Origin of the sequence: Rhizobium sp. ZW T2_16, assembly GCF_044987325.1 — a bacterium.
Classification (GTDB): Bacteria; Pseudomonadota; Alphaproteobacteria; order Rhizobiales; family Rhizobiaceae; genus Neorhizobium; species Neorhizobium cellulosilyticum.
Genome location: NZ_JBJDRG010000015.1, coordinates 1 through 57671 on the forward strand (window position 1 = coordinate 1; position 57671 = coordinate 57671).

The 57671-nt window shown below is 58.1% G+C and carries 48 protein-coding genes and 6 pseudogenes (1 of these 54 running past the window's edge); 26 read left to right on the plus strand and 28 right to left on the minus strand.

The window, feature by feature from the left end; all coding sequences use genetic code 11:
• A partial coding sequence (locus tag ACI3K0_RS23795) for a transposase (protein WP_404946364.1) occupies positions 1 to 665 on the plus strand: 665 nt, incomplete at its 5' end.
• A 39-nt stretch (positions 666 to 704) separates the two neighbouring features.
• Here ACI3K0_RS23795 and ACI3K0_RS23800 read toward each other — a convergent pair.
• The 4 genes from ACI3K0_RS23800 to ACI3K0_RS23815 form a co-directional block, all read right to left on the minus strand.
• A complete protein-coding gene (locus ACI3K0_RS23800) occupies positions 705 to 1448 on the minus strand; it encodes an HAD-IIA family hydrolase (RefSeq protein WP_148147939.1) in 744 nt (247 codons plus the stop codon).
• Between the two features lie 38 nt (positions 1449 to 1486).
• On the minus strand, positions 1487 to 2293 hold the full coding sequence (locus ACI3K0_RS23805; protein ID WP_206829065.1) for a transglutaminase family protein: 807 nt from the start codon (positions 2291 to 2293) through the stop codon (positions 1487 to 1489).
• Positions 2294 to 2370: 77 nt separating this feature from the next.
• Positions 2371 to 3267 carry a transglutaminase family protein gene (locus ACI3K0_RS23810; RefSeq protein ID WP_206829064.1) on the minus strand — a complete coding sequence of 299 codons (897 nt, stop codon included), beginning with the start codon at positions 3265 to 3267 and terminating at the stop codon, positions 2371 to 2373.
• A 1008-nt stretch (positions 3268 to 4275) separates the two neighbouring features.
• Positions 4276 to 4518: a hypothetical protein gene (locus ACI3K0_RS23815; RefSeq protein WP_206829063.1), complete on the minus strand. Its 243-nt coding sequence runs from the start codon at positions 4516 to 4518 to the stop codon at positions 4276 to 4278.
• A 331-nt stretch (positions 4519 to 4849) separates the two neighbouring features.
• Here ACI3K0_RS23815 and ACI3K0_RS23820 point away from each other — a divergent pair, with 331 nt between their 5' ends.
• The 6 genes from ACI3K0_RS23820 to ACI3K0_RS23845 are packed head-to-tail and all read left to right on the plus strand — an operon-like array spanning position 4850 to position 11264.
• Positions 4850 to 5839, plus strand: coding sequence for a sugar phosphate isomerase/epimerase family protein (locus ACI3K0_RS23820; RefSeq protein WP_404946365.1), 990 nt, complete (start codon positions 4850 to 4852; stop codon positions 5837 to 5839).
• A gap of 52 nt (positions 5840 to 5891) precedes the next feature.
• Entirely contained in the window at positions 5892 to 6953 is a 1062-nt protein-coding gene (locus ACI3K0_RS23825; protein WP_404946366.1) for a substrate-binding domain-containing protein, read from the plus strand.
• A gap of 58 nt (positions 6954 to 7011) precedes the next feature.
• A complete protein-coding gene (locus ACI3K0_RS23830) occupies positions 7012 to 8550 on the plus strand; it encodes a sugar ABC transporter ATP-binding protein (RefSeq protein ID WP_404946367.1) in 1539 nt (512 codons plus the stop codon).
• Positions 8543 to 9517: an ABC transporter permease gene (locus tag ACI3K0_RS23835; protein ID WP_148147922.1), complete on the plus strand. Its 975-nt coding sequence runs from the start codon at positions 8543 to 8545 to the stop codon at positions 9515 to 9517. Before ACI3K0_RS23830 ends, ACI3K0_RS23835 begins: the two co-directional genes overlap by 8 nt.
• On the plus strand, positions 9514 to 10389 hold the full coding sequence (locus ACI3K0_RS23840; RefSeq protein ID WP_148147921.1) for a MurR/RpiR family transcriptional regulator: 876 nt from the start codon (positions 9514 to 9516) through the stop codon (positions 10387 to 10389). Before ACI3K0_RS23835 ends, ACI3K0_RS23840 begins: the two co-directional genes overlap by 4 nt.
• Entirely contained in the window at positions 10386 to 11264 is an 879-nt protein-coding gene (locus ACI3K0_RS23845) for a ribokinase (protein ID WP_206829058.1), read from the plus strand. Before ACI3K0_RS23840 ends, ACI3K0_RS23845 begins: the two co-directional genes overlap by 4 nt.
• 164 nt (positions 11265 to 11428) lie before the next feature.
• Here the strand turns inward: ACI3K0_RS23845 and ACI3K0_RS23850 are convergent, their stop codons facing one another.
• Positions 11429 to 12844, minus strand: coding sequence for an aldehyde dehydrogenase family protein (locus ACI3K0_RS23850; RefSeq protein WP_148147919.1), 1416 nt, complete (start codon positions 12842 to 12844; stop codon positions 11429 to 11431).
• Between the two features lie 96 nt (positions 12845 to 12940).
• Between ACI3K0_RS23850 and ACI3K0_RS23855 the strand changes: the two genes are divergently transcribed.
• Together ACI3K0_RS23855 and ACI3K0_RS23860 are read left to right on the plus strand one after the other, a co-directional pair.
• Positions 12941 to 13837, plus strand: a complete 897-nt coding sequence (locus ACI3K0_RS23855; RefSeq protein WP_404946368.1) for a LysR family transcriptional regulator — start codon at positions 12941 to 12943, stop codon at positions 13835 to 13837.
• 131 nt (positions 13838 to 13968) lie between these two features.
• Positions 13969 to 15562: pseudogene (locus ACI3K0_RS23860) on the plus strand (ABC-F family ATP-binding cassette domain-containing protein).
• Positions 15563 to 15616: 54 nt separating this feature from the next.
• Here ACI3K0_RS23860 and ACI3K0_RS23865 read toward each other — a convergent pair.
• Genes ACI3K0_RS23865 through ACI3K0_RS23875 form a run of 3 tightly spaced genes read right to left on the minus strand, consistent with a single transcriptional unit; the run spans position 15617 to position 18370 of the window.
• The gene (locus ACI3K0_RS23865) at positions 15617 to 16375 is read right to left on the minus strand and encodes an alpha/beta fold hydrolase (RefSeq protein WP_404946369.1); all 759 of its coding nucleotides are present in this window, start codon (positions 16373 to 16375) and stop codon (positions 15617 to 15619) included.
• Positions 16376 to 16415: 40 nt separating this feature from the next.
• Positions 16416 to 18185, minus strand: a complete 1770-nt coding sequence (locus ACI3K0_RS23870; protein ID WP_404946370.1) for a cytochrome c biogenesis protein DipZ — start codon at positions 18183 to 18185, stop codon at positions 16416 to 16418.
• 20 nt (positions 18186 to 18205) lie between these two features.
• Positions 18206 to 18370, minus strand: coding sequence for a hypothetical protein (locus ACI3K0_RS23875; protein ID WP_404946371.1), 165 nt, complete (start codon positions 18368 to 18370; stop codon positions 18206 to 18208).
• 162 nt (positions 18371 to 18532) lie between these two features.
• Between ACI3K0_RS23875 and ACI3K0_RS23880 the strand changes: the two genes are divergently transcribed.
• The 4 genes from ACI3K0_RS23880 to ACI3K0_RS23895 all read left to right on the plus strand — a co-directional run bounded on the left by ACI3K0_RS23880 (position 18533) and on the right by ACI3K0_RS23895 (position 22355).
• Positions 18533 to 19585: an alpha/beta fold hydrolase gene (locus ACI3K0_RS23880; protein ID WP_206829053.1), complete on the plus strand. Its 1053-nt coding sequence runs from the start codon at positions 18533 to 18535 to the stop codon at positions 19583 to 19585.
• Between the two features lie 123 nt (positions 19586 to 19708).
• Complete coding sequence (locus ACI3K0_RS23885; protein WP_206829066.1) at positions 19709 to 20449, plus strand: response regulator; 741 nt, start codon at positions 19709 to 19711, stop codon at positions 20447 to 20449.
• A complete protein-coding gene (locus ACI3K0_RS23890; protein WP_404946372.1) occupies positions 20446 to 21777 on the plus strand; it encodes a sensor histidine kinase in 1332 nt (443 codons plus the stop codon). The genes ACI3K0_RS23885 and ACI3K0_RS23890 overlap by 4 nt, the downstream gene beginning before the upstream one ends.
• A gap of 161 nt (positions 21778 to 21938) precedes the next feature.
• On the plus strand, positions 21939 to 22355 hold the full coding sequence (locus tag ACI3K0_RS23895; RefSeq protein WP_404946373.1) for an organic hydroperoxide resistance protein: 417 nt from the start codon (positions 21939 to 21941) through the stop codon (positions 22353 to 22355).
• A gap of 376 nt (positions 22356 to 22731) precedes the next feature.
• Here the strand turns inward: ACI3K0_RS23895 and ACI3K0_RS23900 are convergent, their stop codons facing one another.
• Positions 22732 to 23703 (minus strand): LysR family transcriptional regulator, encoded by a 972-nt coding sequence (locus ACI3K0_RS23900; RefSeq protein ID WP_286195127.1) that lies wholly within the window; start codon positions 23701 to 23703, stop codon positions 22732 to 22734.
• Positions 23704 to 24629: 926 nt separating this feature from the next.
• Here ACI3K0_RS23900 and ACI3K0_RS23905 point away from each other — a divergent pair.
• A pseudogene (locus ACI3K0_RS23905) lies at positions 24630 to 25809 on the plus strand (Fic family protein).
• 79 nt (positions 25810 to 25888) lie between these two features.
• Here the strand turns inward: ACI3K0_RS23905 and ACI3K0_RS23910 are convergent.
• The 11 genes and pseudogenes from ACI3K0_RS23910 to ACI3K0_RS23960 form a co-directional block, all read right to left on the minus strand.
• Complete coding sequence (locus ACI3K0_RS23910; RefSeq protein ID WP_404946374.1) at positions 25889 to 27436, minus strand: response regulator; 1548 nt, start codon at positions 27434 to 27436, stop codon at positions 25889 to 25891.
• Position 27437: 1 nt separating this feature from the next.
• On the minus strand, positions 27438 to 28007 hold the full coding sequence (locus ACI3K0_RS23915; protein WP_148147911.1) for a chemotaxis protein CheB: 570 nt from the start codon (positions 28005 to 28007) through the stop codon (positions 27438 to 27440).
• Positions 28004 to 28837, minus strand: coding sequence for a CheR family methyltransferase (locus tag ACI3K0_RS23920; protein WP_353654275.1), 834 nt, complete (start codon positions 28835 to 28837; stop codon positions 28004 to 28006). Before ACI3K0_RS23920 ends, ACI3K0_RS23915 begins: the two co-directional genes overlap by 4 nt.
• Entirely contained in the window at positions 28834 to 32265 is a 3432-nt protein-coding gene (locus ACI3K0_RS23925) for a response regulator (RefSeq protein ID WP_404946375.1), read from the minus strand. Before ACI3K0_RS23925 ends, ACI3K0_RS23920 begins: the two co-directional genes overlap by 4 nt.
• Before the next feature lie 823 nt (positions 32266 to 33088).
• Positions 33089 to 34648: pseudogene (locus ACI3K0_RS23930) on the minus strand (glycoside hydrolase family 43 protein).
• 67 nt (positions 34649 to 34715) lie between these two features.
• Positions 34716 to 35123, minus strand: a pseudogene (locus ACI3K0_RS23935) (ABC transporter ATP-binding protein); the annotation flags it as partial.
• A 107-nt stretch (positions 35124 to 35230) separates the two neighbouring features.
• Positions 35231 to 36445 (minus strand): diguanylate cyclase, encoded by a 1215-nt coding sequence (locus tag ACI3K0_RS23940; protein WP_404946376.1) that lies wholly within the window; start codon positions 36443 to 36445, stop codon positions 35231 to 35233.
• A 452-nt stretch (positions 36446 to 36897) separates the two neighbouring features.
• On the minus strand, positions 36898 to 37314 hold the full coding sequence (locus ACI3K0_RS23945; protein ID WP_404946377.1) for a hypothetical protein: 417 nt from the start codon (positions 37312 to 37314) through the stop codon (positions 36898 to 36900).
• Between the two features lie 549 nt (positions 37315 to 37863).
• Complete coding sequence (locus ACI3K0_RS23950; RefSeq protein WP_404946378.1) at positions 37864 to 40047, minus strand: glycogen debranching N-terminal domain-containing protein; 2184 nt, start codon at positions 40045 to 40047, stop codon at positions 37864 to 37866.
• Positions 40044 to 41189: a glycosyltransferase family 4 protein gene (locus tag ACI3K0_RS23955; RefSeq protein WP_404946379.1), complete on the minus strand. Its 1146-nt coding sequence runs from the start codon at positions 41187 to 41189 to the stop codon at positions 40044 to 40046. The genes ACI3K0_RS23950 and ACI3K0_RS23955 overlap by 4 nt, the downstream gene beginning before the upstream one ends.
• Positions 41190 to 41516: 327 nt before the next feature.
• A complete protein-coding gene (locus tag ACI3K0_RS23960) occupies positions 41517 to 41804 on the minus strand; it encodes a hypothetical protein (protein ID WP_404946380.1) in 288 nt (95 codons plus the stop codon).
• Positions 41805 to 42577: 773 nt separating this feature from the next.
• Here ACI3K0_RS23960 and ACI3K0_RS23965 point away from each other — a divergent pair.
• The 6 genes and pseudogenes from ACI3K0_RS23965 to ACI3K0_RS23990 form a co-directional block, all read left to right on the plus strand.
• Positions 42578 to 43243: pseudogene (locus tag ACI3K0_RS23965) on the plus strand (fatty acid desaturase family protein); the annotation flags it as partial.
• Between the two features lie 36 nt (positions 43244 to 43279).
• A complete protein-coding gene (locus tag ACI3K0_RS23970) occupies positions 43280 to 44026 on the plus strand; it encodes a transglutaminase N-terminal domain-containing protein (protein WP_286195126.1) in 747 nt (248 codons plus the stop codon).
• Complete coding sequence (locus tag ACI3K0_RS23975; RefSeq protein ID WP_286195125.1) at positions 44008 to 44145, plus strand: hypothetical protein; 138 nt, start codon at positions 44008 to 44010, stop codon at positions 44143 to 44145. The genes ACI3K0_RS23970 and ACI3K0_RS23975 overlap by 19 nt, the downstream gene beginning before the upstream one ends.
• Positions 44146 to 44368: 223 nt before the next feature.
• Positions 44369 to 44527, plus strand: a complete 159-nt coding sequence (locus ACI3K0_RS23980) for a cold-shock protein (RefSeq protein WP_206829042.1) — start codon at positions 44369 to 44371, stop codon at positions 44525 to 44527.
• Between the two features lie 164 nt (positions 44528 to 44691).
• Positions 44692 to 44907, plus strand: coding sequence for a hypothetical protein (locus ACI3K0_RS23985; RefSeq protein WP_183686980.1), 216 nt, complete (start codon positions 44692 to 44694; stop codon positions 44905 to 44907).
• A 196-nt stretch (positions 44908 to 45103) separates the two neighbouring features.
• Positions 45104 to 45580 carry a hypothetical protein gene (locus tag ACI3K0_RS23990; RefSeq protein WP_148147898.1) on the plus strand — a complete coding sequence of 159 codons (477 nt, stop codon included), beginning with the start codon at positions 45104 to 45106 and terminating at the stop codon, positions 45578 to 45580.
• A gap of 88 nt (positions 45581 to 45668) precedes the next feature.
• On the opposite strand, the gene ACI3K0_RS23995 is transcribed toward ACI3K0_RS23990, so the two are convergent.
• Positions 45669 to 45842, minus strand: coding sequence for a hypothetical protein (locus ACI3K0_RS23995; RefSeq protein WP_404946381.1), 174 nt, complete (start codon positions 45840 to 45842; stop codon positions 45669 to 45671).
• A gap of 1126 nt (positions 45843 to 46968) precedes the next feature.
• Positions 46969 to 47346: a hypothetical protein gene (locus ACI3K0_RS24000; RefSeq protein WP_183686984.1), complete on the minus strand. Its 378-nt coding sequence runs from the start codon at positions 47344 to 47346 to the stop codon at positions 46969 to 46971.
• A 766-nt stretch (positions 47347 to 48112) separates the two neighbouring features.
• Here ACI3K0_RS24000 and ACI3K0_RS24005 point away from each other — a divergent pair.
• A complete protein-coding gene (locus tag ACI3K0_RS24005) occupies positions 48113 to 48517 on the plus strand; it encodes a VOC family protein (protein ID WP_404946382.1) in 405 nt (134 codons plus the stop codon).
• A 341-nt stretch (positions 48518 to 48858) separates the two neighbouring features.
• Here ACI3K0_RS24005 and groL read toward each other — a convergent pair whose 3' ends face one another.
• Both groL and ACI3K0_RS24015 read right to left on the minus strand, forming a co-directional pair.
• The gene (gene groL / locus ACI3K0_RS24010; RefSeq protein WP_404946383.1) at positions 48859 to 50487 is read right to left on the minus strand and encodes a chaperonin GroEL; all 1629 of its coding nucleotides are present in this window, start codon (positions 50485 to 50487) and stop codon (positions 48859 to 48861) included.
• A 52-nt stretch (positions 50488 to 50539) separates the two neighbouring features.
• Entirely contained in the window at positions 50540 to 50854 is a 315-nt protein-coding gene (locus ACI3K0_RS24015; protein ID WP_148147892.1) for a co-chaperone GroES, read from the minus strand.
• 276 nt (positions 50855 to 51130) lie between these two features.
• Here ACI3K0_RS24015 and ACI3K0_RS24020 point away from each other — a divergent pair, with 276 nt between their 5' ends.
• The 5 genes from ACI3K0_RS24020 (at position 51131) to ACI3K0_RS24040 (ending at position 53077) form a co-directional block, all read left to right on the plus strand.
• Positions 51131 to 51403: an usg protein gene (locus ACI3K0_RS24020; protein ID WP_183686991.1), complete on the plus strand. Its 273-nt coding sequence runs from the start codon at positions 51131 to 51133 to the stop codon at positions 51401 to 51403.
• A 94-nt stretch (positions 51404 to 51497) separates the two neighbouring features.
• The gene (locus ACI3K0_RS24025) at positions 51498 to 51788 is read left to right on the plus strand and encodes a hypothetical protein (protein WP_148147890.1); all 291 of its coding nucleotides are present in this window, start codon (positions 51498 to 51500) and stop codon (positions 51786 to 51788) included.
• Between the two features lie 149 nt (positions 51789 to 51937).
• The gene (locus tag ACI3K0_RS24030; protein WP_206829067.1) at positions 51938 to 52411 is read left to right on the plus strand and encodes an Hsp20 family protein; all 474 of its coding nucleotides are present in this window, start codon (positions 51938 to 51940) and stop codon (positions 52409 to 52411) included.
• Positions 52412 to 52488: 77 nt separating this feature from the next.
• Entirely contained in the window at positions 52489 to 52788 is a 300-nt protein-coding gene (locus ACI3K0_RS24035) for a DUF982 domain-containing protein (RefSeq protein ID WP_148147934.1), read from the plus strand.
• Between the two features lie 10 nt (positions 52789 to 52798).
• On the plus strand, positions 52799 to 53077 hold the full coding sequence (locus ACI3K0_RS24040; protein WP_148147888.1) for a hypothetical protein: 279 nt from the start codon (positions 52799 to 52801) through the stop codon (positions 53075 to 53077).
• Here ACI3K0_RS24040 and alaE (ACI3K0_RS24045) read toward each other — a convergent pair.
• The 4 genes and pseudogenes from alaE (ACI3K0_RS24045) to ACI3K0_RS24060 all read right to left on the minus strand — a co-directional run.
• Positions 52997 to 53356, minus strand: a complete 360-nt coding sequence (alaE, locus tag ACI3K0_RS24045; protein WP_353654277.1) for an L-alanine exporter AlaE — start codon at positions 53354 to 53356, stop codon at positions 52997 to 52999. The genes ACI3K0_RS24040 and alaE (ACI3K0_RS24045) overlap by 81 nt on opposite strands.
• Positions 53335 to 53508, minus strand: a pseudogene (alaE, locus tag ACI3K0_RS24050) (L-alanine exporter AlaE); the annotation flags it as partial. The pseudogene alaE (ACI3K0_RS24050) and the gene alaE (ACI3K0_RS24045), both read right to left, overlap by 22 nt.
• A 504-nt stretch (positions 53509 to 54012) precedes the next feature.
• Positions 54013 to 56262 carry a glycosyltransferase gene (locus ACI3K0_RS24055; protein ID WP_404946384.1) on the minus strand — a complete coding sequence of 750 codons (2250 nt, stop codon included), beginning with the start codon at positions 56260 to 56262 and terminating at the stop codon, positions 54013 to 54015.
• Positions 56259 to 57671, minus strand: the final stretch of a protein-coding gene (locus ACI3K0_RS24060; protein ID WP_353654280.1) for a glycosyltransferase. It continues 1827 nt past the right edge of the window; 1413 of the gene's 3240 nt are visible here — the last part of the coding sequence; its start codon lies beyond the right edge, outside the window; the stop codon is at positions 56259 to 56261. Before ACI3K0_RS24060 ends, ACI3K0_RS24055 begins: the two co-directional genes overlap by 4 nt.

Here is a 57671-nt window from a genome sequence, read left to right on the forward strand (position 1 = left end):
CACCTCGAGACAGAAACCGGGCAGCGCTGAATAAGACATCGCCACTCTATTTTGAAGCTTTCCTGGCTGAATGCTGGAAAGATGGAAATCGGGTTGGGCGCCATCTGTTTTACGACATCAAGAACCGCGGTTATACCGGCAGCCGCTCAAATCTCGAGCGCTTGCTGAAAGTGTGGCGTGAAGTCGAAAACATTCAACTCGACGAGCCGCCTCCGGAAATGGATGTTTCAGAACCCGTCCGCGATCCTGATACAGGCCATATGATTTCCTCCGTGGTGGCCGCAGCTTTGTGCATAAAACCGCGCGGCCTGCTGACAGATCTTCAGGCCAGAAAGGTCAATGCATTGAAGCAGGGCTCTCGAGCGTTCGCGATTATGCGTGGCTTGGCTATGCGCTTCAACGGCATCTTGCGCAGCACGAGCTCGCAGGCACTGGATGAATGGATCGACGATGCCGTCGACACCGAGCTCACGGCAATCATGCGTTTCGCCAGCGTTTTGCGCCATGATATTGATGCCGTAAAAAATGCAATCGAACTCCCCTGGAGCAACGGTCAAGCCGAAGGTCAGATCAACCGCCTCAAGGTACTGAAGCGAGCAATGTACGGTCGCGCCGGCCCGGAACTGATGAGTGCGAGAATGATGCCGCTGAATTGCAGAAAGTGAGGATGAACCCTTTATTATTAGACGCGTGCCCATCCCGTGCTACGAGACGTGGGCGAGCAAATCCGCAACCGAATCAATCACTAGCTTTGGCCGGAACGGGTAGCGCGCAATTTCTGCTCTGTCGGCAATGCCACTGAGGACGAGCACGGTGTGCAAGCCTGCCTCGATGCCGGCAACGATGTCCGTATCCATGCGATCGCCAATCATGCCGGTACCTTCTGAATGCACGCCGAGTTTGTTGAGGGCAGAACGGAACATCATAGGGTTTGGCTTGCCGACTATATAAGGCTCGCGGCTGGTCGCACGCGTGATCAGTGCCGCGACGGCGCCCGTTGCGGGAAGAGCGCCTTCGGCGCTCGGTCCTGTGGCATCAGGGTTTGTTGCGATAAACCGGGCACCCATATTGATCAAACGAATGGCTTTGGTGATTGCCTCGAACGAGTAGGAACGGGTTTCGCCAAGCACGACATAGTCGGGATCGGTGTCGGTCATGATGAAGCCCGCCTCGTGGATGGCAGTGGTCAGCCCGGCTTCTCCGATAACAAATGCTTTGCCGGCAGGGGTCTGGTCCTTAAGAAAAGCAGCCGTTGCCAACGCCGAGGTCCAGATGCGCTCTTCCGGCACCTCCAGTCCACTGTTGTGCAACCGGGCACTAAGATCGCGAGGCGTATAGATCGAATTGTTGGTCAGGACCAGGAACGGTGTATCGGTCGCTCGCCAGTGCTGTATGAGTTCGACCGCGCCTGGGATTGCCTTGTTTTCATGCACCAGTACGCCGTCCATATCGGTCAACCAGGATTTTATATTATGTCTGCTCACCTTCAGAGAGCCTCCTCGGCTTTAACTTCGAAACGGGATAATTTCGCTGTTCCGAACGCGGTTGTAAGTGCCACGTCGGTTGCGTCACGACCGGTCGCCATCAGAATTCGGCCGACGCGCGGCGTATTATGTCTGGCATCGACTGTATGCCAATGTCCACCCAAGTAAACTTCGAACCAGGCACTAAAATCCATCGGATTCGGGTCCTTTGGCACGCCGATATCGCCGAGATATCCGGTGCAGTAACGGGCTGGTATATTCATGCAACGGCACAGCGTTATGGCGAGATGGGCGAAGTCACGGCAAACGCCCACGCGGTCCGTATATCCACCAAAAGCCGTCCGAAGGGGATCAGCTTTCTTATAATCAAACTTGATATGGCCGTGCGCGAAATCGAGAATTGCCTTCACTCGTGGCCAGCCGAACGGGGTGGAAGAAAATTGCGCCCACGCAAAGTCAGCCAGATGATCGGTATCGCAATAGCGGCTGCCAAGTAGATAGACCAAGACGTCGTCGGGCAGATCCTTGATCTCATGCTGGCAGGCGTTTTGTGGAATGGGATCCGGCAGACCGCCGTCATAGATTTCGAACTCAGTCGATATCGTCGTAAGCCCGGCTGGCGCAACAATTCGGCTACAGGCATTGCCGAAGCCATCGATATAACCCCATGCCTCGATCGCTCGGTCGAAATTCAATGTCTGCTCGGTCAGTAGATCCGCGCGCCGGGACGGATGAATATTCAGGACGAGTAACATTGGGGTGGATCGGTCGCACTCATATCCAAGATGGAAGCCGGCACGTATTTTCATCATAAAATCCCTTCGCGCCGGCGAATTGCCGTGAGACTTGGTTGTGCTGCAACGTTGGGGTGAGCAATGCGTTCCAATCAGCTGATCTCGGCTAAGATACGAGCGTCCGTGGTGACATTGACTTGGACGGACATGCTCTCGTAGTCGGCGGCTGTTCCGTCGTAACTTCCCCACAGAGGCATCGCTTGCTTCGGATCGCGCGCCACGCCAACACGGATGAGATCACGGTTGCCGACGATACCATTGGTGGGGTCAAACTCCGCCCAACCTGCGCCGGGCAAATAAATCTGGCACCACGCATGGGTGGAGCCGCCGCCGAGAGTGGTCGATCCGTCACGGTCTGGAACGTAAATATAGCCGGTGACGAATCTTGCCGCGAACCCAAGTGATCTTGCGGCCTCCATCATCAGCAGCGCAAAGTCGCGGCATGTCCCTCGACGAAGCCTAAGTGTCTCGGTCGGCGCTTGCGTTCCATGCTCGTGTCGTCGGGCATAGACGAAACCCTCATGAATGGCGTAGCACATCGTCATCAGTAGATGACCAGTGTCGGTGGACTGTCCGATCCGCACGAATTGCCGCGCCCATTTGCTTACCTGGTCATCCGGGTCGGCATAGTGGCGTTGGATGGTTCGCTCTAGGTCAAGCGCTTCGTCTGTGTCGTATGAAAAAGGATAGGTCAAAGCCTCCTCGTCAATCTGCAGATCGATTGCGACGTAAGGCGTATGGTCAAGCCGAATGATGGTTTCGAAACGAAGCTCATCTGCGGGCTGCGCAAACCCGATCACCGCGACACAATTTCCAAACACGTCGTGGATCCAGCGAATGTATTTTGGTTCCGGGTCAATCAGGAGACGGGAACTGAGCAATGTCTGATCGAAACTGTCCCTTGGTCTGAAAAGCAGCTTGTGGTCTCCGAACTCGACCGGCCGCTTATAGCGATAAGACGTGATGTGTCGGACGGAAAATATAGTCATCGATCACCGATGCGGTTTGTGAGGTCCAGGCCGAGTTATCACCTTTAACACTCACGGAGAGCAGATGCATCGTTGCATTCCCCCTAACTGCTTCATGACCTCGCCGAACAGATCGAGCAATTGCTCATGATGGTACTCCTGGTCTGCCTTGGATCCATTGCAGCACGTGGCCGGCTTATGGCTCACCATCGATTGGCGGCTGATCGTTGTCGCTGTTCTCGCGCGTTCTGGTTCGCCCTTTGTTGGGTTGGATATCTTTTATAGGATCAGGACAATTTCACGAAGAGGAGATCATAATCGCTGTATCCGGCATCCGCGGTCTTAAGTCTATCTATTATCTTGTCTATGCGACTGCTCATGCGGAATTCCTAGGTGCGGAGACCGTCTGGGCGACCGTGCTTTTAATCGTCGTTGCGTCAATTTTCATTCATGGTGTTGCCGTCACACCAACAATGAGAGGGATCGATGATGGACGGTCAAGCAGGCAGATCAAAGCATAGCGAATTCAAACAACGAGTCGAGGATTCGTTTCTCTGAAAGGCAGGGGAAAACACACGGCCGAATTTTCTAATGTTGGTAGACCCAAGGTTCTACGAGCCGATTGTGCCGGTCTTGCCGCTTGGGAACGATTTCCAACGACAACCGGTCGTCAATCCAATCCCGCAGCATGTCTTCCCTGTCGAGGAGCTTCCGTCTCGCTTCTCCGTCACGCTCGCACAGGAGAGCTTCCTTAATGCCGAGGATTGCTGCGCGTTCGGACATTATCTTGGCATGCATGTGTACCCAACGCAGGAACTGGAGGGCCGACGGGGGTCACGTGCCAAAGATCTGCCTAAAGCTCGGCATAAGATCGCGCAACCTCCGGCTCCGCCAGGTTCGAGCCATGCCAGATCGCCAGCGGCAATGGGTCTGTCATCCCGCAGAGAATCTCGGCGATGTAGCCGGCGGCAATAAAGGCGCGTCTGAGGGTCGTTGCGGCTTGTACCATGCGGCCGGCAGCGATTTCGATCAGCGCAGCCTCGTATTGATAGGGCGGAAGTGATCCCCTTCCTTTTTCAGGATACGGGATGCGCGCGTGGCTTCACCGGCGCGCAGATACTCTGATGTTATCAAAAAGCGAATCCCCTGATTGTCGTTCGGGTTCCACTTGAGCATGCCCTGCATTACTTCGATCGTCCGTTGCCGTCTGCCCAAGGTGTTGGTGGCAAAGCGCCACTCCTTAAGCGGCGCGTAGAAATGGCCGGTTTTCAAGCCAACCCCATTCAAATCACGCTACGGTATTTGGAGGGGAACTCGCGCAAGCCTTTGAAGGCCGCATGGCGAAGCTCTCCGTAGGCAGTCCAAGAGCGGAACTATCTCGTCAACGCATAGCTCTCGTGGCTCAGCCACTCGTTGACCAGCCTCTCGCTGGAAAAGACCACAGTCAAATGCCGCACATAATTGCTTGAATTGCGGGCATGCGTTGCGTCTTAAGAATACAATCCGCACACGCATGTTGCATTGCAGAAACTATTTTTCTTTACAAATCATAATGAATTTGTGAAGTTTGGCTATCTGATCATTTTCGATAGGGCCAAAGACATTGTCGAACCTCCGTTTTGCCACCCGCCTCAACTCCTTCGCTTCGAACCCTGCGGGCGAATGGCCGGACCTAAAGGGCAAGCCGACGGTCCTGCAGATGGCAGCGCGTGCCGGCAAGGTTGATGGCTTGACGGATCTGGACCTCAATTATCCTGATCACGTTGGTGAAAAGCCGACTGAGCTAAAGCGCAAGCTCGAAGACATGGGCCTGGCAATCAACGGCTTTGCCATGCGCTACTACACCAATCCGGCGTTCAAGCTCGGCGCCTTCACCCATCCCGACAAATCGGTTCGCCGTGAAGCGATCGACCTGACCAAGGCTGGCATCGATGCCGCCCGCGAAGCAGGTTCCAACCTGATGACCATCTGGCTTGGCCAAGACGGTTTCGATTACGCCTTCCAGGCGGACTATGATCGCATCTGGCAACACGAAATCGACGGAATTCGTGAAGTTTGCGAGCACGACGCCGACTGCCTGATCTCGATCGAATACAAGCCCAACGAGCCGCGCTCCTACAGCCTGATGCCGGATTGCGCCACGACGCTTCTGGCCATCAAAGAAACCGGATGTGCCAACCTCGGCGTCACGCTCGATTTCGCGCATGTGCTTTATGCCGACGAGCAGCCGGCTTTCGCCGCTGCCATGATCGCCCGCCACAGCCGTCTGCTCGGCGTTCACCTCAATGACGGTTATGCCAAGCGCGATGACGGTCTGATGGTCGGTGCGGTGCACTCGATCCAGACCATCGAACTGCTGCGCCAGATCCGTCGTGACGGCTACGATGGTGCGATTTATTTCGACACTTTCCCGGACATGACCGGCCTCGATCCGGTTCATGAATGCGAAGTCAACGTTCAGACCGTCAAGCGCATGCTGAGGGTCGTTGATCGCCTCGAAGGCGACAACCGCCTCGGCAGCGCGATCGACCGTCAGGATGCCGTCACCGCGCAGTCGATTATTCAGGAGGCAATGCTCGGCGACGTCGCTTGAAGAGGCTCCAAGAGACATCTTCTATTCCAACAACCACACCTGGGAGGATACCATGAACAGACACCTGAAATCCGCCATTGCCGCCATGGCGCTGGCGCTGATGGCAAGCGCGGCCTTCGCGCAGGAGCTTGCACCGCTCAACTCGGATACCGAAAAGGACCGGGTTGACTGGTCGCAGCTTGAAGCGAAATACGGCGCGTTTCCGAAAATTCCGGAGGGCACGCGCGCCGGCGGCGTTTCCAAGACGCTCACCAACGAATACTGGCGTTCACTCGGCGAAGGTTACGAGAAGTTCGGTGAGAAGGCTGGCGCGACCGTTGCCTATCAGGCAGCGCAGAGCGAAGGCGATCAGCTGGGTCAGCTGACGATTGCCGAAGGCATGGTCACCACCGGCTTCAACGTAATTCTCGTGTCACCGCAGACCGATGCCAACCTGCAGCCGGTCATGGAACAGGCCAAGGAAGCCAACATCCCCGTCGTCAACGTGAACGATGCCGTCGTGCCGCAGGCCGAGCACTATGTCGGCAACGTCCAGCGCGACAACGGTGTACGTGTTGCCAAGTGGTTCATCGACAACCGTCCCGAAGGCGGCAAGGTCGCCATTATCGAAGGCCAGGCCGGCGTGTTTGCCGCTGTCCAGCGCACGGCGGGCTTCAAGTCCACGATCGGCGAGAACTCCAAGTTCCAGGTCGTTGCCAGCGTTCCGGGTAACTGGGATCGCCAGCAGTCCTACGATGCCGCCACCAACATTCTTCAGCAGAACCCCGACCTCGTCGGCTTCTATTGCAACAATGACGGCATGGCACTCGGCGTCATCGAGGCGGTCAAGGCTGCGGGCCTGCTCGGCAAGGTCGCCGTGTTCGGCACCGATGGCATTTCCGACGCCTACAAGTCGATCGAAGCCGGCGAGCTGACCGGTACGGTCGACAGCTTCCCGATCCTGACCGGTGAAGTGGCGATGGAAACGGCACTTCGTCTCGTCGCAGGCCAGAAAGTGGCACGTGTCGTCGCCACGCCGCAGGCGCTGATCACCAAGGACAACCTTGCCAAGTATAAGGGCGACGGCGTCGATGTCCGACCCGTGTTGATGAAGGATGCTGCGTCCGCTCAGTAATCGCAACAGGAGCCGGTCCTCCCGAGACCGGCTCCCCTCCTTTGATGAAAGCACCGAGATGACGACAACGGCTCGCCTCAAGTTCAAGGGCATCACCAAGACCTTTCCAAGCGTAAAGGCGCTTTCGGACGCAACTTTTTCCATAAAGCCCGGTGAAGTTCACGCTCTTCTCGGCGAAAACGGCGCCGGCAAATCGACGCTGCTGCGCATTCTGTCCGGTGTGTCGCGCCAGACCAGCGGCGAGTTTTACGTCGATGGCATGCTTGCCACGTTCAAGAGCCCCGAGGATGCCCGCCGCGCCGGCATCGCCATGATCCATCAGGAGTTGCAGCAGATCCCCAATCTGACCGTGGCGCAGAACATGTTTCTCGGCCATCCGCTGAAGACTGCCGGCGGCTTGCTGGTCAATCGTCGCGAGCAGGAAAAGCGCGCGGCCGCAGCGCTTGCTATGATCGACCCGTCGATCGACCCTTCGACGCCGATCAAGAACCTGAAGGTGGCGCAGCGGCAGATCGTCGAGATCGCCCGCGCCCTGCTGGAAAACGCCAAGATCGTCGCAATGGACGAACCGACGTCCAGCCTGACGCCGGCCGAATTCGAGAGCCTCGCGGTTATCATCGAGAAGATGGCGGCCTCCGGCGTGGCGATCATCTATGTCTCGCACAAGATGGATGAGGTTTTCCGCATCTGCCACCAGGGCACCGTCATGCGTGACGGCAATGTGGTTGGCACGGTCAACCTGCGCACCGCCGCCCAGTCGGACGTGATCGCGATGATGGTTGGCCGCGAGCTGATGCAGGAAGAACATAATTCGTTTGTGAAGGAGGACGTTCGCGTTGAAGTGCGGGGCCTTTCCTCCGCGGTCACGCATGTCCGCGACGTCTCCTTCACAGTAAGACGCGGCGAAGTCGTCGGCATTGCCGGCCTGGTCGGCTCCGGCCGTACCGAGCTTCTGCGTCTTCTGGCCGGCGTCGACAAGATCGGATCCGGCGAGATCAGCATCGACGGCCGTGCGCTGAAGCTGACAAACCCGCGCTCCGCCATCTCTGCCGGGATCGGTCTGTTGCCGGAAGAGCGCAAGCGCGAGGGCATTATCCCCATGCGCCCGGTGTCGCTGAACATGGCGCTGCCGTCCTTGCGGAAATTCGCAAAGGTCGGCGTCGTTAGCCATTCGACGGTTAACAATACTGCCGAAACATTGCTGAAGCGGGTCAACCTGCGGCCGTTCCAGATCGATCGTTCGATCAAGCTGTTCAGCGGTGGCAACCAGCAAAAGGCGATCATCGCCCGCTGGCTGGCCGCCGGATCTGAAATCCTGCTGTTCGACGAACCGACACGCGGCATCGATGTCGGTGCCAAGTCCGAAATCTATCATCTGATCGAAAACCTTGCCGCCGAAGGCAAGTCCGTCATCGTCGTCTCCTCGGAACTTCCCGAGGTTATCCGGCTGTCGGACCGGGTCATCGTCATGCGCAACGGCCGCATCGCCGCCCAGCTGGAACGACACGAGCTGACGGAACAGGCCATCGTCTCGCACGCCGTCGGCGATGCCGAGCCAAATACCTATTCCTCGACGCAGGAGCACACCCATGTCTGATATCGCCGCCGAAACGCCCAAGCGTTCCTCGAAACTCTTCAGCTCGTTCTCGCTGCGTGATGCCGGTACGCTCATCGGCCTGATCATCATCATGGCAGTGTTTGCGGCGCTGGTGCCGGGCTTCCTGTCCGAGCGTAACCTCATCAACATCCTGCAGCAGTCGAGCATCAATGCCTGCATCGCGCTCGGCATGACGCTGGTCATCATTTCCGGCGGCATCGACCTTTCAGTCGGCCCGACGGCTGCGATTTCCGCCGTTCTGACGGCCGCTCTTCTTGTCACGGGCGTGCCCGTGCCGGTGGCGCTGCTTGCCGGTCTCGGCATCGGTGCCTTCTGCGGTCTCGTCAACGGCGTGCTGGTTGCCTATGTCGGCCTTCAGCCGTTCATCGTCACGCTCGGAACGCTCAGCACGTACCGCGCCATCGCGCTGATCTATACGGGCGGCAATCCGGTTCTCGGCGTGCCGCAGAGCTTCCGGTCTTTGTTCAACGGCAATGTCGCCGGCATCCCGAACTCGGTCATCATCGTTGCGGTGGTCGCCTTCGGCGCTTGGGTCCTGCTCAAGAAGACGCCGATTGGTGAATATCTTCTCGCCGTCGGTGGCAACGAAGAAGCCTCTTATGTCGCCGGTGTGCCGATCGCGCTCACCAAGATTACCGCTTATGTGATCTCCGGTGTTCTGGCCGCGCTGGCCTCTTTCATCCTGATCGGCCGCCTTGGCGCGGCAGAGCCTATCCTCGGCAATCTGTGGGAACTCGATGCGATTGCGGCTGCCGCCATCGGTGGTGCGTCGCTGATGGGTGGCAAGGGATCGATCGTCGGCACCATCCTCGGCGCCATCATTCTCGGTGCCATGCGCAACGGTTTGACGTTGATGAACGTTCAGGCTTTCTATCAACTTCTCGCAACCGGCCTTATAATTCTTGTCGCAATGATGATCGATCGCGCGACAAGGGGACGGGGATGAATTCCGACAACATGGATCCGAAGGCAGTGGGCCCGCGCATTCGCATGCGCTTGCCACTGCTGACGCCGCTGGAAGCAAGGGTGGTCGAGACCGTCTTTGCACTGCGCAGCTTCAATGACGACACGTCGCTGAAGGAGATCGCAACCGATGCCGGCGTCTCGGAAGCCATGGTCGTGAAGATCACCAAGAAACTGGGATTCGCGGGTTATCGCGAATTCCGCAATGCGGTTTCCCAGTATAACCGGTTGCCAACGGCGGAAATGCACCAGGAACTGTCCATCGAGGACACGTCCCAGGAAATCATCCAGAAAGTGTTCAGGACGTCGATCCAGGCGCTTGAAGAAACCCTGTCGATCATGGATGTCAAAGCGTTCGATCGTGCTGCAAACCTGATTCATGGTGCGCGTCAGCGCGATTTCTATGGTGTCGGCGGTTCGGCGCAGATCGCCCGCGATGCGGCCCACAAGTTTCTGAGGATCGGCGTGCGCGCCAGCGTCTATGACGATTCCCACATGATGCTGATGTCCGCATCGCTGCTCGGCAATGACGATATTGCTGTCGGGTTCTCGCATTCCGGCAATACGATGGCGGTTATCGAGGCGATGCAGATCGCCAGACGCAACGGTGCCCGCACGATTGCAATCACCAACTATAATGAATCGCCGCTGGCGCAGCATGCCGACGTCGTTCTCTGTTCGACAGCACAGGGTTCGCCGCTGATGGGCGAGAACGCCGCCGCCCGCATCGCCCAGCTCAATATTCTCGACGCCGTATTCGTGGCTGTTGCGCAGCGCGATTACACCGCTGCAGAAAACCATCTCGAAAAGACCATGGCGGCCGTCGCCTCCAAACGGAAAGACAAATTCCTATGACTGCATCCATCCCCGCCGTCGTCGTCTTCGGCAGCTTGCATTACGACATCATCGTCAAAGGTCCGGCGCGCCCGCGCAAGGGCGAAACGGTGACCGGTTCCGCCTGGAACCCGGCCTGCGGCGGCAAGGGTGGAAACCAGGCGGTTTCTGCCGCGAAGGCCGGCGTGCGGTCTGTAATGATCGGTGCCGTGGGTGACGATGATTTTGGCGGCACTCTGACCGCCAATCTTGCCGCAAACGCGGTGGAACTGGATCATGTCAGGGTGATCGCAGGCGCCGCCTCTGGCATGAGCGTGGCAATTTTCGATTCCGAAGGGGATTATGGCGCAGTCATCGTCTCGGGCAGCAATCTTCAGCTCGGGCAAACCGATGTGAAGCAGGCTGCATCGCTGTTTCAGGCGGGCAATATCCTCGTTCTGCAGAACGAAGTGCCGGATCCGGCAAATGTGCTTGCTGCCTCAGCGATGAAAAAAGCAGGCGGTAAGGTTGTTCTGAATGCCGCGCCGGTGAGGGACCTGTCGCCTGAACTGGCGGAGTTGATCGACGTTCTGGTGGTCAACGCGGTCGAGGCGGAAGCGCTGGCCGGTAATGCCGAGGTCGACACGCTCGACGCTGCGATCGCGGCAGCGCGCGTTCTTGCAAAATCATTTCCGGTTGCCGTTGTGACGGCTGGCGGAGCGGGCGTTGCCTACGCGATGCGCGGCGGCGAAGAGGCGTCGATCCCGGCAATCAAAGTCAAACTGGTCAGCACGCATGGCGCAGGCGACGAATTTATCGGCGTATTGGCCGCAAGATTGCTTCAGGAAAATTCGGTCAAAACAGCACTTTTTGCGGCCAACGAAGCCGCGGCGAACCTTGTGAGTTCACAGCGCTGAAAGTCATATAAATTACTGTCCTTAGCTCATTTCATCGCCAAAACAAATAAGTTACCTGATATCGTTCTGGAAATAGAGTTCGATTCCTATCAAGGCCAAAGAGAAGCACCACTCGGGCCAACCGACCGAGTGGTGCTTCTGCCGTACAAAATCGCCGTGCGGCCTTAAGTCAATACCGCCTTCGGCTCCAGAAAAGCATCCAGCCCAAAAGAGCCAAACTCGCGGCCGATGCCAGATTGCTTCATACCGCCAAACGGGGCCAACGGCTCGTGGGGCGCGCCATTGATGACGACGCGGCCACAATCCAGGCGGCTAGCCAGTTTCTGCATTCGCTCCATGTCCGTGCCGTGCAGATATGCCTGAAGCCCGTAGCTCGTGTCGTTGGCGATGTGGATTGCTTCTTCCTCATCTTGGTAAGACAGGACAGAAAGCACCGGTCCAAAGATCTCCTCGCGAGCGATCCGCATATCGTTCGTCACATTCGCGAAAATCGTCGGCTGCGAAAACCAGCCATGGCTGATGCCCTGTGGGCGGCCGGGGCCGCCGGCGATGAGCTCTGCTCCTTCATCGACCCCCAGTCTGATATAAGCTTGTACCCGTTCATACTGTTTCTGACTTACCATCGGGCCGATCATCACGGCCGGATCGGATGGCATACCCGGCTTGAAGGTTGCGATCTCTACCCGCAGTCTCTCGATCACTTCGGCCTTTCTTGCTTCCGACACAAGAACGCGGGTGCCGGCAATGCAGGCCTGGCCGCTGTTCATCAGGCCAACCCGCAAGACCGTGGGAATGGCGCGGTTGAGATCCGCGTCGTCAAGGATGATATTTGGCCCCTTGCCGCCGAGTTCAAGCGTCACTCGCTTCAGGGTTTCCGCACCGGCACGCAGCACCTGTCTACCAACGGCCGTCGAGCCGGTGAACGTCACCTTGGCAATATCGGGATGCCGGCTGAATTCCGCTCCTACAACGTCGCCGCGACCATTGACGATATTAAAGACACCCATCGGAAGGTCTGCTTCATGAAGACATTCGGTGAGCAATTGGGTCTGGACCGCGCTCATCTCGCTCGGCTTGATCACGATCGTCGTGCCGGCCGCGATTGCGGTTGCGAGTTTTGCGCAGATGAAGCCGTAATTGCTATTCCAGGGGGTAATCGCGGCCGTTACTCCGATGGGCTGCATTGTGACCTCAGCCCGTCCGATCCGCCGCGTGAATTTGTAATCCTTGAGCACCTCGGCCATGTGCCGAAAACTGGATGCTGCATGAACGACGGCAAAACCGGTGAAATATTGCGGGGCGCCATATTCCGTCGCCATCGCCTCAGTTAGTTCCGCATTTCGTGCGGCAACGGCGTCGCTCAGGTGTTCAAGCATGGCGATGCGCTCCCGCTTGCCTGTCCGGGCAAAGGCCGGAAAGGCGCGCTTTGCCGCGGCGATCGCGGCCTTGGCATCTTCGACGTCGCCGAGACGCACCGTGCCGATCTTTTCCTCCGTCGAAGGATTTTGGAGATCGGCGATCTCCGTGCCATGCGGGGTTATGAACTGGCCGTCGATATAGATCTTGTCGATGATACGCATCGTCTTCTCCTTGAAAATGATGGGCTTAATCTGGCGGTTCGACATTGATCTGATAAGCTGGGCGATAAAGGACAATCTGATAAGGAATAGCGGACAATGCTGCGTGGGACACTGGCCGAACTCGAGGCGGTCGTTGCTGTGGCCACGCATGGCGGTTTTCGCGCCGCAGCGCGTGAACTGGGCATATCCTCCTCCGCACTCAGCCAGCAGATCGCGGTTCTGGAAGCCCGCATCGGCGTGAGGCTATTCAACAGGACGACACGCAGCGTCGTCCTGTCTTCCGCCGGTGAGCAGTTCGTGGCCGAGATCGCACCGGCGCTGGCGGCAATCCGCAAGGCGGTCGATCTGGCGGATGAACATCGCACCGAGCCGAGCGGCACCCTGCGGATCAACACCTCCGTCGGTGCGGCGCGCATGGTGCTCAATCCAGTTCTCCTGGAGTACAGGCGGCGCCACACGCAAATGGCGGTCGAAATCGTCACGGAGGGCGCGCTGGTCGATATCAATGCGCAGGGCTTCGATGCCGGTATTCGCATTCGCGAGACCGTGCCGCCGGATATGATCATCCAGCCGATCAGCCGCTCCGTTCGCCCCGTTATCGTCGGCTCTCCCGGCTATTTCGAGCGGCATGGCAGGCCGAAAGTGCCGGCCGATCTGAAGAACCATGATTGCATCCGGGCGCGTATGGCGAGCGGTTCTCTCTATCACTGGGAATTCGAACGGCACGGCGAGGCCTTCACCTTGGATGTTCCGGGCCTGCTGACGCTTGACGAGAGCGACCTGATGCTGCGGGCCGCACGGGAAGGCGCCGGCCTTGCCTATCTCAATGCGTGGCAGGTCGCCGCGGACCTTGCTGATGGCAAATTGATTGAGGTTTTGGACGACTGGATCGCTCCCTATCCGGGTCTCTGCCTCTATTATCCCGGCCGGCGCCATATTCCGGCCAAGCTGCGGGCGCTGGTCGATCTGGTCAGGGAGGTCGCCTGGGACTAGCGTCGCCGTATACCGTGAACCCACCGTCTTTACGCGCTAAATCACCACCGCAGCACCAACAGGATGGTCGACAATGGATTTCAACCCGATCGCAACGCCGCTTTGCCTTGCCATACGGGAAAACCTTGTCCATGCCGCATTCCATTATCCTCTCCAATCTGTCCTGGTCCACTTCTGACGGTCGTCCGCTTTTCTCCGATCTGAATATCGTTTTCGGTCCCGAACGGGCCGGGCTCGTCGGCCGCAATGGTGTCGGCAAGACGACGCTTTTGAAATTGATCTCCGGTGAACTGCCGCCGGCTTCGGGATCTGTCACGGCACCCGCAGGCATCCACATCTTGCGTCAGAGCGTACAGGTCGCGGAAGGGGCCACCGTCGCCGATCTCTTCGGTGTCCGTCATGCGCTGGCACTACTCGAGCGCGCTCAGGCAGGCACGCAACGCTCGAGGAATTGGCCGATATCGACTGGATGCTGGAGCCGACTATCGAAGCGGCGCTTGCGCGTTTCGTCCTCTCCATTCCTTTGTCGACGTCGCTCGCTCGGCTTTCCGGCGGCCAGCGCACCCGTGCCGCACTGGCTGCCCAGGTCTATCACGCACCTGATTTCCTGATCCTCGACGAGCCGACCAACAATCTCGACCGGGACGGCGGGCGGCAGTGATCGAACTTCTCGCCGGCTGGCGCCAGGGCGCGATCGTCGTCAGCCACGATCGGGAGCTTCTGGAAACTGTCGATGCGATCGTATAGCTGACATCGCTCGCCATCAGCCGTTATGGCGGAAACTGGAGCCATTACCGGGAAGGCAAGGCTCTTGAGCTTGCCGCGGCCCGGCATGATCTGGCCGACGCACAGAAGCGGCTCGGCGACGTCGAGCGCAAGGCACAGTAGACAGCGGAGCGGCAGGCGCGTCGCGATTGCGCAGGAAAAAGGAAGGCGGCAGAGGGCGGAATGCCGCGAAACTCGGCTGCCGGCCGCGCCATGCGTGCGGAGCAGACTGGTGGCGAAAAAGCCGAGGCCGCAAGCCGAATGGCGCGAGAGGCGAGGGCCGATGTGTCTGCTGCCCGCGACCGCCTGGAGGTTCTCGATCCCTTCAAGGTTTCGCTGCCATCCACGGGTCTTGTGGCGTCGAGGACGGTGCTGCGGCTGGACAAGGTGACTGCGGGTTATGCAAGCGATGCCCCAGTCCTCTCCAATGTTTCGCTGACAATGACTGGTCCCGAGCGGCTTGCCGTCATCGGCTCGAACGGCACGGGCATGACGAGGCTGCTGTCCGTTATCACTGGAGGCCTAGCACCGTTTTCAGGGTCCGTCAGGGTCGAGGTGTCATGCGCCTTTCTCGACCAGAAGGTCAGCCTGCTTCAACCGCGGCTGTCGATCCGGGACAATTTCATGCGTCTCAATGCCGGGGCCAGCGAAAATGCCTGCCGGGCAGCTCTCGCCCGTTTCATGTTCCGTGGCGATGCCAGCCTCAGGCAAGCGGGACAATTGTCGGGTGGGCAGATGTTGCGCGCCGGCCTGGCCTGTGTCCTTGGGGGAGAAAGGCCGCCGCAACTGCTTATTCTCGACGAACCAACCAATCACCTCGATCTTGACTCCATCGCCGCCGTGGAGGCGGGGCTGGTTGCCTATGATGGTGCGCTTCTGGTGGTCAGCCATGACGAGGCTTTCCTCGAGGCCATCGGCATTACTCGGCGTTTTCTGCTTGGTGCGCCGCTCGGAGCGTAACAAAAGCCGCGCCTTTTTGGGCGCGGCTCAGTTTGATCGGAGATCTGCGGGGTCTTAGTGTGAAAGGGCTTTTGCTGCCTTCTCGATCACATCGGCAACCTTTTCGGGCTGGGATGCAAAGACGGCGTGGCTTGCCTCAATCTCGGTCACGTCGCTGCCGGCACGTCTGGCCATGTCGCGTTCGAGATCGGGATTGATCGAACGGTCATGGGTGGCGACGACCGCCCAGCTCTTGCGCGTCTTCCAGGCCGGCTCGCTGATCTTCGCCGCGAAAGCCTGCTTGGCGGCGAAGACCTGCGATCTGGAGAGAAATTCGGCGTCTTTCTTCGGAAGGTCGCCGGCAAAGTCACCCGCGAATGACGCGGGGTCCAGGTAGAGATATTTCCCGTCCTTCGTTTCGCGGATGTTCATTCCACTGGCAGGTTTTGAGCTTGCCAGATCAAACAGGCTTTCTCCCGTATCGGGCTGGAAGGCGGCCACGTAGACGAGGCCAGCGACATGCGGATTGTTGCCCGCCTCGGTGATGACCATGCCGCCATAGCTGTGGCCGACGAGGAGCGACGGCCCGTCCTGCAGATCCAGCACGCGGTTGGTGGCGGCGACATCGTCGGCAAGAGAGGTAATCGGCTCCTGCAAGATGGTGACGTTGAAGCCGCGGTCCACGAGGATTTCGGTTGCCTTGCGCCAGCCGGAGCCATCGGCAAGGGCGCCATGCACGATGACGATGTTCTTCACCTCCGCCGCCTGTGCGGCGAAGGCGATGACGCTGGTGGCAAATGCGATGGCTGCCATGGAGATAAAACGGCGGTTCATGTCGTGATCCTTTGTTGTTGGAATAGGTGAGGGAAGGGGTTCAGCCGAAGGTGAAGGCGTAGGCCTGTACGCCCGGATCGAGGAAACGGATGGTGAAGGTTCTGGGCGTGACGTCGCCAGACTGACGGACAAGCTGGTAGAGGCGGGTGGATGTGACCGTGCCATTGCCGTCGGCATCGGTATCCGTGCCGTGGTCGGCGCCGGGCGCGTGGCCGTCGATCATCACCTGGAAACGGACCGGTTTTCCAGAGCCGTCCGGCCCCAATACGAGATGCAGGTCGCGGGCGCTGAACCGGTAGGTGATCGCGCCATCGCTCTTGTCGAGGGTCGCTTCTTCCGCGCCGACAGTCCAGCTGCCGGAGAGACCCCATTCGTTGAGGCTTGGCGTTTCAATCGAATAGGTACCGGAAGAGCCGGGACGAAGGCCTTCGTTCGAGGCAAAGCCGGTGGCCTGCCGGTAACCGATATAGGTCTCGCCGGAGCGGATATCCTTCAGGTCGGCACTCGCTTCTGCGCCTTTTGCCTCAGGCTTGACGGGCGCAGCGGTGGCTACGTCGCTGCCGGCTTCTCTTAGCAGATCCTGTATCGCCTGTTCGGTCCGACCATAATTGCCTTCGCCGAAATGGTGGTAGCGGATATTGCCCTTGGCATCGATCAGATAGCTGGCTGGCCAGTAGCTGTTATTGAAGGCACGCCAGATCCTGTAATCATTATCGATGGCGACGGGATAGCCGATCTTGAAGTCGGAGATTGCCTTTTTGACATTGTCGATTTTTTTCTCGAAGGCGAATTCCGGTGCATGCACGCCGATCACGACGAGACCCTGATCCTTGTATTTTTCGGCCCAGGCGCGGACATAGGGAACGGTGCGGATGCAGTTGATGCAGGAATAGGTCCAGAAATCGACGAGCACGACCTTGCCCTTCAGGGCTTCGGTGGAAAGCGGCGGCGAGTTCAGCCATTCCACGGCACCGCCCAGTGAAGGTGCGCGTCCTTCGACGGGAAGGTCGGCGTGAAACAGCTTGCCGTTGCGGGCGAGAATGGAATTGTCGGCGCTTGCGACCTCCATGCCGCCTTCGGCTTGCCGGGTGTGGAGACGATCGAGAACCGCCTGTTCGAAGGAAGACGTGCTGGCATATGAAAGCTTGGCGAGGAGGCCGGTGTCGAGGCCGAGCGCAATGACGCCGACACCTGCTATGACAGCTGCGCCAAGGACTTGCCGAATACGCTCGCCGACACCCAGAGACCGCTTCAAGGCGGCAAAGATCCGCCCGCCTGCGAAAAGTGCGAGGGCAAGCGAGGTCGCAGCCCCTGCAGCATAGGCGACGAGAAGGACAGTGGTTTCAAGATTGGCACCCTGCAGGGCGGCACCGGTCAGCACGAGACCGAGGATCGGCCCGGCGCAGGGCGCCCACAGGAGGCCTGTGGCAATGCCCAGAAGCAGAGAGCCCGCGGCCCTGGGAACGCTGCCCGGCTTTCCGGCCGCGTTCAGCAGGCGGTTGCCGAGTCCGACCACAGGCTGGCTCAGGAGCGTGGCGATGCGGGGAGAGATGAGGCCGAGGCCGAACAGCGCAAGCAGCAACAGCGCGGCAAGCCGCCCGAATTCATTGGCCTCGATGGCCCAGCCGCCGCCGATCGCAGCGAGTGTCGCGACAAGCGAAAATGTCGCGGTCATGCCTGCCAGCATGGGCAGCGTGCTGCGCAGGAACGGCTGTCCCGCACGGGCAAAGATGAAGGGAAGGATAGGCAGGATGCAGGGGCTCAGGATGGTGAGCGCCCCTCCGAGATAGGCAATGACGAGAAGCGTCATGATCGTGTCCTCTGAAGCCCTTAGTGGATCTTGGCGCCGCCGACATGGGCGTGATCGGCAACTGCGCCAATCTGGTCGGGCGCAGGTATCCGGGATGTGTCCGGCTTCAGGGAGAAATGTATCGGAGTGTAGGAGGCGACCCCGCCGCCATAATAAGAAACGATCAGGCGGGCGGGACCGGCCATCTCGTCGTCTTTTCGCGCAGGCGAGGCGAGGTCTTTGTATCGAACTGTATCTCGGCGGCGTGCCGCTACAGTTGCTTGCAGTTGAGCAGGTCGCAGGACATATCGACAATACATACGGGCTGTTTCTTGGGGATCGTCATCAACGCGAACCGGAGAAAACCCATGACCGATATGTTTCAGCTTCAACGCCGCCGCTTCTTTGGCCTGGCAGCCATGACCGTCGCAGCCGTCGAGCTCGGCGCCACTTCGCTGGCCAATGCTCAATCCGCCGCAGCCGAATCATCTGGCAATTCGCAAGGCAGGCCGGGTGGCCATACGAAATTTGCTGCCCTGAAGCAGGTCGATGCCGGTGTCCTCAATATCGGATATGCAGAGGATGGCCCGGCAAATGGTCCCGTCGTCCTGCTGCTGCACGGATGGCCATACGACATCTACAGCTATGTCGATGTTGCGCCGATCCTTGCCGATGCCGGGTATCGGGTCATAATTCCCTATCTGCGCGGTTATGGCACGACACGGTTTCTCTCTGCCGAAACGCCCCGCAATGGCCAGCAGGCTGCACTTGCGGTCGACATGATCGCGCTGATGGACGCGCTCAAGATCGAGACCGCGATCGTTGCCGGTTATGACTGGGGTGCGAGGACTGCGGATATCATGGCCGTGCTCTGGCCGCAACGCTTCAAGGCGCTAGTGTCCGTCAGCGGCTACCTGATTGGCAGCCAGGAAGCCAATCGCGCTCCGCTTGCGCCCAAGGCCGAGCTTGCCTGGTGGTACCAGTTCTATTTCGCCACCGAACGCGGCCGTGCCGGTTACGCCGCGCATACCCATGATTTTGCGCGTCTCATCTGGCAGACGGCGTCGCCCACCTGGAAGTTCGATGACGAAACCTTCAACCGCTCCGCCAGCGCATTCGACAGTCCCGACCATGTCGATATCACCATCCACAATTATCGCTGGAGGCTCGGACTGGTTGCGGGCGAGGCGAAATACGATGCCTATGAGGCGCTGCTTGCCAAGGCACCGGTCGTGACCATTCCCACCATCACCATGGAAGGTGACGCCAATGGTGCCCCGCATCCTGATCCATCCGCCTATACCGCCCGGTTTTCAGGACGCTACGAACATCGCACGATCGGCGATGGCATCGGTCACAACCTGCCGCAGGAAGCGCCGGCGGAATTCGCCCGCGCGGTGCTCGACGTCGCGAAATTCTAGACGCCACGAATTTCCGGCTGAACAGGTTGCTGCGGTGCATTTCCCGGCTTCGCGGCGGCCGCATCCAGCGCTAAATGGGAATGCCTCGACACGCAGCAAAGACAGAGGATGCGAGAACCCGAGATGGAGCATATCGACCATATCCTGATCGTCGACGACGATCGCGAGATCCGTGAACTGGTGTCGAGCTATCTGAAGAAAAACGGCCTGCGCACCAGCGTCGCGGCCGATGGCCGGCAGATGCGCAGCTTCCTGGATGCCAATGCGGTGGATCTGATCGTGCTCGACGTGATGATGCCGGGCGATGACGGGCTTGTTCTCTGCCGGGAGCTGCGGGCCGGCAAGCACAAGGCGACGCCGGTCCTGATGCTGACCGCCCGCGACGACGAGATGGACCGTGTCATCGGGCTGGAAATGGGTGCGGACGACTATCTGCCGAAACCTTTTGCTGCACGCGAGCTCCTGGCCCGCATCAAGGCCGTTCTTCGCCGCACGAGAATGCTGCCACCAAACCTGCAGATCAGCGAGGCGGGCCAGATCCTGACCTTCGGAACATGGCGCCTCGATACCGTCGGCCGCCATCTGCTCGATCCCGAAGGCACGGAGATTGCCCTGAGCGGTGCCGAATATCGGCTGCTCCGCGTCTTCATCGACCATCCGCAGCGTGTTCTCAACCGCGACCAGCTCTTGAACCTGACGCAGGGCCGCGATGCGGAACTGTTTGACCGTTCGATCGATCTTCTCGTCAGCCGCGTCCGCCAGCGGCTGGGCGACGACGCGCGCGAGCCGACTTATATCAAGACTATACGTGCAGAAGGTTATGTCTTTGCGGTGCCGGTGGAAATTTCGGAGCCCAGGACATGACAGAGCCGGCGGCGGACAAGGCGAGCCGGTCTTTCGCCTTCTGGCCGGGCACCCTGCGCGCGCGCCTGTTTCTCATCCTCTTTTCAGGCCTTGCTATTGCGTACGGCCTTTCCTTCAGCATCCTGTTTTTCGAGCGCTATACATCTGCCAAGGCCGTGATGCTCGGTACGCTCGAAAGCGACCTTGCAACCTCGATCGCGGTGATCGACCGGCTGCCGGCGGCAGAACGTCCGGCATGGCTCGATCGTCTCAGCCGCGGAAACTATCGGCTGGAGCTTGGAACCGGTGTTCCTGGTGTTCCCGACATGTCGGGACGTGGAGCCGACATCGCCGCTCGGATCGAGGACGCCGCGGGTCAAAAATTCCCACTGACCGTACAAGCCATTCCCGGTGAGAATGGCAGGCTACAGGGTCATCTGACGCTTTCCGACGGTTCCCCGCTTACGATCGACGTGACACCGCGCGGTGTGATGCCGCTGGCCAGCTGGCTGCCTTATGTCTTTACGGTGCAGATGCTGCTGCTCGTCCTCTGCACCTGGCTTGTTGTGCGTCAGGCATTCCGGCCGCTTGGCGATCTCGCCGCCGCCGCCGATGCGCTTGATCCGAATGCCAAGGGCAAGCCGATCAGCGAGACCGGTCCGCGCGAGGTGGCCCATGCGGCGCGGGCATTCAACGCCATGCGCGACCGGATCGCCCATCATCTCGAGGAGCGGGTGCAGATCCTTGCAGCCATTTCCCACGATCTTCAGACGCCGATCGCCCGTATGCGGCTGCGCGTCGACATGGCGGATGAGAGCCCGGAACGCGACAAGTTGGTCAGCGACCTGCGCGAGATCGAAATGCTGGTAAAAGATGGGATCGCCTATGCGCGAAGTTCGCATGGCAATGGCGAGAAGACGTCGCGCATCGACCTTTCGTCCTTCATCGACAGCATTGCCTATGATTATCAGGATACGGGCAAGGCGGTGACAGTGATCGGCCCCGTACAGGGCACGATCACGACCAAGCCGCATGCGTTGCGACGTCTCCTGACCAATGCCATCGATAACGCGGTCAAGTTTGCCGGTGCGGCGGAGCTGAGCGTCGAGCGGAAGCAAAATGGCGAAACGGTCCTGAGCATTCTCGATCGGGGGCCGGGCATACCTGACGAGATGCTGGAGGCCGCTATGCGGCCTTTTGTGCGGCTGGAACAGTCCCGCAATCGCGAGACCGGTGGCACGGGACTGGGGCTTGCGATCGCCCAGCAACTGGCCACGGCCCTTGGCGGCAAAGTGAAGCTTTATAATCGCGACGGCGGCGGGCTTGCCGTGGAACTGACATTGCGATGATGACTGGCGCCGGTGTTCCGGCGCTCATTTTTGGATCTGCCGGGTCCCATATACTGTTTGTTACATTTCACCGGTTGTCCTGAAACAGCGCAGATACTCCAGCGGGCCAAAAACCTCCCTGTCAGCGAACAACGCTGGCCTGGCTTAAAAGGAGTTTTGCCATGCCGAAGATCGACAATGTTCTTTATACCGGACGGACCCACACCACGGGTGGACGCGAAGGTTTCGCACGCAGCGACGATGCCGCGCTGGAGGTAAAGCTTTCTTCTCCGGGAAGCGGTCGCCCCGGTACCAACCCGGAACAGCTGTTCGCCGCCGGCTGGTCGGCATGCTTCATCGGCGCCATGACCCGCGCTGCCGGAACGCGGCAATTGCGGCTGCCGGCGGATGTCGCCGTCGATGCGGAGGTTCACCTCGGGACGAGCGAGGGCGAGTTCTTTCTGCAGGCCCGCCTGAATGTCAGCCTGCCGGGCATGGATCGGGATGTCGTACAGGCGATCATTCATGAAGCCCATCAGCTTTGCCCCTATTCGAAGGCCACTCGTGGCAATATCGACGTAGAGCTTAATCTCGCATGAGGATTGATCATCCTCTGACAAGTATGCTGATGACTGCCCCCCTCATTCTGGCCGCGCTGATGACACCATGCGTCCTCGACGCAACGTCGAACGAGGCTTCCGTCATCGCTGCCGCCCTCATAAAGTGAGGGTGGCAGCTAGGCCCGTGATGCCCGGAACGGAGTGATTGGTGAGCGTCAAACCAGTCTGATTACACAGTCAAGGACGCGCCATGACCGGTTCGTTGAGAAGTCAGTCTGCAACGTCTGCTCCCGAGACCTTGAGGTCTCATAAAAATGCCTTACGCCGAGTCCTGTTTTCGCTCTAAATTCAGAAATTTGCAGATACTTAGCAGATCTGCGATGTCGGGTCGAAGGTTCGGTTTGGCTCAAGAGCATTAATCCTCACTACGGTCCCCAGAACTCCCCTGTCTGCGCATAAGACTTCTGTGGTGGGCGATGAAAGCCCTAACCGACGGATTTACGTCGCTTTTTCGATACACGACGGCGAGATCGGTCGTCACGTCATTGTCGATCAGCGGCACGTAGCGCAGGCCGGGAAGCCGAAAGCAATCCATGCTCTTCGGCACCAGCGCGATGCCGATACCGACGGCGATCATGCTGGCGATGGTCGTGAAGTCGCGGCCGTTCGAATTAATCTTCGGCTTGAAACCCGCCTCGCCGCAGGCATCAAGCGTATTGGCATGGAAGCCGATATCGCTCGGCTGGCGCGGCGTGATGAACGTTTCTTCCTGAAGATCGCGAAGGCGGATTGCAGCCCTGGATGATTGTGGATGGGTGGCCGGCAGCGCGGCGACCAGTGGCTCCTTCAGGACGACCGTGGCGTTGAGTTCCGAAGGGATTGGCGCGGGCGGGCGGATATAGCCGAAATCGAGTTCGCCTTGCCTAATCTTCTCCAGCTGCTGGCGCATTTCCAGTTCCAGTAGGTGGAGTTCGATATCCGGCAGGGCACGCCGGAAGGAGGCGAGCGTGTCCGTCAGGATGCCAGAATAGGCCGCAGACGCGACGTAGCCGATGGTGATCCTGCCCGTCTCGCCGCGGCCGAGGCGCTTGAGCTGGGAAAGCGTTTCATCGGCTTGCGCCACGATCTTCACCGCGTCCTCGAACAGTGCATTCCCGGTGGGGGTCAGTTTGACAGCGCGCTTGGTGCGATCGAGCAGCGGCAGGCCTACGATTGCCTCCAGAGCGATGATTTGCTGGCTGAGTCCGGGTTGTGCAATGCCGAGCCTTGCTGCCGCGCGCTCGAAATTTCGCTCCTCAACCAAAGCGATGAAGTATCTCAAATGCCTCAGTTCGAAATTGGTGGCACGTTGTCTGCCTGTGGTCGTCATCGGCTTTGGGTCGCTCATTGCTGTCAGGTCTCATTTCAGACTTTAAACTTCTGAAAATTGCTACTCCCATTTATTGGATTTGTGTCTGCGCTGTCGATAGAAAGATGATCGATCAGATTATTCCGCGGGGCGGCATGCGTTTCATCCAATCTGATCTCTTAGTCACGACAGCCCGTGTTCGGCTCTTTCCGCGGGCTCGATTGCACGCGCGCAGGAAGCGCAGGGCACCACGCTGGCCCCCATCATTTTGCAGGGCGAGGGAAATATGGATCCGCGCGGCCCTGTCGATGGCTATGTCGCAAAGACCCAACCTCCTGATCTCTCGGAAATCACCGTCACTTAAGTTTAGCTGTCAAAAATCGGCGTTTCGTGCAAAACTGGACGCTAAAATAATGGCTAATGCCAGAAGAAAGGCGGTGGTCGATGGACCAGCGAACGAGACCTTCAACGCCCCTCGCTTCTTTGTCCAAGGCTCTTGCGAGGATATCCCGCGCCCGCACTGTCGAGGCGGCGATCGAGACGGTTCGGGAAACCGCCCGGACGGTGATCTCTGTCACTACGTCGAAGAGGATGCACTGACCAGGTAGGGCCGGATATTCTCCAACACCCGCCCGGATGCGATTGGCGCGATACGCAGCTTGCAGAATTCAGATATCTTTCGCTGAAAATGGCGTGATGAAATATCGTTTTTGGTCATGCCTATTCCGTTTCTCTCTGCGCCAAGGCCGAGGGCGAGCGGGAATAGGAGGCGAGGTTTGACAAAAGATGTATCGGGCGTGTCACTTTTAATGGCGCTTAATAATCGTATTAGGGCTCGCATGCCGCCTGGATCAAATCTCAGGAATTCAATGTCAGCGCGCTAATTAAGCGCGCTTATCTAAGTCTGCCAGTTAATTAAATAAAATGCTTATTGTTTAAATAAGGCGCGCGCCTGATATTGGGTTATGTCTAATTCCGAATCCAAACATCGCTTGAGTCGCTTCGTCGAAACGGTCGCTGCCAATGAAACAGTGCGTGCGTTCGTCCCTCCACCATTGCCATCCGAGCCGGCGATTGATGTGCTTTCTTTGCTTGAGCGCCTCAGCCTAGCAGAGCGAGCGCTAGGACGCCTAGATGGTATCACAATGCTGCTCCTGCGACAGGAGCTTTCTCTACATGTATGCGAGAAAGGAAGCTGTTCTTTCCTCGCAGATTGAAGGTACGCAGTCGACGCTTTCCGATCTTTTGCGGTTCGAAACCGAAGCTCAGGCTAAGCAGCCGGTTGATGATATTCGTGAAGTCTCCAACTACGTCGACGCCATGATGTATGGTTTGGAGCGGCTGGAAACGCTGCCCATGTCATTGCGTCTGATCCGCGAGATGCACGCCAGTCTCCTGCACAGTTTGCGAGGAGGCACCAAGGATCCCGGAGAGTTCCGCCGCTCGCAAAATTGGATTGGTGGCACGCGGCCCGGTAACGCACTTTTCGTGCCACCACCCGTCACTGAACTGGCAGGTTGCCTGGATGCGTTCGAGCGCTTCATGCATGACGATCAATCGCGGTTGCCGGCACTGATAAAGGCTGGCCTGTTGCATGTGCAATTCGAAACAATCCATCCGTTACTCGATGGTAATGGCCGTATCGGCCGCCTGCTTGTAACCTTGTATCTTTGCATGAACGGCGTGCTGCAAAAGCCGCTTCTCTACCTCAGCCTCTATCTGAAGTCCCATCGGAGAGAATTTTATCGGTTGCTGCAGGAGGTTCGCGAAAACGGAAACTGGGAAGCTTGGTTGGACTTCTTCCTCGCAGGCGTCGCCGACACTGCCAATCAGGCATTTGAGGCTGCCACGCAGATCGTCGATCTTTTCAAGGAAGATCGGGAGAAGATCACGATGGAAAGTGACAGAGCAGGGTCGGTCCTTCGCATTCACGAGCTATTCCAGAAAAACCCCTTTCACACGGCGAACCAGATTGTTCAGATAACAGGTCTGTCCGCACCAACGGTTAACGCCGCGCTCGCAGATCTGGAGCGATTGGGCATCGTTGATGAGGTCACTGGCCGCAAGCGTGCCCGTGTGTTTAGTTATAGACGGTATCTTGCAATCCTGAGCGAAGGCACCGATCCTCTACCTCTCAGTTCATGAAGAATAGGTGGGCCAAAATTTCGATCTTCATCAAGAGCTTAAATACGACCTGCAATTATTCTGCGGGTGATGCCTCCAACTAATTTGCAAGTCTCGAAAACACCTTCTGTAACTGTTCCAGTGGGACGGGTTTCGTCAGATGGAAATTGAAGCCGGCCTCGGTCGCTAGTTCCTTGTCGCGATCCTGGCCCCAGCCGGTCTGCGCGATTATGGGCGTGGTCAGAAACTCAGCCTCGCTGCGAAACGCGCGGCAAACCTCATAGCCATTCATGCCGGGGAGACCAATATCGAGGAGAATGACGTCAGGATGGTAGTGCCTGGCTGCATCAAGGGCCTCCCGACCGTCGTGGACTGCCTCGAATTCGTGGCCGATATCTTCCAACATCATCCCCAACGTGTCCGCGATAATCGGATTGTCGTCAACGACAAGCACCTTCAGCGGTCTGAACGAAGGGATGCCGGTCGATAGCTGTTCCGTTTCTGCGGGAAGTTCCGATGCAGGCAACGAGGGGAGCCTGATCGTGAAACGGCTGCCGGTCCCCGGCCCCGCACTAAATGCCTCCACCGAGCCACCGTGCATTTCGACGAGCTGCCGGACGAGGGCAAGGCCGATGCCGAGCCCGCCCTGGGAGCGTTCTAGATGGTCGTCTATCTGGGTGAAAAGCTGGAAGACCTTGGCCTGCATGTTTTCCGGAATCCCGACCCCGTTGTCGGTTACCACGATGACCACTTGGTCGCCTTCCGTTCGCACGGTGAGGGTGACCTTCCCGCCCCGCGGAGTGTATTTGGCGGCATTGTTCAACAGGTTTGACAGGGCTTGGGACAGGCGGACCTGATCGCCATCAACCCATTGCGCGCCGACCGGCAAATCGATCGTCAAGGCGTGCCTTGCCCCGTCGATCAGAGGACGACTGGCTTCGGTCGCGGAGTTGACGATCTCGTCGATCCTGACCGGAGCTTTTCGAAGTTCGATCTTTCCCTGACTGACGCGTGACACGTCAAGAAGATCATCGATCAGCCGAACGAGATGAACCAACTGTCGGTCCATCATGTTGCGGATTGCGCCTGCATTCTCACCATTCGGGTTGCGTTTCAAAATGTCTAGCCCATTGCGCAGGGGAGCCAGCGGGTTGCGCAGTTCATGGGCAAGTGTTGCCAGGAACTCGTTCTTGCGTCGATCGGCATCCTTCAATGCTTCGGCCTGCAGTTGCAGTTCGTCACGCTGGGCGGCGATTTGTTGCCGCTGTAGGTAGAGTTCGAAGAAAACCTCAGTCTTGCTGCGAAGGATATCAGGTTCGATCGGCTTCTGGATGAAATCGACGGCGCCCGCCTCGTATCCCTGAAACCGCCAGCGGCTGTCCGCTGTGTTGCCGGCCGTGACGAATATAATCGGCACCCGGCGTGTGCGCTCATTCCCGCGCATCAGTTCGGCAAGCTCAAAGCCATTCAAGCCTGGCATCTGGACGTCAATCAACGCCAGCGCGACATCATGCTCTAGGAGAAGCTCCAATGCCTGATCGCCGGAGCGAGCCTTGAGCAGGTTCAGGTCTTCCCGGCGCAGCAGGGCCTCGAGAGAGATCAAGTTCTCTTCGAGATCATCGACCAACAGAAACGAAACCTGGCTCATTTCAGCCGATCCTCCTCAAGTATTGGGATATTCCGTCAAGCGACATGACTGTCGCATCGGGGCAGAGCGCCAGGCCTGCCTCGGGCATGGCAGCAGCAAAAGCAGTTTCAGGGTCTTGGACGATCACGTGCCCGCCGGCGTTCGCAATCGCCAAAAGGCCCCTTGCGCCGTCCTGATTGGCGCCGGTCAGCAGGATGCCGACTGAACTCGCACCAAAGACGTCGGCGGCGCTTTCGAACAAGACATCGACCGACGGCCTGGAGAAAAGAACCGGCTCCTCATTGGTGAGGCCCAGCGTTTCGAAGTCCTCGACCAACAGATGGTAGTCCGGCGGTGCAAAATAGGCGGTCGCGGCCCGCAATGGTTCCTTGTCCTCAACCTCGATTACCCCGATCCGGCATTTCGCCCCGAACAGCTCGGCAAGAACACTGCGCTTGTCGGGCGGGATATGCACGACGATAATGATTGGCAACGGAAAATCGCCTGGCAAATCCGGCAGGATGGCGGTAAGCGCCTCCAGTGCTCCAGCCGAAGCGCCAATGACGATTGCCCTTGGGCAGGCAGCGCTCATCTGCTCACCCTCTGATAGATTTTTTCCTCGCGCACGAATTCTTTGAACTCTTCGCCATGCGCCGAGAATCGAAGGCTTTCCTTCGCGCCGATCCCCAGGAAACCCTTGCGCGCCAACGAATCTTTAAAAAGACCGACCGCTCGATCCTGCAGCGGCCGGTCGAAATAGATCATCACATTGCGGCAGGAGATTAGGTGCATCTCGCCGAATACCGCATCGGTGACGAGGCTATGGTCGGAAAAAACGACACGTTCTCGAAGCGTTCGGTCGAAGGAGACCCGGCCGTACCCTGCGCTGTAATAGTCGGAAAGTGAGGACTTGCCGCCCGACTTGCGATGGTTCTCCGTGAACAGCTGGATCCGGTCCAACTCATAGACGCCGGCCTCGGCCATTCGCAGCGCATCCTGGTTGATGTCGGTGGCGTAAAAGATGGTCCGGTCTTCAAGACCCTCCTCGCGAAACAGGATCGCCAGCGAATAAAGCTCCTCGCCGCAGCTGCAGCCGGCAACCCAGATCTTCAGCGATGGATAGGTCCTTAGATGGGGAACGACATCTTCGCGGATGGCGCGAAAATAGCCGGGATCTCGAAACATCTCGCTGACCTGGACCGTAAGATAGCCAAGGAGACGCGGAAGCATCGTCTCGTCATGCAGCACACGCTCCTGCAGGGCCGAGATCGTCGCAAAACCCATCTGATCACGGGCCTGCCTCAACCGACGCTTGATCGACCCCATCGCATAGTTGCGGAAGTCATAGTGGTAGCGGACATGAAGCGCCTCTAGCAGAAGCCGGATTTCAATGTCCTCGACTTTTTCGAAGGTCTCGATCACCGCGGCATCCACACACGTACGAGTGAGAGCAGCTTCTCCACATCGAGGGGCTTTGCCATGTAATCGTTGGCTCCGGCCTCGATGCAGCGCTGCTGGTCGTCAGGCATCGCCTTGGCGGTGAGCGTGATGATCGGCAGCTTCTTCCAGTCAGGATTTCTTCGGATCGTGCGGGTAGCCGTCAGTCCGTCCATGACGGGCATCATGACATCCATCAGGACGAGATCGATGGCCTTGGCCGCATCGCCCTGCGACTGGCCAAGCTTGTCGAGCGCCTCCTGGCCGTTGCGGGCGATCTCTATGACGGCTCCGCGCGGTTCGAGAATGTTGGTCAGAGCATACACGTTGCGAACATCGTCTTCGACGATCAGGATCCGTCGGCCTTCCAGCAACGCATCCCTGCTGCGCGCCTTGCGGATCATCTTCTGCTGCTCATCGGGCAGATCCGAAACCACCTGATGCAGAAACAGCGAGACCTCGTCCAAAAGCCGTTCCGGTGATTTCGCACCCTTGATGATGATGGACTTTGAGTAGCGGCGCAGTCGCTGTTCTTCGTCTGCAGACAGTACCCGGCCGGTATAGACGATCACAGGCGGGAAGGAATGGCTGCTGTCGGCGCTGATGGTTTCCAGAAGCTGGTAGCCGGACGCGTCCGGTAGCGAGAGGTCGAGTACCATGCAGTCGAACGTCTGCTCCTTCAGAAGCGTCAGGCATTCGGCCGCCGTGCCCGCCCCGATCGTCTCGACATCATGGGAGGTGAGCAGCTTCGCCACGGCTTGCCGCTGCACCTCGTTGTCCTCGACGATCAGAACGCGGTGGACACCTTGCGACAGCTTGGCGTCCAGTTTCTGCAGAACCTCGACGAGCTGTTCGCGCTGAACCGGTTTCATGACATAGCCGACAGCGCCAAGCGACAGTGCGGTCTCGGCGTAGTCGTCGGCGGAGACGATGTGGATTGGAATATGGCGTGTGCGCACGTCGCGCTTGAGCCTGTCGAGCACCGACAGTCCCGACTGATCCGGCAGACCGACATCTAGGACGATGGCGCTTGGCATATGCTGCCTTGCAAGGTCCAGGGCGTCATAGGCCGTGCCCGCAACAAGCGCCCGGAAACCCATTTCGCGGGCGAGGTCACGGAGGATCGCCGAAAACGTATCGTCATCTTCGATCACCAGCAGGGTACGCCTGCCATCGCTCGGCGCTGCCCGATCGTCCTCGACGATCTCATGGCGACTGATGCTGGATGGGCGTGCTTCCTCGACAACAGGCCGTGGTGCGGCGATCGTTTCGGCCGTTCGAATATTCCGGGGGAGAACCCGGGAGGGATCATAGGAAACTGGCACGATGACGGTGAACGTGCTTCCCTGGCCGTGACGGCTGGTCAGGTGAATGGTGCCGCCGAGCAACCGGACAAGTTCTCTCGAAATCGACAGTCCCAATCCCGTGCCGCCGAAGCGGCGGCTGATTGTTCCGTCTGCCTGATGGAAGGCTTCGAAAATGCTGTTCTGCTGCTCCTCGGCAATGCCGATGCCCGTATCCGATACAGCCAGTGCCAGCTGCCCGTCGCCAGCGCTGCGAAGGGCGAGGGTGACCTTGCCCTTTTCGGTGAACTTGAAGGCGTTAGACAGCAGGTTCTTGATAACCTGCTCGAGCCGTTGCGGATCGGTTTCAATGACCGCAGGTGCCTCCGGGGTCATTTCGATATCGAACTCGAGTTCCTTCGACCTGGCCACGGGATCGAACAGCTGTCGGATACTTCCCGCCATCCTTTCGAGGGAAACCGGCTCCGGAGTGATGTCCACATGACCGGCTTCTATCTTCGACAGATCGAGGATGTCGTTGATCAGGGTCAGCAGGTCATTGCCGGAAGACTGGATGGTCTGGGCGTATTTGACCTGTTCCTGGGTCAAGTTGTCGTCCGGATTGTCGGCGAGAAGTTTGGCCAGGATCAGTGAGGAATTGAGCGGCGTGCGCAGCTCATGAGACATGTTGGCGAGGAAATCCGACTTGTAACGGCTCGCCTGCTCGAGTTCGCGCGCCTTCAGCTGAACCGAGGCATTGACCTTCTCGAGATCGTCGCGCTGACCTTCCAGCTGCTGGGCCTGTTCTTCGAGCTGGGAATTGGTCTGCTCGAGTTCCACCTGCTGCTGTTCTAGCCGGGCCTGCGATTCCTTCAGCGCCCGGCCCTGTTCTTCCAGCTCTTCGTTGGAGACTCGTAGCTCCTCGCCCTGGACCTGCAACTCCTCGGCTTGCCTTTGCGTTTCGCGCAGCAAATTCTGTAGGTCGCTGCGGTACTTCGCTGAGCGAACAGCAGTGGCAATCGACGCAGATGCCTGATCGAGAAGGGTAAGGATCTTCTCATCGATTGCGCGCAAGAAGCCCAGTTCAATCACGGAGTTTACTGCCCCATCGACACCGCCAGGCGAAATCAGGAGATGCTTGGGTTTGTTGGTCCCGAGTGCTGATCCGAAGGTGAGATAGCCGTCTGGCACGTCGGAGACCAAGATCGGTTTGGCTCCCGAAACCGCCTGCCCCAAAAGGCCTTCACGCGGTTTGAATCGATCTGGCACGCTTGCGTTTTCCCGAACACCCCAAGTGGAGGCGAGCTCAAACTCATCTTCGCCCTGGACGAAGATTGCGCCGGCGACGGCACCTGTATAGCGAGCAAGGAATTCCAGAATGTTGTCGCCGAGCTCCTCGATGCGCCGATCACCGGTGACCGCGGCATTGAGGCCTACTTCACCAGACTGTAGCCAGTCCTGACGTCTTCTCGAAAGGGTTGATTGGCGCAACAGGGCGGCGATCGCCAAAGTAAGAAGTATACCAAGGAGGCCAGCAAGAATAGTGCTGGCAAAAGCCGTCGTGTAGGCACTTTCCATTTCGGCTAAACGTTGAGCTCGCAGGCGGGCTTCTTCCTGCCGCATGGAAGTCAGTTGAGCGCGAACCGCATCCATCTCGGCCTTGCCGCGGTCGGAGTTGACTACAGCAAGAGCCGCATCGACGCCCTGTGTCCGTCTCAGGTCGATGCTCTCGCGCAGTTCGGAGAGCTTTGCATCGACATGAGACCGGAGCATCGCCAAACGTTGTTGTTGAGATGCATTGTCGCTGATCATGTCCCCGATTGTCTCGACACGCTTGGGAATTGCGGTGATCGCCGCGTTATATGGCTCAAGATACCGCTCGCTGTTGGTTAGAACAAACCCACGCTGCCCTGTCTCTGCGTCCTGGATCAGGGAGAGCAGATCTGAAAGCCCGACGATGACTTCGTGTGAATGGACGACACGCTCATTGTTGGAACGCAATGTCTGCACGTTATACCAGGAAACGGCGGCACTGATGACGAAGAACGCCAGTGCACCAGCCAGACTGAAGGCGACCGAAGGGTCGAGACCTAGGGTTCGCTTGGAGGGCGCGGTGGCGTAGGTTGTCATGTATTTCTCGACTGGGAGTAAATATTGCGGATCATGGGGCTATTGAGCCTGATCCCTGGCCCGTCAAGTTGATACAGGAACCGAACCTGTGTCGAGCGGGGCTAATGAGAGATGATTTGGTGGCTTTAGCGTAAACGAATGAACGTCTCGCTGTATCGACGTGCGGTACTGGCCTTAGGCTAGCGCTCCTGGAAATACGGATGCTTTTCCCGTATTCCGGGTTCGCTTGCAACATTCGAAATGCCGATCTTTTCTTGATAGTGTCTCACATCACGCCGCGTAACGCGCTTGCGGCCCGATGGTTCCATGAGATTTGAGAAAAATCCGGTGATGAGTCCGGGCTGATTGATGAGTTTTCGCAAGAAAGCGGCTTTACCTCACAGAGCGGAGCCGCGCAGGAAGATAAAGGGCTGGTCAAAGAGACAATGCGCGCAGTTGGATCCGCTATTCTGACGATCGCGGGGGATCTTGCACAGTCTGAGCTATCTATCGCAGAAGATGTATCCGCCACAGCAATTGAGCTTCTCTCGAGATACCACATCGCCTTATCCGGGCTATCCCGTCGGCGCGACCATTCATTGAACTCTTGGAGCAATAAGCATGCTCAGCGCTTTTCTCAATCGCGCTTAGCGATATGTCAGCAACAGACATGCCGCTGACCTATGGCGGTCGCAGGGTTCAGCGGCTGAGGTTGAAACTTGGCAAAAGCTGTTCTCAATACAGCACGATGCGGAGGCTCAAAGCCGATGTAATGCTTAAGAATTAGCTCGCAAAACACGGGTCACCAGTTCCATTCCGCTCCAGACCAAGACGAGTAAGAAAACTACGAGAAATCCGCGTGCATTGCCTGGCCGCTCGTATCGTTTGCGGCCATGCCAAAAAATGCGCCGGTGAAGTTGGCGTATTCACCTTCGCCGTTTTCGTCGGACAACGCAGACTGATCGAGAACAGGGCCGATTCTTGTCCAGCCGTCATGCCAGTAGTAGAAGCGTGACGCGGCGCCGCGGACTTCAAGCTTCATGCGGACAGGTCCTTGCGGTGCTGCCACGGATTGCTCGAGCATCAGTTCCGTGTTGCCTTGGGGCCATCCGCCCGGGCAGGAAAGTATCTGCAGCGATCGATCGTACTCCTCATCATGGGTAAGGCAGAGGTAGTGGTATGCAAAGCCGTTATAGTAGTCGTCCAGTCCCGCCATCTGATGATAGCTGGTGGGTTCGGCGTCAACGTCGGTTTCGACATCGAAGTCGAAGTCGGTCTGACGGCGTGCCACAAGTGCCTGCTCGAACGTTGATCCGATGGATTCATGCCCGGTCAGCCGCAAATGGCCCGGACGATCGGAAAGCGAAAACAGTCGATCGGGCAGGGGGCTGCGAAACCATTGGAAATCGGCTGGCAGTCGTTGTGGCGCATCGAAAGTATAGCGAACTGGAGTCGCCTCCGCGTCACTCGCCTTCAATCCACGGGGCCTGGCACTGATGTTTCCGGAACAATCGGATCTGCGTGTAGGCGAAGCCATCCATCTTCACCCCAGACGCATTTCTGGATGGAGGTCTCTCGGCCGAGGACCGAGCGCCTGACGCCCGGCAGTGGTTTGCTGCAAAGATGTACCATGTAGGTTTCACCGTCCGGGGTGTCGACGATGTCACCGTGGCCAGAGCGCTGCAGAACGACGTCCGGGTTGAAGCGGCTTGTGAAGACATGAGTGTCAGGATGAACCTCGTATGGGCCTGTTATCTCCCTTGATAGCGCCATGGTGACGGCATGGCGCATACCGGTTCCGCCTTCTGCGACCAACAGGTGGTACCATCTCGTCGATAAAGATGCGGACCTTCAGCAAGACCAAGCGACGATCCCTGGAATATGTTGGTGATCGGTCCCACCAGCTTGCCTTGTGTCGCGTCGTATTCCTGAAGCACGATCCCGCCAAACGGTGTCGGCCGTGCGCGGTAGTCCCATGTCAGGTTCAGCAGCCACTTGCGGCCATTGTCGTCGTGGAACAGTGAAGGATCGAAACCGGAGGAATTGAGATAGATCGGCGCCGACCAAGGCCCCTCGATCGTTTCTGCGGTGACAAGGTAGTTGTGACAATCCTTGACGAACCGGACTTGCGCCTGACCATGGTATAGATGACCCAGAAGCGGCTATCTTTATGAGTAAGGCACGGCGCCCCAGACGCCACACGAATTCTCTACGTCACGCAGATCGAGTTGGTCTGCGCGCTCAAGAGGACGTTTTACCAACTCCCATGACTGGAGATCGTCGAGCGGTAAATCTGTACGCCGGGGTACCACTCAAAGGTGGATGTCGCGATGAAATAGTCATCGCCCACCCTGCAAATCGAAGGGTAGGGGTGAAAATCGGGAAGGATTGGGTTCTGGTTCATTCGTTAACGGATCAGGAGAAATCAGCTTTGAGCTGCGCCAGGGCGGGCGGCAATCTGTGGGCAAAATCTAGGTCCTCACCGGGGATTGCGAGCGGAGCTGAGACTGGTCTTGCCTGTTTGTCGCCACGTAACCGCGACTGCCGTCCATCAGAACGCGCGTATAGGGATGCTGCACCGTATTTTCGAGCAGTTGCTGCCTGGTGGCAATCTCCACAAAACCGTTACTCTGCATGATCGCAACCCTGTCGCAGAGATGTGCGACGACCGCAAGGTCATGGCTGACGAGGATATATGTTAGTTTCTCGCGTTCCCGCAGGTCTTTGAGCAAGCTCAGAATTTCGGCCTGAATGGAGACGTCGAGTGCGGAAGTCGGCTCGTCGAGCAGCAGGATTTTTGGTTCGACAATGAGGGCGCGAGCGATCGCCACGCGCTGCCGCTGACCGCCGGAAAGCTGGTGCGGATAACATTGCTGAAATACATCCAAGCGCGAACAATCGAACCATTACGCCTCATCTAATCGAGGGAATTGCAGGTCATTGGTTCCAATACCTTCAAGGCGCGCTTGTCCAAAAACGCTACGAATCAGGACGCCCCCATCGCCGCTACCCGCAACTGATGATGCGAGGAATCGGCTGAGGGGTGCAGCGGCAATTCGTTTGGCCGTGCGGTCTCAACGCGATTCCGCCCAAGGGCTTTCGCCCGGTACAGCGCGCCATCGGCGCTTGCAAGCATCCCGGCGAGGTCGTGGCAGTCCGGTGCAGCAAGGCCGATACTGACGGTGGCCCCGGTTTTCAAACCCTCTGCCCGAGCGGCTGCGTCGGCGAACCGGCTTGCGATCGCCGAGCCGCGACTGAGAGCTTGGGAATGGTCGCACCGCGGCAGAAGCGCAGCGAATTCCTCACCGCCCAGCCGGACAATAAGCGCGTTGGGCCCCGCTTGTTCGCGGGCGGTTTCGGCGAACAGCTGCAAAACCTTATCTCCGGTCGGGTGCCCATGACGGTCGTTAATCGCCTTGAAGTGGTCGAGGTCGAAGGCGAGCAATGAGACGGGGTCACAATGCCGCGCCCGGAGGATCCGAGATGCCTGCTCAAAAAAGGCGTGACGGTTTACAAGCCCGGTCAACTGATCGGTTTGTGACATGCGGAGCAGATGGAGCTTTTCCTCCTCTCGAATAATCATCAGAAAGGACATCGGCATCGCTACCGAGTACAAGACGGCCTCGTACATCGTCGCCTTCCCGACGATGGAGATAATATCTTGCCCGTACCGCTGAAGGAGAACAGGGGCAATGAACGCTCGGCCGAGGTAGAACACGGCATGGACGGCCGAGATCGATACTGCGATCGGACGTGAGCGCAATCGCTGGGCTGTGCGGCTGCGCAGAAGTATCCATGCTGTCAGGCCGCAGGTCAGCGCGATGGGAATAGACGAGACATGGTTCCAGAAGGCGGCCGGGAAGTGCGTGCCAGCGATCGCCCAGGCGGTGGCTAGGAAGCTTAGGGCTGCGACTGACGACCAGAGATACCGGTGACCGTCGAGGCCGGCGACGGCGTTAAGGACCAGAAGGTAGCCCAACATCATTAGGATGTTGACCGCCCCCATGCCGAGCGCGGCCTCAAAGTGGGTGCGGTTCATTGCAAGCACGCACCCGAGAACGAACGCGAAGAGTGCCGCGGCCAAAATACCGAGCACACGTGCGCGACCTGGATGTGCCTGCCTTTCCCAAAGGAGAAGCGACGCTGACACCAGCAGCGTTCCGACGGTTAGGTACCAAAGGGTTTGTAAATCGATTTGCATTGCTCTGCCTGCCTTACGTCAAAGCCTACAGGGTAGTTTTTATAAGATTCTTTATGTCGCCTCTGATGTCGCCGATATGGTTGGCGTAACCTTAAGCGTGCTGTTAAGTGCCGGCGTCAAATCTGGGGTGCTTTCCGGGAAAGGGCTTGCCGGCCAATCGAATGCGACGGTAGCTGCAGCGGTTCAACGTCTGAAAGCACATCTCTGTGCGCTACCGTATTTTTATAAACAGTATTCACAGGCAATGGGCCATGTCGCGGTTCACAACGTCTGTAGTCACGACCGAATATAGGCGATGATACCACTTTGAGAGGGGAACAAATTCCAGGATAGCCAATCAAGCACTAAGTGAAAATCGGCATTGAAGGGTCTTAGGTTCGTGTCTATTCAAGTCCTGCTTGGCCCGAATGGCGACAGTATTTTTTCGCCATTCAGGTATTAGCTCCCACTTGTCAGTCGGTCTTTATCGGGGCTGCCGAATAGTTTCCCCGAAAGCCAGAGGAAGTGACCATCGTTGGCCACGACATGGCCGAGGCCCGTAAGGAGACATGTGCCGCGCCAATCAAGCAGCCTTCACGCGCCGCATCCGCATAGATCTTCGCTCGCTCCGCACTTGCCTCAGCCGGATCACTGTCATAGGCGACGGTGACGGCCGGATCGGGAAACAATACCGGCGCGACATGCACGACATCGCCCCATAAAAGCAGCTTCTGTCCTTCGCTTTCGACGGCGAAAAAACTATGACACGGCGTATGGCCGGGGCTTGGAATGGCGCGAATGCTGGGCTCTAGCGGCTGGTCATAGCTGAATGCTTTGAAGCGTCCCCTCTTGAAGGGAGGGGCGAGCGATTGCTGGTCGTCATCGAACATGGATTTCAGGCGGTTGGAACTTTTGCTCAGACCAGACCGCAATCAGTACTGAAGGCGGTTTCTCCGCTCCAACAGAAGCTCGTGCTCTATAAGCGTCCTCCCAGCCGCGCTGAGTCCGGTGCCGTCGCCTTGATCGATCAACCCGAGACGAAGGAGCCTTTGTTCGCTGTCCGTAGAGAGCGCCACGTCTTCAGCTCTGAAAAGATGCAGAAGAGCGTGCCACTCTTCAAAAGAAACATCCCATCTGCCTACCATGATTTAATCTCCTCTAACGCAAAATTGTACTAGCACGGACTCGTGCGTGATGATTATTCTATGGCCACGATCTTCATCCAAAAAGCGGGGCTACGTCGGGAAGGCGTCGTTTACCACAGGCCGCTCGGATCTGAAGAATAATCCAGAAACCGCACCAAGCGGAAGCAGGGTTTGGTCATGGTTGGCTCCTGCTCTACTGCTCCACCGCCGCAAGGACTGCCTTTGAAGCGATGCTCCTATTGCCGCGCCAGCGGCTGGGGAGCCTAATATAAAACTTGCCGTTCAATGATCGGCTTACTTCACAATGAGGATCCTGGCGTTTCCTCTTCGGTTCAGAACATTCGTCGCTACGTCATTCCCGTATCGATGCATCCGAAAATCAGCTTGAGAGCAGCCTATCTGTATGTTCCGCAGCACGATCTCGTCGAGGAATGCAGGCATGATCGGATTGCGGAAACGGATCTCATCATCGCTGTGAGCCTGCTCAAGACCAAGACACGCCCCCAGAACGCCGAAGATAGCTGAGGCGGCCCATGCCTGCGGAGAGCAGGCAACCGGATATGGCGTCGGACCTCGACCCGGCTTCCGGATGAAGCCGCAGAACAGCTCTGGCAGACGCCGCATCTCTTGCTCTTTGGCCGCATCGAAAAGACCTTGGAAAACGCGCGCCGCGTCTTCCTTAAGACCGTAACGCACGAGGCCAATGGCGATGGCGGCATTGTCGTGCGGCCATACAGAGCCGTTATGGTAGGACATTGGATTGAACCGAGCTTCGCCCTGGGCAAGGGTTCGGATGCCCCAGCCACTAAATCCTTCCTTGCTCAGAAGTGCGGCCGCGACCCGCTTCGCCCTTGCCGGCGAAGCGATACCCGTGAACAAGGCATGCCCGGCGTTAGAGCTGCGCACGCGACAAGGTCTTTTCATCCCGTCGAGCGCCAGAACATAAGTCCCTAGCTCCTCGTCCCAGAAGTCGGCTTCGAACCGGAGACGCAAGTCTTCGGCGCCTTGTTTCAGATTTCCTGCCAAAACGTGGTGCCCAAGCCTCTCAGCCATCTGCGCTGCAAACCGCTTGGCTGCAAAGACATACCCCTGAACCTCGCACAAGGCGATCGATCCAACTGCGTCGGTACCATCTTCGTGAAAGATGGAGTCGTGGGAGTCCTTCCAGCCCTGGTTCTTGAGGCTGCGGTTCGTTTCGGCTTGATATTCAACGTAACCGTCACGGTCGCGATCGCCATAGTCGTCCATCCAGCGCAGCGCAGCGTCGATGTTCGGCCAGATCTCGGCGATCGTCTCCAAATCACCAGTCGCATCCAGGTACATGCCCGCCAGCATAACAAAAAGAGGTGTTGAATCGACACTGCCGTAGTAGCGGCCAAAAGGAACCTCGCCAGTATTTGCCATCTCGCCATGGCGCATCTCGTGAAGGATCTTGCCCGGTTGCGCATCCGCTGCGGGATCAACTTCCTGGGCCTGCATCGCAGCAAGCGTACACAAGACGCCCTTGGCAATCGTCGGGTCCATCCACAACATGAACATTGCTGTGAAAATCCCGTCGCGTCCAAAAATCGTGCTGAACCACGGAACGCCCGCGTACGGATATAAGCCTAGTGGGGTCGAGGTGATCAGCATATAGACGTCGGAGGTGGCTCTACACGCGACCTCGTTGAAGAGATCGCTTGAACTCTCCACCGTCGCAATACGTCGCGTCTGGGTGCGTCGGGCGCGACGACTAGCACGATAGGCGCGGAAGAAATCCAGCACTAGCGCCTGCCCGCCTTCCTCGCAAGCAACAGTCATAAAGATCGAGGTCTTTTCACCCGGTCCGAGCACAAGCTCCAACGTCGCACGGTTTTGCTCCAGACGTTTCGGAACTGGTGCGAAGACGATCGAGGTTCGCCGTTTCACCGCATCGAGGCCCGTGTACTGAAACTCAACTCTATCCGGCGCGACGACTTGGGACGTCTCCTGCCCACGCTTTTCCCGCTTCATGCCGCGAACTTCAAACAGGTCGCGAAAGTCGGCATCAAAAGTATAGTCGATTGTCAGCGTGCGATGGGAGGCCGTGAAGTTTCGTACGCTGAGCCGCTCGTAACACACCCCCTCGAACAGAAATTTGGTGCGTTCGAGAAAGATTGCTTCTCGTGGGACAACCTCTAGATCCTGATCGATTTCAGGATTCGTGAGATCCACAGAAAGCGCCGCCTTGTCGTCGTGACTGGACGAATTGAGCAGTAAAAGTTTCCGTCCCTGAAAACGAAGCTCCAGTTTCGACAGAAATCTCGTGTCGCGGTAGAACAAGCCTTCTGCAGCATCCGTACCGCCAATATCGCCGTGGCTGTTCAGGACGGCAAAGCTATTCCCGTCTTTAAGGTTTTGTAACGACCCACCGACAAGCGAGGTCTCCACTTCAATATCGTAGCGAGCGGTGTCGAAGGCGTGCGCTCCATCGTTTAATGCAACATTAGCTACCGTCATGAGATGGACCTATGAACTGAGGATAGGCTCACGCCACCAGTAGACTTTATGGTAGAAGCCAGTGGCGCTAAAGGTATAGAGAGATCCTGTCCAACCCGATGGTGATGTGGAATCGTCGCTGACTGTTCCGTCAGGCGTTCGTATTCGGCGACGTAATTCGACGCCATCCGAGTGGACGTGAACCGATTCTCAAACCGTTGTCGCACCGTCTTGCGGTCAAGAATAGCAGCCATGCGAACTGCTACAATGGCCTCTTCGATTGACTCCACGATAAACCCTGACGCCCCCTCATCCAAGACCTCTGGAACCGAGCCCCGACGCCAAGCAATGGTGGGCGTGCCTTCTTTCATGGCCTCGATCATGACCAGGCCAAATGGCTCGGGCCAATCGATCGGGAAGAGGAGAGCAATCGCGTTTCCGAGGAAGTCGCGCTTTTCGTGATCGCCGATCTCCCCAATGAACTCGATCAGCGGGTCGTCAAGCTGCGGACGAATCACGTGATCGAAGTAGTCTTGGTCCGCTGGATCGATTTTTGCAGCGATCTTCAGCGGAATGCCCGTCCGCTTGGCAATTTCAATTGCTCGATCCGGCCGTTTCTCAGGCGCTATGCGGCCCAGAAAGGCTAGGTAATCACGCCTATGCGCATTGGAAGGCGCAGGCCCTTCTGGAAGACCATGCTGAATGTTGGCCAACCAGTTCGCGTTGGGAAGCGGCAAACGCTGGTCATTGGAGATGGAAACGAGCGGCATTTCTGTAAATGCGCGATAGACTGGGTGAAAATCCGGTAGATCGAGCCTGCCGTGTAATGTCGTTAGACAGCGTGTGGAGGAATCCCGAAAAGCAGGAAACTGAAGCAGATCAACATGGAAATGGATGACATCGAATGACGATGCCCGGCGGCGAACCTCGTCCAGCATCACGAGGAGGCTAGCAGTGTGATCCCGAATGCCTCGTAGTCGCAAACCCTGGGGGACAGCCCGTACGAGTTCAGCAGAGGTTTCCGAGTCTCCGCTGGCAAACAGCGTGACATCGTGACCCTGTTCGACAAGTTCTTCGGTGAGCCAGGAGACGACACGCTCGGTGCCGCCATAGAGTTGAGGCGGAACGGATTCCGCTAGGGGTGCCACTTGCGCAATACGCATGGATTATTCTCTCTTGTGCCGAGCGCCAGTCCAGACGAGGTTTCGTGGGACCGCCAGCATCCGCTCACGAGGGCGTTGCTAATGCTCAAGAACAGCGAGTACCTTATATGGGGAGAAAAACGCGTTTGACCAGGATCATGCCCTAGATAACGCCCACCACAGGCTTCACTGGTAATTCGCAGCGAGCACTTGTACAGTACCTGTTGGCTTTCCCAGGCCGAGTTTGGCCGAGACCGGCACGGCCGCCCCGTAAAGGACGTCAAGTAGCACCGACATGTCTACCGCATCGGTTTGCAGCGTCAGGCGAGTAATTGGCTCATCAACAAGTTAAAGAGAAGGGCCATCGCGCAGGCGGCGCGTCGCCAATGACGCCAGGGTTGCCGGTCCCTCGAGGATCGCTTCGACGTCCTGAGCTTTGACTTTGCTCTCTTCAAAAGAGCAGACGTAACTGAAGCTCTTGTTAAAGCGGGAATTGTACCCACATATCTCTAGTCGACCAATGATTGTCATGTCGAGCGGGCGCAGGGCTCCGCCTGGATCTCCCTTCAAAAGATCGATCTGTCCGGCAAGTGTCGCCGGAGACACGCCGGGCTTAGCCGTTCCCGTACGCGTCATATTCTTCAGCGGCCTTACCCCAAACAGAAGGAGGACAAAATGTCTTCCAATCACTATCCCGCGTGTGTCTCGCAAAACCTGGTGCGAACAAGTGCATTCGGCTATCATGAACGCACAGTGATCGCTGACTGTGTGTTAACGATGGCCACCGTGCGAAAGCTGCCTCTGGCGAGCACGAGGTCCTCTTCCACGTCTCAGTGGAAAGCCCGAACGCCGACGACGGCATTAAAATCAGACCGGAATGCGCAACCTCTCAACAAACGAAATCAAAGAGCAGCAAGCTGACAAAGCCGTAAATGGCCCGCAGAAATAGCAGCAGATCAGGAGATTTGTTGCCGCAGGCCCTGCTCACGAATGAAGGATTCATAATGAACTCCACATTCCGCCAAACTGCGGACAAGCTTTTTCGCGCTGCCGAGGCAGGCTCAAACGCTGAAAAACTCACGGTTCTGCGAAAGGGAATGCAGCTGCGACGGCGCGAGCTGCGAGAGACAGAGCGTACCGTCAGGGAAGCCAGCCGGGTCAATGCTCAGTTTCCTTCCGCAACGTGGAGGAAAACCCCTTGACCCAGTTCGACTAGACAGGCGTGGGAGGCCTGTATTCGGGCAAATCTCTCCGCGGGAGCAGGTGGCCACGCTACCGACGTTTTGAGACGGCCGCCGAGGCTCTGCGTTTCGCGGTTGAAGACATGCCCGGCGCACAGCATATGGGTTCTCTCCTCGAAGTCGACGAGGCACGGTTCGACCGTAGACAGATCCGGGCGCTTTACGACGCGCCGGCATATCCGCTGGCACGCCGCATCAAGTAATCACCCGTCTCCCGGCTTTTGCTGCCTGCGGCGCTTATCCCAAGAACGAAATAGGTTCGTGCTGTTCGGAATCGGCCCCGCCTTTCTGTTTCTCCTCAAGCAGAGGCTACCGTTCGGGATGATGCGCTCGGGCGCACTGCCCTGGGTCTCGACCATAGCAACAAACATCGCCGTTACCGTGTTGACGGCACTTTTGATATGGACCGTCGGGATTATCCCGTTCCTCCTGATCCATCTGCCGATCGTCCTCATTGCCGGATCCGCAGGCGTCTGGCTGTTCTACGTTCAGCACCAGTTCGAGGAAACGCACTGGTCGAGACCGCCGGACTGGGCGTTCCCTCACGCTGCCATGCATGGAGCCTCACACTATGATCTGCCGCGCCCCTTGCGGTGGATGAGCGGCAACATCGGCATGCATCATATTCATCATCTCTCTAGCCGGGTGCCGTTCTATCGGCTGCCTGAGGTGCTTCGAGACCATCCCAAGCTTGCAGATGTCGGCCGCATCAGCATTCGCGACAGCCTGGCCTGCGTCAAACTTGTTCTCTGGGATGAGAAAAGGCAGCGGCTGATTTCCTTTAGGGAGGCTGAGATGAGCTTGTTGGCGGCGCAACGAACCAGCGATACCTGAACATACCCGTCGGGTTTGTGCATATGGGGAGCGGAAATGCCTAAAATTTCCATACGCCATCGGACGACTTACAGCTACCGTAGCCCTGTTCAGCTCTCTCCTTACCGACTACTGCTGCGACCGCGCGAGGGGCCAGAGCTCTTGCTGAAAAGGCACCAGATTGCAGCTTCTCCCGGAAACAGGGTTTTCTGGACAACCGATGTGTTCGGGAACGCAGTTGCGACCGTGACGTTCTCGGAGCCGACCAAACAGCTCGAGATCGTCAGCCATGCGGATGTCGATCTGAAATCACCAGCCTGGCCCGTGTTCGATATCGCTGCGTCGGGCGCAAGCTATCCCTTCCGCTACGAGGATAGGATTGGAAAGACCTTGGCGCCCTCAGGGGTGTCCAGTATCCCGATCCTTGGCGAATTGCAGCAGTGGGTCAAGGGCTTCGTCATGGAAAATTCGACCGATACGCTGTCGCTGTTGAAGGATCTTAGTGCCGGGGTTTCGAACGGTGTCGCCCATAATGCGCGCGATACAGGAGAAACGCAGCCTCCGCTGGAGACCATCTCATTGCGGTGCGGGAGCTGTCAGGATCTTGCGACGCTCTTTGCCGAAAGTGTCCGGGTTCTGGCCTCGGGGCGAGGATCGTGTCCTGATATCTCTACGACCCGGCGCACACCCTCGTCGGTTCGTCGCCGGGAGGCTCGACCCATGCATGGATTGAAGTTTTCCTTCCGGGTGCGGGATGGATCGCCTTCGACCCGACAAATAGGAGCATGGGCAGCGCTAACCTGATCCCCGTGGCGGTCGCGCGCGACATCACCCAGCTCATACCGGTTTCGGGAACGTTCATCGGCCCCACGGGCGCCTTTCAATCGATGGACGTCGCCGTGGACATCGCCTTCATTGGCTGATGAACCCTGAACGACAGGCGGAAATGCTGTGATCATACGCGAACCGGATATAAATCCGATGCGTCCCTTGTAAAACCAGAACCTGTGCCCATATATTGATCATCGACCATTGGTTGTGACGTTGGTCCGGAGCTTGGCTCCCGTCGGATTTCCTCTCAAATCATCGATCTTATCCCGCAAAGCATCTCGGGAACCACAACGATTGTTCTGAAAGTAAATAGTCATGACTACTGGCACCGTCAAATGGTTCAATACCACCAAGGGCTTCGGCTTCATCCGACCTGACAATGGCAGCACGGACGTGTTCGTCCATTCATCCGCCGTCGAGCGCGCCGACCGCAAGTCCGGGAAAAGCTCCGCCGAAAATCTTCAGGCAGCTTAAAGTTTTCATTCGCCCCGCTGACCACGGATGTACTGGCAGCAGAGCTGAGTGACTGTGAGAGGTCGGGTTAGCGCCCGGCCTTTTTTGTTTTTGGACCGGGCCAAGGGTCTGATGCTACCCGGCTTCTTGGATGCGTCCGAGGACCAGACCGAAAGAAGATCATCATGACTATGACGAAGCAGGCATTCTTCAAGCCCGAAAAGATCTCCGCACGAGACAAGGCCGCGACCACGAGTGAGGTCGCTCGCCAGATCATCGAAACGGAAGCGGCCGACCGGACCCGGAAAACAGCGCGTCTGCGCCAGTTGCGCGAGGCGCAGCCGATCGAGCCGAAGCCGGTCCGCCCAACGCGACGCCGAAAGACAGCAATAGCGGCTTGATTGCAACCTTTGACCGGAGCTGGTGGCAACACCGCTTTGGTCGGACCAGTGCAGTCTCGGCGCATAAATCGGAAGGATCGGATATGACTGCCACTCCTACAAATCTTCTGTCTGGCTATTCCAATGCCGCTCCAGTAGCCGTCACCGTGATCAGCTTTGTTTTTGTCATGTTCTTGATGGGGGAGGGCTGGCTTTGGTGAACATATCCGACCTGAAGCAAACGCTTTTGCGAAGGCTTCTGAAGCGAGCGGATTATGCCACGCTCGACCTGAAGCCCGAGGTGGGGACGAACCACTTAGCCGAGACCGTTCTCATCGAGCAGATCCGGTCTGGGATGATCGCGCTGGAGGACTACCCGGCCGCCCGCACCACCGGCCTGAAAAGTGAGCCGACGGATCAAGTAACGATCTCGTCCGAGCAGGCGCCTTCGCTGAACGATCCTGTGTCGGAAAGCGAAAAATCGAAAGCGCAGATCGAATTTGCAGCGAGCTCCAACGGCGACCGTTGGTTCTTGTGCGGGGACGGCAAGCACGGTGGCCGCTTTGTGCTGCATCGTTCCAATCCTGCGTCGGGCGGACACGAGACAACCAGCGCCGTCGAGGCCTTCCTCGAACTTAGACCTATTGGGCCTGAGCATGAGGCGTTACGAGCCCTAATAAAGGTCCGGGGATGACGCTGGCCGTCTTAGGGCACCGCTCAAGCTGCGGCGACAGGCGAACCCTGAAGTCAGCCTTCACAGCTGCTGCCAGGTTTTGTGGGGCTCAGCAGGGTTTGCAGATCCGGGTCCCATTGAGGAATACGCGATCGCTGTCGCTCGCCGTGGCTTTGCGTCCAGCGTGAATGATCATCTGGACACCACCTCCCACGAGGATCTCTGCCACCTCATCACATTCACTTTCTCGCAAGAAAAGTTCGATGACGGCGACATCCGGCATATTGGTGCTCTCCAGCCACTTCATCGCCCCAGCGCAGGATGTTAGGCTTTTCGGCTCGCGGACTTGCGCATCGGCAAGCGTTTGCTCCGCAGCCATTGCAATCAGGGCTTCGTCTTTCAGAATCGTCGGGAGGCTCGAAAAATTGCGGAGTGTTGCCGACAACCATATGGGGAGTGGACGTCACAATCTGTTTGAAAACGTTGCCGTGCCATTCTCCGTAAGAGCTCGAACGAGAGCACTTCAGCTGGTCATCTGTTTTGGTCGATCGCACGAGGCGATGGCTGCTGCTCTGCCTCATGGTCCGGTAGCCCGAACTTTATGACTGCTGAAACGAGTACGGCTAAGATCAATATTGCCAGAGCGAGCTTCATCGCGGTCTCCTCCTAGAAGAAGAATCTAACTGATCAGCGACTGCAAAGTTCACGGCTAGAGAAGCGTAGGAGTTAATGCGTCAGCCGTCAGTTCGTGCCGCTGGTTTCTCGTTAGTGTTCCGAGCCACCAAGCATCACCGCTCACTATCGAGAACGAGATCGTCGTTGACGAAGCTCAGGACGATTAAGCCGCTCGTTGCCATCAAGCCGCTGATCGGCAGACCGGCGAGAAGGCCCACACAAGTACCGTAGCAACACTCCGCCGTGGCAAGCCTGCAAGACGGCCAGATGGGAAGGCTTAGGCGCTAGGCCTTCGCGACCTCTACCTACCAGCACTCAGGCGAGATATGCGCCGGGACCAACAATGATCCGAACATCCTGGTGGCGAAACACCGTATACCGCACCACGGCAACCCGCTCCCTTTGGGACATCAACAATCGAGACCGTGAAGCGCAACCACGATAGACGGCACCCGCTCCTACCGGCGCGATCGCAAGAACCACTGGCGACGATGGCACAGCGCAGGTTCATCAGAGCGCCACATCGACATTGATCCCCGACGGCTTCTGGGTGCGTCGCGATCCGCATCGCTACAATGCGACGATCCGGGAAATTCCCTCCGTATTCGTGCGGATGGCGTCTGGCGCGGCCGGCACGACCAGGTATGTCGCAGATGATACATCGGCCATAAGCTTGGGGCTCCGATGTGAAGTAGCCCACCGCCCGGAGGGTCTCGATCAGAGCGAGCGATTTCTCATTCAACAGAGAAAGAAAATGCACACTCGACTCCGTTCATCCGGGCAATGCGGTTTTGGAAGAAGGAAAGAGTGAAGGTCTCCCCATGGATCGTCTTGAAAGCTCTCTCACTTGGAAAGCGATCCAATTTAGGAAGGTACCCTAGCTGTGAAGTGGTCTGGATTTCAGCTCCGCAATTTTCATTGTTCCCGCCAAACTCAAACCGTATCGAGCCAGTATCTGACGCTTTAACTGCGTAAGTCACTCTGTCACCCTTCAGGGACAAACCCCGGAAGGAATGCACAACCCCGTCGGTCTGCGTCACTTCTATGGCTGGATCTTTTGCTACAACAGGAGTCGCAGTTGCCAAGATAGCAAGGAGTGCAGGAATGCGCATGGGAGTCTCCATAAAAATCATCATTCGCACAGTCGCTACGTGCTAGCTATCCGTTTGTTCAAAGCAACACCGTCCGGACATCATCATTATTCCTGGTTGTCCGCCATGGCTTTGCCGCCCAGCTGCGTATCTAGTTTCAGATCGCTGTCACGGTCGTTCTGGATGCTCCCGGTGATGGAGCGCGGGGGCGTAGTTGCACTGAGCGGGGGCGCCCCATTCTCCCTTACATCCACGTCCTACAACGAGGCCAGCGACGACGGCGGGTCGGAGCGCTGACCTCTCCCGCAGAGGGGTAAGCCTTGGGCCTGCGGTTTCGGCAGCCCAAACATTGGGCTAATTTCGGAAGGCAAAGGCTCGTCCAGGGTAGATGGCGAGCCCTCGTCTCCATAGCCCGAACAGGTGGGCGATCAGTAACTAATCCAAACTGGGGTAGTTCCGTGGGGTAAGGAAGAAATGTCCAAGTTTAACCGCCCTGACATCGGCAGGCACCACACCTAGTATTTAACGAGGGGCGTAATAAAGAAGGTTATCAATTGCTGAACGCCTATGCCGCGGCGGCCACTCCAAGGCGGAAGATCGGCCAATACTTTAATGATGGTTCTTGAAACAATGGTAGAACGCAAGGCTTCGACACCGCACCGATCTTTGACGGCGGCCGCAGACAGCCATCCTGACCGCCCCGAAGGAACTTTGGCATGATCCAGGCTTTTCATAGTGGATTTATGAGCGCGATGAACGCCTCATCCATTAGCTTCAGGGGACGATGATGTATCATCTAGGCCGCGTGATTGATCATGTGCATCTTCGGGTGTCAGATCTCGAAAGGAGCCGGCGGTTTTATCGAGCCGTCTGTGACGCGCTCCATCTAGAAGAAGTTTTCCAGAGTTCGGCTGATCACTTCATCATCGACGAGATCTATGTCGATGCCGCCGATGAGTATGTGTCTCGAATTCATCTCGCTTTCCAGGCTCGGTCGCAAGATGACGTCAACGCATTTCACCGGCTCGCCCTAAGAGCCGGGGGCAGGTCGAACGGAGCGCCTGGTCTAAGGCCCTACCACGATAGATATTACGCGGCCTTTGTGCTGGATCCAGATGGCAATAATATCGAGGCTGTCTGCGACGCGCCCAATTTTCGAAGTGCAGAATCTGTCGTTGTGAAAAGAGCTTAGGATGGTAGCGTTAGCTCATTTCGCTCCGGTGCATACGCCTGGGGGCAGGCCCTCAGGTCGTTTTCTCATTAGGCTCCACTGGAATATCTAGTTCTATCTGAATAGACCGTGCGGCCGCCATGTGAAGCTCGTCGCGATCATGCACGCCTCTGTTATATAGCTTTGCGACCACTGCAGTCAGCCTGCCGATCGCAGCTGGATCCCGCACGACGCCTTGAGCGCGCGCGACCTCCTTGACCACACCCGCACAAAAGCGCGCATCTTCTTTCGAGATCGGTGCTAGCACTTTTTATCTCCCCAAAAAATGGCCCACCCCACAAATGGGGTGGGCCACAACTTCCTTAGAAGTCCATGCCCGGACCGGCGGGCAGGGCGGGCGCGGCGTCCTTCTTTGGCTTTTCGGCGATCATCGCTTCCGTTGTCACCAGGAGGCCGGCAACAGAGGCCGCATCCTGAAGGGCAGTGCGAACCACCTTCGCCGGATCGATGACGCCCTGGGCATAGAGATCGCCGTACTCGCCGGTCTGCGCGTTCCATCCGAATGACAGATCAGTCTTTTCCCGGAGCTTGCCAACGATAATCGAGCCTTCGGCGCCGGCATTCTCAGCGATCTGACGCACAGGTGCCTCGATCGCCCGGCGGACGATGTCGATGCCAACCCGCTGATCGTCATTGGCAGTCGGGAGACCGTCCAACGCCTTGACAGCACGCAGCAATGCTACGCCACCACCAGGCAAAATGCCTTCTTCGACGGCTGCGCGCGTTGCGTGAAGGGCGTCATCGACGCGGTCCTTCTTCTCTTTCACCTCGACTTCGGTGGAGCCGCCGACGCGGATGACGGCGACACCGCCCGCGAGTTTGGCGAGACGCTCCTGCAGCTTTTCGTGGTCATAGTCGGAGGTGGTCTCCTCGATCTGGGCGCGGATCTGGGCCACACGTCCGTCGATCTCGGCCTTGGAGCCAACGCCGTCGATGATCGTCGTGTTCTCCTTCTCGATCGCTACCTTCTTGGCGCGGCCGAGCATGTCTAGCGTGACGTTCTCCAGCTTTATGCCGACGTCTTCGGCGATGACAGTACCGCCCGTGAGGATAGCGATGTCTTCGAGCATAGCCTTGCGGCGATCACCGAAGCCCGGCGCCTTGACGGCAGCGATTTTCAGGCCGCCGCGCAGCTTGTTGACGACGAGCGTTGCGAGGGCCTCACCTTCAACGTCTTCAGCAATGATCAGCAGAGGCTTGCCCGACTTCACCACGGCTTCCAGCACCGGCAGCAAAGACTGAAGGTTGGAGAGCTTCTTTTCATGGATGAGGATATAAGGCTCTTCGAGCTCGACCCGCATCTTGTCCTGATTGGTCACGAAGTAGGGCGACAGATAACCGCGGTCGAACTGCATACCTTCGACGACTTCCAGGTCGGTCTCGGCAGTCTTGGCTTCCTCGACGGTAATGACACCTTCGTTGCCGACCTTCTCCATCGCTTCGGCCAGATACTTGCCGATCTCCTCGTCGCCATTGGCCGAGATGGTACCGACCTGGGCAATCTCCGAATTACTGGTGATCTTGCGGGCGTTGCCTTTCAGCTCTTTAACGACTGCATCCACGGCGATATCGATGCCGCGCTTCAGGTCCATCGGGTTCATGCCCGACGCAACCGCCTTGGCGCCTTCCTTGACGATGGCCTGTGCGAGGACAGTTGCCGTGGTGGTCCCGTCGCCGGCGAGATCATTGGTCTTCGATGCCACTTCGCGCAGCATCTGCGCGCCCATGTTTTCGAACTTGTCTTCCAGTTCGATTTCCTTGGCGACCGAAACGCCGTCCTTGGTGATGCGTGGCGCGCCGAACGACTTGTCGATGACGACGTTGCGGCCCTTCGGGCCAAGCGTAACTTTTACCGCATTGGCGAGAACATCGACGCCACGCAGCATGCGTTCACGGGCATCGGTGTTGAATTTGACTTCTTTCGCAGCCATTTGTTCACTCCTTCAATAGGCAGCTTTTTGACTGATGGGCGGCAGCGCGTGATTACGCAGCCTGCTTCCGTTCGGCTTGGGCTTCAACAATGCCCAAGACGTCGCTTTCCTTCATGATCAGCAGGTCTTCACCGTTGATCTTGATTTCGGTGCCTGACCATTTGCCGAACAGGATGCGATCGCCCGCCTTGACGTCGAGCGCCTGGATCTGGCCGGTTTCGTTTCGCGGACCAGGACCGACGGCGACGACTTCGCCCTCGGATGGCTTTTCCTTGGCGGTATCCGGAATGATGATGCCGCCTTTGGTCTTTTCCTGGGATTCGACCCGGCGGACGAGAATGCGATCATGAAGCGGTCGGAACGACATGTTTTCCTCCGTTGAGCAAAAATGATGACGTTGAAGACCCTGGCCGGACCGGGTGACCAATCCGGACGGGTGCGAACCTCAGTCGAGCGCTCGCGGGCAAAATTTATTTTTGAGATATTTCGATTTCAAGAGCGTGAATTGAAGAAAATAGCACTCGGCCGTGTCGGCTGCTAACGCACTGCAATCGTTGAGTAAATTCGACAACAATAATGGTTCCATCTTGAAGTCGGTCATAATTTGGGTCACCTTCGCAGTGTCACGAAACGGAGATGAAGCATGCAATTCTCATCGGACCTGGAGCGGCAGCTCAATGGCTACGGCCTTACAACCGCACAAATCCTCTATCGTATCCCGGACTTTGAATTCGCTCTTCAGACCTATGTCTGGCAAGACTACGATCTCGCACCCGATTTCCCCGAGATGCGCAAGTTCCTGGATTTCTGGCAGGCCTCTCTCGATGGGCCTCTGCACTCTGTTCGTTATAGCCACCAGTGCCTGATCGGGCCGAATGAATGGCGGCGCGTCGATGGCGAATTCAAGCTGCAGTGAACCTTGAATTCGATTTCTTGGTCTCCTAGCTGAGCGGCGGCCGAGGCTTGATGAGCTCGGTCGTTTTCCCACGTCTGTATGGAGTCGAGACCGCATGGAACAGAATATCGAGATCATGAAAAACGCGAGCGTTTCCGAAAGAGAAGAAATCATTATCGATTTCGCCCGGTGGCTTGAGACAACGTCCCAGGACGCTCTGGTGTATGGTGAGGGACGTTTCGCCTTGATGTCTGCAAACTTGGCTCAGGCGATCCGTGCCAACGCTGATGACCTTGCGCGCGATACGCCTGAAACGGCTGCGCGCCTGTTGCAGCGGGCATGTGCAATGATATCGCAGTTCAAGGCCACTTATCCCCATCGCGTCCTAAGCCGCTCGATCCACTAATACCGTCGATTTTTTTCGCGACAGATCTTGAATCGCAATATCGGCAAACCAAAATCGAATGTCGCCAGCCGCTGGATAATGGGCTGGCTTTGCCGGGAGCGCCGCTTTTGGCATTCCCGTACCCATGTTGCTTCAAGGAGGATATGGCTATGGCAACATCGTATGATTACGCACCGCTCTACCGTTCGAGCGTCGGCTTCGACCGGATCGTCAATCTTCTCGAAAACGCGCAGCGCGCTCGCTCGTCGAACGACTGGCCTCCCTATGACATCGTCAAAACGGATGACGACACCTACCGTATCTCGATCGCGGTCGCGGGCTTCGCTCAGGACGATCTTAACATCACCTTCCAGTCCAATCTGCTGACAGTCACCGGCAAGAAGCAAGAATCTCCGTCGGAGGGCTATCTGCATCGCGGCGTTGCAGGTCGTCCGTTCGAGCACCGCTTCGAACTGGCTGATCACGTGCGCGTGGATGGGGCCGACTTGAACAACGGTCTTCTGACGATCGAGCTTGTGCGTGAAATCCCAGAGGCTCTGAAACCGCGGAAGATTTCGATCCAGAGCGCACCTACGCTGACCCCTGCCGCTCCAGCACAGATCGAAGCCCAAAAAGCGGCGTGATCCTGAAACTCGTACATTAGGTCAGGGCGCCGTTGCGATGGCGCCCGTCAACATTCCAGGTAGGGAAGGAGAGAATGATGAAACCCGATATGTTCAAAGAACCCGTCACCATTCTTGTCGGCCTGGGGTTCCCGGCGCAAGTTCGCGGGGTGACAGATGCCTACCGAAACCTTGTTGAGTGGCCAAGCTCACTCAGAGACAGGGCTCACGCTGTCGCCCTTAACGCGTGCCAGGCAGCACTGCGTGGCGAGATCGAAGCAGAGACTGCGCGAGGGTTCTTTGTGGCTTTCGCACAAAAGCATGATCTAGTAACGGTCGGGACGCCGGCGGTTGTGGCGGCTCGGTCGCGTAACAACACGGATCCCCATGTGCAGTGAGGGCGTGGTCATGGACGCAACGACTTTTCAACAACTGGCCGACAAAGCTGTTTCCATAGGGCCTGTAGTTTTGATGCAAGGCCTGCAACTCCAGCGGCCTAGCGATGTGGTAGAAACCTCAGCGCTGTCTGTTGATGACAAGCGTACCATATTGGCCGCTTGGGCATCCGATCTCTACTCCTTAGATTCGAGACCGGCACTTCGACAGTTACCAGGTACGCCGGAAGCAGTATCGATTGATGATGTGCGGGACGCACTCATCGAACTCGACCGGCGGTATCTCTCTTGAAGGGTGGCCGGCCTGGACAATTACCACGCCGGATATCCGGGTGGTTAGGGTCCCGTGCCGAGCGACATAGGCTTCGATCCTCCCGGTGGATGGAAGAGATGGAAGACCAAATAACTGGCGCACGAACTTGAGAAACGCGCCGTAAGGCCGCCCAAGCACGAGCATCATCGCCGCTGCGCCGAGTGTGCCTCGGATGAGGCCCCCGCCGGAGGCGCCGCTGAAGGTAATGATGCCGGCATAGATCTGCGCTTGAAAGCTCAAAATCGCGAGGCTGTCCAAAGTAGGCGAGACGCGCGGGTGTTTTTTGCATGGTCCATCATCCAGTCGCGCCAGACACCATAAGGCCAGCCCACTGGCAACATGAGCACGCCGCCCGTTTGGCGTGCCTTTATCACCTCATCCCAAGTCATACCGGCGCTGAAGTATTCATTGAGAACACCGGTTTCTCAAAGCCGAACTGATGTGCCGATTTGTTGCGAATTTCGTCAAAGATTGCAGCGCCCATTTGCCTCATTTTCACCGCCCAAAACCGAGATGAAATGCGGCGAGGTTCTCGCCGAACTACGCAAGGGGCTACGCACCTCTGGCAGCCATTAAAAGGACATCTGTCTCATTTGCGGTAATCACATGATCTTCATTGATGACGGAGACGTCGTCAGGTTCCGGCTCCCATCGCCGCGCGGCGCCATTCTTGTTCGGCGCATCCGCAAGGCATCTATGCTCGCGCGAATTACGGGGTAGGCCGGAGCTGTAGGGCTGGAAGGGCTGATAGTGCAGGGACCATTGTCATTGCTCTAAGCTTTTTTTGAAAGAAACTGGAATATCTCAATGACTTGCTCGTCCGACCTGAATGTATGAGATGTGTCAGGCTCGAGTTGGCTCAAGAGCCCAAAGGGCTCGAGATTTATCTGCTTCGGTTCGAGGACTTTCAGTCCCTATCGATACGGTCCTAAGCTGTAGCTCTCGATGGCATCTGCCAGCGGCTGATGGATCTCTCGCCCCGTTGTGCTGAAGGCTGCCGAGAGCAGACCATTTTCGCAGGGTCGTTGGTCATCCCAACCGGGATGGTTGACGATCGGGTAAAGGCAGATGCCTCCTAACGGCACGCCGGCTTTCATAGCGAGATCAGCCTGAGTTGAGACATATTGGAACCACGCCGCACGCCGCGCGGCCTCGATCCCAGTCTCGGCAATCAGCATGGGCTTCCCGTAACGCGCATAGGTCTCGATCAGGAGCTTGCTGAGTGGCTTGTAAAGCGGATCGCCGATGTCGACCATTGGTCCGCCGTGGATCCACTGGTTGTTGAAGTAGTAGTTGACGCCGACGATGTCGAGATAACGCTCGTTCCCGCCGATCTGCGGCCATATCCGCCCGGCGATCAGGTCCCAGCCTTGGAACTGTGACTGCCGATGTCCTTCCGCAACGCCCGCATCGGACGGTCGCGAGGGATCGGTGATGACATTGATGATGGGGTCGCAATGGACGAAACGGGCGCGTGGATCGACAGCCAGCACGGCATCCATGGCCGCGACCGCGGCGCGGGCGAGCTGCACCTTCAGCTCGAAGCCGCGGCCATGGGCGAATGGATTGAGATAACCCGCATCTCCGCCACCCCAGGAAAAGAACGAAATCTCGTTGACGGGACAATAGAAGGGGACGTCGTCGCTTTCCTCCCGAACCACATGGGCGCAGGCGGCGCAATAGCGTGCGAACCGGTCGACGAAACGCGGTGCCCAGATGTCGAGATCGTCCGGCCAGCCGTAATGCAGCAGGTCCCAAATCACCTGGGTCTTGGCATCCTTGGCGGCCCGCAGCATCGGCCGGATACTCGACCAGTCATAGCTGCCCGCCTTTTCGATCAGGTGCCATCGAAATCCGTCACGCACCGTGCGGATACCGAAGCCGGCAAGCTGTCGATAATCCTGTGCGGCATGGGTGTCGTGGCCGATGGCCGCGATCATGTCGAGGCGTCGGCCCTCGGCCCCATTCTCCCCTGGCCGGAGGCGATGGCTCGAACATTCGAACCCGCCCTGAAGAAATGACCGGAAGAGACCGGACGGTTTGGCTGCAATCCGTTCGACAAGCACCTCCTGAAGCAGTTTTTCCCATTGCGGGATGACGACCTCGACCGAATAGGTGGTCTCGACCTTGTGCCGCAATGCGGCGCCGAGATCGTGCCGGCGATCCGGCACTGCGATGAGCAACCGCATCTGCCCGGCAATTGCCGCGGCATCGCCAAAGGGGACGAAGAGGCCGGAGACGCCATCCTCGATCTGCTGCAGCGCGCCGTTGTCGGGCGTCGCGATCACCGGGAGACCGGCCGCGCCCGCTTCGGCGATGACGTGCGGCATTCCCTCGCCACGCGAAAGCCAGGTGAAGATATCGAATGCCGACAGCAGGGAAGGGATGTCCTTCCGGTCGCCCTTAAACTGCAGCACGCCGTCGAGGCCCCGTGCGGTCGCCAGTGTCCTCAGTTTCGCCGCATAATCCGACATGAACGCGTCCGGTCCGCCGACGACGACGAAGCGCGCGCGCGTATCCACGGCATGAACCAGCGCCGCCGCCTCAATGAAGTCCTCAACATTCTTCTTCGGGTCGAGACGGCCCACCCAGCCGATCAGCACCTGATCGTCGCCAATCCCGAGAGCGGTCCGGGCAGCGTATCGATGCAGCGGGTCGAAGGCGGAAAGATCGACCATGGAGGGGATTTCGACGGCATGTTGCTCGCGGCCGGTCATCAGCGACGCTGCGGCATCGCGGATCGAACGACATACGCCGACATAACGGGTGGTGAAATGCTTCGGTCCCGCCAGCGCTTCGGAAACGAGCCCGCCATGCTCGATCAGCGGTGGGCGAAGATGCAGGCGCTCCAGCGCCGGATAGATATCGGCGACGTTCTGGCACGAAATGATGACGTCGTAGCCGGGGATCTTGCCGGCGAGATAGGCGACGGTGTCGTCGAACGACAATTCGTAGGGCGCGGTGTCGATATCGACACCCAGCGACCGCAGCTGTTCATGGGTCTGTTCCGGCATGCCGGGCTTGCGGAAGCAAGCGACGACTTCGATGCGATAGCGCTTGCGGTCCAGGTTTCGTGCAAGCAGACGCACCTCGGTTTCCTCTCCGCCGACGACCAGCCAGGCGAAGACGAACAGGATGCGGAGGGGGTGAAATTCCACGCTCATTCGCCCACCTTAAACACGACCTGGAGAAAGTCCGGCCGGTTCTCGATCAGGTCGGTGAGGAAGGCTGGGGCGTCGTCCATCGCCACGATGTGGGTGATCATATGCTCGCGGATCATCTTGCCCTCCTTCGCCAGCAGATCGAGGGTCGCGCGGGCAAGCCGGCGACGATCCCAGAGCGGCGCGAACCCGCGGGGAACCCGGTTTATCTGCGCACAGCGGATGTTGAGGCCGTTGTGATGAAATTCCTCACCCAGCCGCAAATGATCGGCGCCGCCCTGGTAGAAAGCCAGGTCTATGACCGTGCCTTGCGGCCGCAAGGCCTTGAGCGCCGTTTGTAGGCTGCCGGCATGGGCGCGGGTCTGGAATACGAGATCCGCCCCGCGTCCCATGGCGCCGTCATGCCAGCGTGCCTTGGCATGTTGCCAGGCCTGATCCTCCGTCATGGCGGTAAGGCCCATTGCCTCCGCCTTGCCGCGGCGGAAGTCGGACGGGTCGGTGATGACGACATCCGAGGCGCCGAGTTGCCTCGCAAACAGCGCGGTCATCAGTCCGACGGTGCCGGCACCGATGATAAGGACCGGACGGCCCTTCACGCCGGCGCCGAGCGCGGGAACGTGCATTCCGAACGCTTCCGCATCTGCGTGCAGGATGCCGTTAGCGCAGATAGGGCCCATCTGCGCCACCAGCACACCGAGCACTGGATCGATCCCCTCGGGCAGCGGGATCAGCACGTCATGGGAAGGATCCGCCGTGTGGCCGCTCTTGTGTCCGTAGGCCGAGGCCATGACCGCCCCGTCGCAGAAGTCGCCTGCCCGGGACTGCGATACCCGCGCCACCTCCATGTAGCCAAGGAACGGAACGGGATAAAGCAGGTCGGGCTCGTCCTCGACGAACACGCCGCGGCCGCCATCGAAGCGGGAGCGGAAATACGGGTTGGTGTTTTTCAGGAAAGTGAGCTCGGTTCCGGCCGACAAACCGGTATAGAGCGTTTCGAGACGCACATGGCCATCGGCCGTCGGGCCTTCCTCGTATTCGAAGAAATAAGCCCGGCCGGGCGCCTCGACACCGAGCGAACGCACCTTGCGATGACCGAGCGGTAGGCCCTGCGGCGCCTCCACCCGCGGCTGGAACCGCAGGGGCGAAGGTGGAATGCGCGGCGTATCTGGTACGGCCAGCCGCACGGGTTCGCCGCTGCGCGCCGACGCGACAACCGCCAGCGCCAGCCGGTGGGTGACGAGCGCATCGGCATAGGAACAGCGGATGCGGTTTTCGCCGCCGCTGACGGCATCGATGAAGTCGCGATCCTCGCGCCAGACGGGATCGCCATTGGCGCCACGCATCGGCCGCCCGCGCCCGACATCGACCATGATATCGCGGTCGGTCAGTTCGATGGCCAGGCGATCGGCAAA

Bases quoted from the DNA above. Each gene is read 5' to 3' on its own strand.
- ACI3K0_RS23885 (WP_206829066.1), top strand. From the start codon at position 19,709: ATGGAGCATATCGACCATATCCTGATCGTCGACGACGATCGCGAGATC.
- ACI3K0_RS23900 (WP_286195127.1), bottom strand. From the start codon at position 23,703: ATGAGCGACCCAAAGCCGATGACGACCACAGGCAGACAACGTGCCACC.
- ACI3K0_RS24040 (WP_148147888.1), top strand. From the start codon at position 52,799: ATGGACGCAACGACTTTTCAACAACTGGCCGACAAAGCTGTTTCCATA.
- groL (WP_404946383.1), bottom strand. From the start codon at position 50,487: ATGGCTGCGAAAGAAGTCAAATTCAACACCGATGCCCGTGAACGCATG.
- ACI3K0_RS23880 (WP_206829053.1), top strand. From the start codon at position 18,533: ATGACCGATATGTTTCAGCTTCAACGCCGCCGCTTCTTTGGCCTGGCA.
- ACI3K0_RS23865 (WP_404946369.1), bottom strand. From the start codon at position 16,375: ATGAACCGCCGTTTTATCTCCATGGCAGCCATCGCATTTGCCACCAGC.
- ACI3K0_RS23955 (WP_404946379.1), bottom strand. From the start codon at position 41,189: ATGCGTATTGCGCAAGTGGCACCCCTAGCGGAATCCGTTCCGCCTCAA.
- ACI3K0_RS23890 (WP_404946372.1), top strand. From the start codon at position 20,446: ATGACAGAGCCGGCGGCGGACAAGGCGAGCCGGTCTTTCGCCTTCTGG.
- ACI3K0_RS23810 (WP_206829064.1), bottom strand. From the start codon at position 3,267: ATGACTATATTTTCCGTCCGACACATCACGTCTTATCGCTATAAGCGG.
- ACI3K0_RS24025 (WP_148147890.1), top strand. From the start codon at position 51,498: ATGGAACAGAATATCGAGATCATGAAAAACGCGAGCGTTTCCGAAAGA.
- ACI3K0_RS23950 (WP_404946378.1), bottom strand. From the start codon at position 40,047: ATGACGGTAGCTAATGTTGCATTAAACGATGGAGCGCACGCCTTCGAC.
- ACI3K0_RS24030 (WP_206829067.1), top strand. From the start codon at position 51,938: ATGGCAACATCGTATGATTACGCACCGCTCTACCGTTCGAGCGTCGGC.
- ACI3K0_RS24005 (WP_404946382.1), top strand. From the start codon at position 48,113: ATGTATCATCTAGGCCGCGTGATTGATCATGTGCATCTTCGGGTGTCA.
- ACI3K0_RS23915 (WP_148147911.1), bottom strand. From the start codon at position 28,007: ATGAGCGCTGCCTGCCCAAGGGCAATCGTCATTGGCGCTTCGGCTGGA.
- ACI3K0_RS24020 (WP_183686991.1), top strand. From the start codon at position 51,131: ATGCAATTCTCATCGGACCTGGAGCGGCAGCTCAATGGCTACGGCCTT.
- ACI3K0_RS23895 (WP_404946373.1), top strand. From the start codon at position 21,939: ATGCCGAAGATCGACAATGTTCTTTATACCGGACGGACCCACACCACG.
- ACI3K0_RS24015 (WP_148147892.1), bottom strand. From the start codon at position 50,854: ATGTCGTTCCGACCGCTTCATGATCGCATTCTCGTCCGCCGGGTCGAA.
- ACI3K0_RS23870 (WP_404946370.1), bottom strand. From the start codon at position 18,185: ATGACGCTTCTCGTCATTGCCTATCTCGGAGGGGCGCTCACCATCCTG.
- ACI3K0_RS23835 (WP_148147922.1), top strand. From the start codon at position 8,543: ATGTCTGATATCGCCGCCGAAACGCCCAAGCGTTCCTCGAAACTCTTC.
- ACI3K0_RS23995 (WP_404946381.1), bottom strand. From the start codon at position 45,842: ATGCCGGATGTCGCCGTCATCGAACTTTTCTTGCGAGAAAGTGAATGT.
- ACI3K0_RS23850 (WP_148147919.1), bottom strand. From the start codon at position 12,844: ATGCGTATCATCGACAAGATCTATATCGACGGCCAGTTCATAACCCCG.
- ACI3K0_RS23840 (WP_148147921.1), top strand. From the start codon at position 9,514: ATGAATTCCGACAACATGGATCCGAAGGCAGTGGGCCCGCGCATTCGC.
- ACI3K0_RS23980 (WP_206829042.1), top strand. From the start codon at position 44,369: ATGACTACTGGCACCGTCAAATGGTTCAATACCACCAAGGGCTTCGGC.
- ACI3K0_RS23970 (WP_286195126.1), top strand. From the start codon at position 43,280: ATGCCTAAAATTTCCATACGCCATCGGACGACTTACAGCTACCGTAGC.
- ACI3K0_RS23875 (WP_404946371.1), bottom strand. From the start codon at position 18,370: ATGGCCGGTCCCGCCCGCCTGATCGTTTCTTATTATGGCGGCGGGGTC.
- ACI3K0_RS23985 (WP_183686980.1), top strand. From the start codon at position 44,692: ATGACTATGACGAAGCAGGCATTCTTCAAGCCCGAAAAGATCTCCGCA.
- ACI3K0_RS23975 (WP_286195125.1), top strand. From the start codon at position 44,008: ATGGGCAGCGCTAACCTGATCCCCGTGGCGGTCGCGCGCGACATCACC.
- ACI3K0_RS23800 (WP_148147939.1), bottom strand. From the start codon at position 1,448: ATGGACGGCGTACTGGTGCATGAAAACAAGGCAATCCCAGGCGCGGTC.
- ACI3K0_RS24055 (WP_404946384.1), bottom strand. From the start codon at position 56,262: ATGAGCGTGGAATTTCACCCCCTCCGCATCCTGTTCGTCTTCGCCTGG.
- ACI3K0_RS23910 (WP_404946374.1), bottom strand. From the start codon at position 27,436: ATGAGCCAGGTTTCGTTTCTGTTGGTCGATGATCTCGAAGAGAACTTG.
- ACI3K0_RS23940 (WP_404946376.1), bottom strand. From the start codon at position 36,445: ATGCAAATCGATTTACAAACCCTTTGGTACCTAACCGTCGGAACGCTG.
- ACI3K0_RS23805 (WP_206829065.1), bottom strand. From the start codon at position 2,293: ATGAAAATACGTGCCGGCTTCCATCTTGGATATGAGTGCGACCGATCC.
- ACI3K0_RS23830 (WP_404946367.1), top strand. From the start codon at position 7,012: ATGACGACAACGGCTCGCCTCAAGTTCAAGGGCATCACCAAGACCTTT.
- ACI3K0_RS23925 (WP_404946375.1), bottom strand. From the start codon at position 32,265: ATGACAACCTACGCCACCGCGCCCTCCAAGCGAACCCTAGGTCTCGAC.
- ACI3K0_RS23845 (WP_206829058.1), top strand. From the start codon at position 10,386: ATGACTGCATCCATCCCCGCCGTCGTCGTCTTCGGCAGCTTGCATTAC.
- ACI3K0_RS23945 (WP_404946377.1), bottom strand. From the start codon at position 37,314: ATGTTCGATGACGACCAGCAATCGCTCGCCCCTCCCTTCAAGAGGGGA.
- ACI3K0_RS24035 (WP_148147934.1), top strand. From the start codon at position 52,489: ATGAAACCCGATATGTTCAAAGAACCCGTCACCATTCTTGTCGGCCTG.
- ACI3K0_RS23960 (WP_404946380.1), bottom strand. From the start codon at position 41,804: ATGACGCGTACGGGAACGGCTAAGCCCGGCGTGTCTCCGGCGACACTT.
- ACI3K0_RS24000 (WP_183686984.1), bottom strand. From the start codon at position 47,346: ATGCGCATTCCTGCACTCCTTGCTATCTTGGCAACTGCGACTCCTGTT.
- ACI3K0_RS23855 (WP_404946368.1), top strand. From the start codon at position 12,941: ATGCTGCGTGGGACACTGGCCGAACTCGAGGCGGTCGTTGCTGTGGCC.
- ACI3K0_RS23825 (WP_404946366.1), top strand. From the start codon at position 5,892: ATGAACAGACACCTGAAATCCGCCATTGCCGCCATGGCGCTGGCGCTG.